Origin of the sequence: Selenomonas sp. WCT3, from assembly GCA_900100835.1 — a bacterium.
Classification (GTDB): domain Bacteria; phylum Bacillota; class Negativicutes; order Selenomonadales; family Selenomonadaceae; genus Selenomonas_A; species Selenomonas_A ruminantium_E.
In genome coordinates this window covers 1-44875 of sequence record FNCM01000019.1, presented here as the reverse complement: position 1 = coordinate 44875, position 44875 = coordinate 1, and the positions used below count along the sequence as shown (strand labels likewise).

General features: G+C 52.1%; 44 protein-coding genes and 1 riboswitch. Of the genes, 3 read left to right on the top strand and 41 right to left on the bottom strand.

The genetic code is table 11. The features are described 5' to 3' along the window. Nucleotides 1–211: 211 nt before the first annotated feature. Complete coding sequence (locus tag BLQ36_RS12440; RefSeq protein ID WP_074515887.1) at nt 212–1522, top strand: flagellin; 1311 nt, start codon at nt 212–214, stop codon at nt 1520–1522. Between the two features lie 64 nt (nt 1523–1586). On the opposite strand, the gene pyrR is transcribed toward BLQ36_RS12440, so the two are convergent. From pyrR to BLQ36_RS12345, 19 genes are all read right to left on the bottom strand, one after another. Next, a complete protein-coding gene (gene pyrR, locus BLQ36_RS12435) occupies nt 1587–2141 on the bottom strand; it encodes a bifunctional pyr operon transcriptional regulator/uracil phosphoribosyltransferase PyrR (RefSeq protein WP_074515886.1) in 555 nt (184 codons plus the stop codon). 31 nt (nt 2142–2172) lie between these two features. Then, on the bottom strand, nt 2173–3126 hold the full coding sequence (locus BLQ36_RS12430; RefSeq protein WP_074515893.1) for an RluA family pseudouridine synthase: 954 nt from the start codon (nt 3124–3126) through the stop codon (nt 2173–2175). 1 nt (nt 3127) lies between these two features. Next, complete coding sequence (gene lspA, locus BLQ36_RS12425) at nt 3128–3571, bottom strand: signal peptidase II (protein ID WP_074515885.1); 444 nt, start codon at nt 3569–3571, stop codon at nt 3128–3130. A gap of 7 nt (nt 3572–3578) precedes the next feature. Continuing rightward, nucleotides 3579–4175 carry a DivIVA domain-containing protein gene (locus BLQ36_RS12420; RefSeq protein ID WP_081342362.1) on the bottom strand — a complete coding sequence of 199 codons (597 nt, stop codon included), beginning with the start codon at nt 4173–4175 and terminating at the stop codon, nt 3579–3581. Nucleotides 4176–4211: 36 nt separating this feature from the next. After that, nucleotides 4212–5006: an RNA-binding protein gene (locus tag BLQ36_RS12415; protein WP_074515883.1), complete on the bottom strand. Its 795-nt coding sequence runs from the start codon at nt 5004–5006 to the stop codon at nt 4212–4214. Nucleotides 5007–5021: 15 nt separating this feature from the next. Then, a complete protein-coding gene (locus tag BLQ36_RS12410; protein ID WP_074515882.1) occupies nt 5022–5516 on the bottom strand; it encodes a cell division protein SepF in 495 nt (164 codons plus the stop codon). A 12-nt stretch (nt 5517–5528) separates the two neighbouring features. After that, a complete protein-coding gene (locus BLQ36_RS12405) occupies nt 5529–6221 on the bottom strand; it encodes a YggS family pyridoxal phosphate-dependent enzyme (RefSeq protein ID WP_074515881.1) in 693 nt (230 codons plus the stop codon). Nucleotides 6222–6234: 13 nt separating this feature from the next. Further along, a complete protein-coding gene (gene pgeF / locus BLQ36_RS12400; RefSeq protein WP_074515880.1) occupies nt 6235–7056 on the bottom strand; it encodes a peptidoglycan editing factor PgeF in 822 nt (273 codons plus the stop codon). A 34-nt stretch (nt 7057–7090) separates the two neighbouring features. Next, the gene (locus tag BLQ36_RS12395; protein ID WP_074515879.1) at nt 7091–8815 is read right to left on the bottom strand and encodes a TIGR03960 family B12-binding radical SAM protein; all 1725 of its coding nucleotides are present in this window, start codon (nt 8813–8815) and stop codon (nt 7091–7093) included. Between the two features lie 20 nt (nt 8816–8835). Beyond that, nucleotides 8836–9306: a transcriptional regulator NrdR gene (nrdR, locus tag BLQ36_RS12390; protein ID WP_074515878.1), complete on the bottom strand. Its 471-nt coding sequence runs from the start codon at nt 9304–9306 to the stop codon at nt 8836–8838. Then, on the bottom strand, nt 9303–11213 hold the full coding sequence (locus BLQ36_RS12385) for a YgiQ family radical SAM protein (RefSeq protein WP_074515877.1): 1911 nt from the start codon (nt 11211–11213) through the stop codon (nt 9303–9305). Before BLQ36_RS12385 ends, nrdR begins: the two co-directional genes overlap by 4 nt. After that, nucleotides 11213–12049 (bottom strand): helix-turn-helix domain-containing protein, encoded by an 837-nt coding sequence (locus BLQ36_RS12380; RefSeq protein WP_074515876.1) that lies wholly within the window; start codon nt 12047–12049, stop codon nt 11213–11215. The genes BLQ36_RS12385 and BLQ36_RS12380 overlap by 1 nt, the downstream gene beginning before the upstream one ends. Before the next feature lie 190 nt (nt 12050–12239). Beyond that, nucleotides 12240–13391: a cysteine desulfurase family protein gene (locus BLQ36_RS12375; protein ID WP_074515875.1), complete on the bottom strand. Its 1152-nt coding sequence runs from the start codon at nt 13389–13391 to the stop codon at nt 12240–12242. Next, nucleotides 13388–13837 (bottom strand): RrF2 family transcriptional regulator, encoded by a 450-nt coding sequence (locus BLQ36_RS12370; RefSeq protein WP_074515874.1) that lies wholly within the window; start codon nt 13835–13837, stop codon nt 13388–13390. The genes BLQ36_RS12375 and BLQ36_RS12370 overlap by 4 nt, the downstream gene beginning before the upstream one ends. A 92-nt stretch (nt 13838–13929) precedes the next feature. Then, nucleotides 13930–15303 (bottom strand): replication-associated recombination protein A, encoded by a 1374-nt coding sequence (locus BLQ36_RS12365; protein WP_081342361.1) that lies wholly within the window; start codon nt 15301–15303, stop codon nt 13930–13932. A 5-nt stretch (nt 15304–15308) separates the two neighbouring features. Beyond that, the gene (dut, locus tag BLQ36_RS12360) at nt 15309–15764 is read right to left on the bottom strand and encodes a dUTP diphosphatase (protein WP_074515873.1); all 456 of its coding nucleotides are present in this window, start codon (nt 15762–15764) and stop codon (nt 15309–15311) included. Between the two features lie 82 nt (nt 15765–15846). After that, entirely contained in the window at nt 15847–16101 is a 255-nt protein-coding gene (gene hfq / locus BLQ36_RS12355; protein WP_074515872.1) for an RNA chaperone Hfq, read from the bottom strand. Between the two features lie 36 nt (nt 16102–16137). Further along, nucleotides 16138–17079 carry a tRNA (adenosine(37)-N6)-dimethylallyltransferase MiaA gene (miaA, locus tag BLQ36_RS12350; protein ID WP_074515871.1) on the bottom strand — a complete coding sequence of 314 codons (942 nt, stop codon included), beginning with the start codon at nt 17077–17079 and terminating at the stop codon, nt 16138–16140. Next, nucleotides 17079–17753 (bottom strand): metal-dependent hydrolase, encoded by a 675-nt coding sequence (locus BLQ36_RS12345; RefSeq protein WP_074515870.1) that lies wholly within the window; start codon nt 17751–17753, stop codon nt 17079–17081. The genes miaA and BLQ36_RS12345 overlap by 1 nt, the downstream gene beginning before the upstream one ends. A 110-nt stretch (nt 17754–17863) precedes the next feature. On the opposite strand from BLQ36_RS12345, the gene BLQ36_RS12340 reads away from it, so the two are divergent. Next, nucleotides 17864–18559 (top strand): thiamine diphosphokinase, encoded by a 696-nt coding sequence (locus BLQ36_RS12340; protein ID WP_074515869.1) that lies wholly within the window; start codon nt 17864–17866, stop codon nt 18557–18559. Here the strand turns inward: BLQ36_RS12340 and BLQ36_RS12335 are convergent. From BLQ36_RS12335 to BLQ36_RS12240, 20 genes are all read right to left on the bottom strand, one after another. Then, nucleotides 18556–19359 (bottom strand): TrmH family RNA methyltransferase, encoded by an 804-nt coding sequence (locus BLQ36_RS12335; RefSeq protein ID WP_074515868.1) that lies wholly within the window; start codon nt 19357–19359, stop codon nt 18556–18558. The two genes, BLQ36_RS12340 and BLQ36_RS12335, sit on opposite strands and share 4 nt — an antisense overlap. Nucleotides 19360–19440: 81 nt before the next feature. Then, nucleotides 19441–19794 carry a 50S ribosomal protein L20 gene (gene rplT / locus BLQ36_RS12330; RefSeq protein WP_074515867.1) on the bottom strand — a complete coding sequence of 118 codons (354 nt, stop codon included), beginning with the start codon at nt 19792–19794 and terminating at the stop codon, nt 19441–19443. 49 nt (nt 19795–19843) lie between these two features. Beyond that, the gene (gene rpmI, locus BLQ36_RS12325) at nt 19844–20041 is read right to left on the bottom strand and encodes a 50S ribosomal protein L35 (RefSeq protein WP_033169125.1); all 198 of its coding nucleotides are present in this window, start codon (nt 20039–20041) and stop codon (nt 19844–19846) included. Further along, nucleotides 20028–20666, bottom strand: coding sequence for a translation initiation factor IF-3 (gene infC / locus BLQ36_RS12320; protein ID WP_412583228.1), 639 nt, complete (start codon nt 20664–20666; stop codon nt 20028–20030). The genes rpmI and infC overlap by 14 nt, the downstream gene beginning before the upstream one ends. A 140-nt stretch (nt 20667–20806) precedes the next feature. Further along, nucleotides 20807–21316 (bottom strand): folate family ECF transporter S component, encoded by a 510-nt coding sequence (locus BLQ36_RS12315; protein ID WP_074515866.1) that lies wholly within the window; start codon nt 21314–21316, stop codon nt 20807–20809. 65 nt (nt 21317–21381) lie between these two features. Next, a riboswitch (THF riboswitch) is annotated at nt 21382–21481 on the bottom strand. Between the two features lie 72 nt (nt 21482–21553). After that, entirely contained in the window at nt 21554–23011 is a 1458-nt protein-coding gene (locus BLQ36_RS12310) for a DASS family sodium-coupled anion symporter (RefSeq protein ID WP_074515865.1), read from the bottom strand. 228 nt (nt 23012–23239) lie between these two features. After that, nucleotides 23240–24817, bottom strand: a complete 1578-nt coding sequence (locus BLQ36_RS12305) for a PTS transporter subunit EIIC (protein WP_074515864.1) — start codon at nt 24815–24817, stop codon at nt 23240–23242. Nucleotides 24818–24840: 23 nt separating this feature from the next. Next, complete coding sequence (locus tag BLQ36_RS12300; protein ID WP_074515863.1) at nt 24841–25521, bottom strand: N-acetylmannosamine-6-phosphate 2-epimerase; 681 nt, start codon at nt 25519–25521, stop codon at nt 24841–24843. Between the two features lie 16 nt (nt 25522–25537). Then, nucleotides 25538–26299 (bottom strand): glucosamine-6-phosphate deaminase, encoded by a 762-nt coding sequence (nagB, locus tag BLQ36_RS12295; protein WP_074515862.1) that lies wholly within the window; start codon nt 26297–26299, stop codon nt 25538–25540. A gap of 4 nt (nt 26300–26303) precedes the next feature. After that, nucleotides 26304–27155 (bottom strand): MurR/RpiR family transcriptional regulator, encoded by an 852-nt coding sequence (locus tag BLQ36_RS12290; protein ID WP_074515861.1) that lies wholly within the window; start codon nt 27153–27155, stop codon nt 26304–26306. A gap of 78 nt (nt 27156–27233) precedes the next feature. Further along, complete coding sequence (locus BLQ36_RS12285) at nt 27234–27848, bottom strand: histidine phosphatase family protein (RefSeq protein WP_074515860.1); 615 nt, start codon at nt 27846–27848, stop codon at nt 27234–27236. Beyond that, nucleotides 27835–28593 carry an adenosylcobinamide-GDP ribazoletransferase gene (gene cobS, locus BLQ36_RS12280; RefSeq protein WP_081342360.1) on the bottom strand — a complete coding sequence of 253 codons (759 nt, stop codon included), beginning with the start codon at nt 28591–28593 and terminating at the stop codon, nt 27835–27837. Before cobS ends, BLQ36_RS12285 begins: the two co-directional genes overlap by 14 nt. After that, complete coding sequence (locus BLQ36_RS12275) at nt 28590–29603, bottom strand: nicotinate-nucleotide--dimethylbenzimidazole phosphoribosyltransferase (protein ID WP_318260988.1); 1014 nt, start codon at nt 29601–29603, stop codon at nt 28590–28592. The genes cobS and BLQ36_RS12275 overlap by 4 nt, the downstream gene beginning before the upstream one ends. Continuing rightward, nucleotides 29600–30376: an ethanolamine ammonia-lyase subunit EutC gene (gene eutC, locus BLQ36_RS12270; protein WP_074515859.1), complete on the bottom strand. Its 777-nt coding sequence runs from the start codon at nt 30374–30376 to the stop codon at nt 29600–29602. The genes BLQ36_RS12275 and eutC overlap by 4 nt, the downstream gene beginning before the upstream one ends. Beyond that, nucleotides 30373–31770 (bottom strand): ethanolamine ammonia-lyase subunit EutB, encoded by a 1398-nt coding sequence (locus BLQ36_RS12265; protein ID WP_074515858.1) that lies wholly within the window; start codon nt 31768–31770, stop codon nt 30373–30375. Before BLQ36_RS12265 ends, eutC begins: the two co-directional genes overlap by 4 nt. Nucleotides 31771–31785: 15 nt before the next feature. Beyond that, on the bottom strand, nt 31786–33186 hold the full coding sequence (locus tag BLQ36_RS12260; protein WP_074515857.1) for an ethanolamine ammonia-lyase reactivating factor EutA: 1401 nt from the start codon (nt 33184–33186) through the stop codon (nt 31786–31788). 2 nt (nt 33187–33188) lie between these two features. After that, on the bottom strand, nt 33189–34580 hold the full coding sequence (gene eat, locus BLQ36_RS12255; protein WP_218970083.1) for an ethanolamine permease: 1392 nt from the start codon (nt 34578–34580) through the stop codon (nt 33189–33191). Between the two features lie 259 nt (nt 34581–34839). Further along, entirely contained in the window at nt 34840–36969 is a 2130-nt protein-coding gene (locus BLQ36_RS12250; RefSeq protein WP_074515856.1) for a PTS transporter subunit IIABC, read from the bottom strand. A gap of 355 nt (nt 36970–37324) precedes the next feature. Further along, nucleotides 37325–39379, bottom strand: a complete 2055-nt coding sequence (locus BLQ36_RS12245; RefSeq protein ID WP_074515855.1) for a methyl-accepting chemotaxis protein — start codon at nt 39377–39379, stop codon at nt 37325–37327. A 137-nt stretch (nt 39380–39516) separates the two neighbouring features. Continuing rightward, a complete protein-coding gene (locus tag BLQ36_RS12240; protein ID WP_180364883.1) occupies nt 39517–40338 on the bottom strand; it encodes a zinc ribbon domain-containing protein in 822 nt (273 codons plus the stop codon). Nucleotides 40339–40554: 216 nt separating this feature from the next. Here BLQ36_RS12240 and BLQ36_RS12235 point away from each other — a divergent pair, with 216 nt between their 5' ends. Next, nucleotides 40555–41121 carry a zinc ribbon domain-containing protein gene (locus tag BLQ36_RS12235; protein WP_074515853.1) on the top strand — a complete coding sequence of 189 codons (567 nt, stop codon included), beginning with the start codon at nt 40555–40557 and terminating at the stop codon, nt 41119–41121. A 110-nt stretch (nt 41122–41231) separates the two neighbouring features. Here the strand turns inward: BLQ36_RS12235 and BLQ36_RS12230 are convergent, their stop codons facing one another. Together BLQ36_RS12230 and BLQ36_RS12225 are read right to left on the bottom strand one after the other, a co-directional pair. Then, entirely contained in the window at nt 41232–44270 is a 3039-nt protein-coding gene (locus BLQ36_RS12230; RefSeq protein WP_318260987.1) for a type I restriction endonuclease subunit R, EcoR124 family, read from the bottom strand. A gap of 339 nt (nt 44271–44609) precedes the next feature. Next, nucleotides 44610–44875, bottom strand: a 266-nt coding sequence (locus tag BLQ36_RS12225) for an IS3 family transposase (protein WP_026766842.1), incomplete at its 5' end; no start/stop codon positions are given.

Sequence of the window (44875 nt, the reverse complement as noted above, 5' to 3'; positions counted from 1 at the left end):
TCTTAATTAAAAGGCAAAAATTTCTTGTAGCGGGTTGTCACCGGTGGAGCGTTGGTACTGGGGCCCCCGCCGCCGGCGACTTACCTCGAACATGAACTGGGTAATACTCCCCTGCAAACTGTAATTTATGTATACTTACGTATAATAGTATTAAGAGTAGTATAATAGTATTGGATACGGATTTCTTTCATTCACAAGGAAGGTGACCATTATGATGATCAGCAATTCAGTCATGTCGACGAATATCTTGAACATCATGGACAAACATCAATTCAAACTGTCCAAGCATATGCATCATCTTGCCACGGGCCAACGCGTTGCCAGTGTCGCCGATGATCCTTCGGGCTGGGCCATCGGTCAGCGTATGGACGTGCGCATTCGCAGTCTTGATGCCTCCAGCCGCAATGCCCAGTTTTCCCTCAGCATGCTGAAAGTCGCGGAGGGCGGCGTGAGCTCCACCATCGACATCCTGCGCAACCTCAAGGAAAAAGCCATCGAGGCTGCCAGTGACACTTGCACGGATACGGACCGCCGCACCATCCAAAAGCTCTTTGACCAATTTGGCGACCAGATTAACGACAACGCCAATGTGACCTATAACGGCCAACTGCTCCTCGATGGTTCCATGGCCTCGGCCGCCGAGCCCACCGCCCAGGTGCTCACCAACCAGAGCCTTGACCCAACCACCACTGCCAGCACCAAGCTGACGGAATTAAAACGCCGGGACGGCTCATCGCTAAATATCCAGGAAGGCGATACCGTAAACCTCTCCTATATCAAAGACGGCAAGACCTATTCCGGCAGCTATCAAGTCGGCACCACTACCCTTGCGGATATGCTGACCGAATTCAACAACATTGACCAGTCAATTTTTGACCCGTCAAAATTACAGGCCGATTCCACCATTGGCGTGGATGCCCATGGCGAAACTATCCACACTGCCGATGAACAAAATGCCATTTCCTTTACCGCTGCCAATACCGGCCTTGACGGCGCCGTTTCGGGCATCACCATCAGCATCACCGACACCAAGGGCCAGGTCAAGAAAACGGCCACCACAGCCCTTAACGATTTCCAAGAATCCATCGCCCCTCGCGATGCCCAAGGCGATACCAGTTTCTACATTGCCAGCAGTGCCGACGCCAATCGCGGCATCCGCGGCTCCATCGATGACATGAGTTCCTATGCCCTAGGCCTCACCGATAAAAATGGCCATACCATTGACGTGACTACCCAAAAGGGTGCCAATGCCGCCATAAGTGCCATTGACCGGGCGTTAGAACGGGCCCTTGACCAACAGACCACCATCGGTGCCATGAGCATGCGCCTTGAATACACCATCAGTAATCTCACCACCGAAAGCGAAAACCTTACGGCGGCCATGTCCACCATCCTCGATGCCAACATGGCCAAAGAGATGACCGAATTCACCAAAGAAAACATTCTCCTGCAAGCCGCCCAGGCCATGCTGGCGCAAAACAACCACAACGCCAGCTGGTTCCTGAGCCTCTTGCAGAGTTAATCTGCCGAAAAAAGACCGGTGAATCCATTCCGAGCTGGATTCAACCGGTCTTTTCTTATATCGATTAATCTTCTTTAAACTCCCGAATCACAACTTTTTCGGCGCCATCAATGGCATTGAGCTGAACGCTGACTACCTCGTGGGAGGATGTCGGAACGTTTTTGCCCACGAAGTCGGCACGAATCGGCAATTCGCGATGGCCGCGGTCAATGAGTACCGCCAGCTGAATGGTCTTAGGACGCCCCATGTCGATGACGGCATCCAGGGCGGCGCGAATCGTGCGCCCCGTATAGAGCACATCGTCCACCAAAACCACCGTCATGCCCGTAATATCCACCGGCAGCTCCGTTGGATGCACAATGGGCTGATAGGAAAGGGTTGAAAGGTCATCGCGGTATAGGGTGATGTCGAGGACCCCCACTGGTGGCTTTTTGCCTTCGATTCGCTCGATGCTTTTCGCCAGCCGCTCGGCGATTGGCACGCCACGGGTACGAATCCCCACCAGAATGATATTGTCTACGCCTTTATTCTTCTCGACAATTTCATGGGAAATACGCGTAAGCGCACGACGGATTCCCTCAGAATCCATCAGTACGGTTTTATCCGTCAATACTGGCATAATCTGTCACTCCCGTCAATCCATTTTTGCGTCACGGCTTCATGGCCGCGGCTTTTTTGCGGTCTTTGGCAAGTTTATCCCGCAGTCCCGTCAAAATGCGGTTCATATCCTCTGGTACCGGCGCCGTAAAGGTCATTTCCTCTCCGGTCTCCGGATGACGGAGGGTCAAGGTCAGGGAATGAAGTGCCTGACCAGCAATGGCAAAAGGCGACTGCTTCTTGGGACCATACTTCGGGTCGTTGATCAGCGGGTGCCCAATGCTTGCCATATGAACGCGAATCTGATGGGTTCTGCCCGTCTCCAGATTGCACTCCACCAAGGTGTATTCGCCAAAGCGCTCCAACACCTTGAAATGGGTTACCGCCGGCTTGCCATTTTCACGGACGATAGCCATCTTTTTGCGGTCCGTGGGATGACGGCCGATGTCCCCTTTTATGATGCCGGCTTCTTCTTTGATATTGCCATGAACGATGGCCCAATAACTGCGATGGGCCGATTTCGTCCGAATCTGCTCAGCCAAATCAATATGGGCCTTATCGTTTTTGGCGCATACCATAACTCCCGAAGTATCCTTATCCAGGCGATGGACAATGCCGGGACGAATCTCGCCATTGATGCCCGAAAGGTCCTGGCAATGGAATAGCAGCGCATTGACCAAGGTTCCGCTATTGACTCCAGAGGCTGGGTGGACCACCATGCCGCGGGCCTTGTTGACGACGATGATGTCTTCGTCCTCATAAAGCACATCCAAGGGGAGGTCTTCTGCCTTTATCTCCACCGCTTCTGGCTCCGGCACCAGCAGGCTCACCCGTTCCCCTGCCCGCAGTTTGTAGTTTGCCTTGCGCACCGTAGCGTTTACCAGGGCATTTCCTTCTGCCACCAGCTTCTGCACATGGGAACGGGAAAGTTCCGGCTGCTTTTGGGTCAGAAATACATCCAGCCGCACTCCGGAAGCTTCTACCGTATATACTATTGGTTCTGCCATATCAATCATCCATATCTTTCATTTTATACATCAGTGCATAAATCATACTGGAAACTCCCAGCACAATTGCAATATCCGCGATATTAAAGACCGGCCAGATGCGAAAATCCAGATAATCCACCACCAGGCCATCCTGAATGCGGTCTATGAGATTGCCTACTGCACCGGCTAGCAGTGCCACGCAGCCATAATGGAACCAGGCTACCTGTCGGCGGAGCCGCGGATAATAGTACAGGAACGCGGCGATGATTGCTATCCCCGCGAGGATAAAAAACCATCGCTGATTTTCAAGCATTCCGAAAGCCGCTCCGGGATTCAGGATATACGTGAAATGGAAAATCCCCGGAATCACCGGAATACTCTCCCCCAATACCATGGTTGCACTGACATAGCTTTTGACTGCCTGGTCCAGCACCAGCAGGACAACAAACAAACAAAATGCCATAACCTTCTTACTCTTTCGTTTCTACAGCCTGCTTTTCGTCTTTTTCAGCAGCCTTATTTTCCTGGACCTTCACCATTTCTTCCTGCTTCTCCTTAGCCGCCTGTTCCTCGGCCTCGGGATTAGGAAGCTGCCCCAGCGTCTCATTGATGACAGCCAGCTCGGACTCCATGGTCACTTTAACCTTGCGCAGGAACTGATTTTTCTCGCGAACCAAACGGTCGTATTCTGCCACGATACTGCGAACTTTGGCCGTGGCATCTTCCATCTGCTTCTTAACAGCCATCTCCGTCTCATGGCGCATGTTCTGACACTCTTTGGCCGTGTTCTCGCGCATCTCCTCGGCGTTTTTGCGGGAGCTGGAGGTCACTTCCTCGGCTGTTTTCTGGGCAACCAAAAGGGTATCCTTGAGATTCTTCTCCAGCTGCTTATACTGCTCGTTGTCCTTGTGTGCCCGCTCAAGTTCCTCCTTGAGGCGGTCATTTTCCCGAAACAGCTTTTCGTAGTCATTGACTACCTGGTCGAGGAAATCATCAATCTCATCCTCGTTGTAGCCGCGAAAACTGCGCTTGAAATCTTTATTGTGAATGTCCATTGGTGTAAGCAATACGATTATCTCCCATCTGATAATTAATTTACAAAGTTAAAGGTAACGTTTTAAAACCACAACGGTGCGGCCTTTTTTCGTAGTACCACGAACTTCCGCCACTTCCAGGCGTCCCCGTCCGCGCATGGAAAGGATATCGCCCTCTTTTACCGTCTGTGAAGCACTCTTGACTGGCTGCCAGTTAAGTTTCAACTTGTCAGCCGCAATGTCAGCCGCGGCCCGGCTGCGTGAGGAACCAAAACCCGAAGCCGCAATCGAATCCACCCGCAGGGAAGCCACCGTCGCGCGGATTTCCTTACAGCGCTCTTCCTTCGGCGCAATGGAGGAAAGTTCCGCCCGCTCACAGGCCACTCCAACCGCACCGATTTTGGTGAGGTTGGCCAGCAGGTACTCAGCCATCTTCTTATCGCAAAGGATCTTCACACTGTCACTCTGCACCAGCAAATCGCCAATGCGGTCGCGCTCAATGCCCAAGCCCATGAGAGCCCCTAATACATCGCGGTGGGACAACCGGGCAAACTGCCCATTCCAACGGGCCTCAATACAGTCAATATCAAAGCCGGACGGCGTCCCCATAAAATCCTCATGGATAAACATGGCTCGATTGCGTTCAGCCCCTTGATAGCCGCCAGCGAAGTCCACCCGCAGGCTGCCATAGTTTGCCGCTACCGTCTCAGCGATTTCCTGCCCGAAAGGGTCCAGGAACTCGCTCATGCGGAATTTCTGATTGCGGGAAACGGCCTCGGCTAAATCGACGAGCTTAATAACCGTTTCTTCGCCTTCGGTGCCCTTGTAAAAACGGATTAATTTTTCTTTCTGTTCACTTGCCATTCTTCTATCAGCCTCTTATTTCTTGAGCCAGGGCATCTCCGTGGAGACACGGCGCTCTTCTTCCGTATAGCTGACATTGACATTGCTCGGTGCGCAGAGGAACACATTATGTCCGACTTTTTTGATTTCACCGTTCAGGGCATAGGTCGTGCCGCTGATAAAGTCAATGATGCGTTTGGCATCTTCTGCCTCAGTTTTCTCGAAATTGATGACAACGGGTTTCTTTTCCCGCAGGTTGTTGGCCACCTGCTGGGCGTCATCAAAAGTCTGGGGTTCAATGACAATGACCTTCATCTTGATATTGGTGGTGTTCTCCCGGGCCGATGCTGCCGACTGAAAATCTACCACATTGCGGGAAGCTTCGCCCCGATCTTTCCCCAAGTCCATCTCCTCCTCAAAGGATTCGTGTTTTGGCTCCGCTTTGCGGGAGAACTCTTCTTCTTCAAAATCCAGATTATCTTCAGGGTCCATCAAACCCATTTTTCCACATACTTTGTCAATAATGCTCATAGTGCCACCTCTTTAGTATTGTCGCGGTCCAAATATAGCGGTGCCCACACGAACCATATTCGCGCCCTCTTCCACCGCGATTGGATAATCATGGGTCATGCCCATGGATAGATATTTAATATTCGCCGTCTGATAGGGAATTTCCTTTACTTTTTGGTAAATTCCATACATTTCCCGGAAAAGCAGCCGGCAGTCCTCCACCTCTTCATAGTTTGGCGCAATGCACATCAAACCACAGAGGCGGACATGGGGAAGCTCCTCCACCAAGTCCAGCATCTCCCGCAGGTCTTCTTTGTAAACGCCAGACTTGCTTTCCTCTTTGGCCAAATTGACCTGGACGAGGATGTCCTGCACCTTGCCGATTTTTCCCGCTTCTTTGTCAATCTCCTTGGCCAAATGAATCGTATCCACCGAATGAATCAGGTCAAAGAGTTTAACCGCCACTTTGGCTTTATTGGTCTGCAAGTGACCGATGAGGTGCCAGGTAACCTTGCGGTCCAAGGTCTCATACTTTTCTTTGGCCTCCTGGATGCGGTTTTCCCCGATGTCCGTAGCGCCGGCATCAATGGCCTCGCGCATGGCTTCAACATCATGATTCTTCGTCACGGCAATCAGCGTAACGGGCGCATCCTTTGGTACACGGGTACGCCGCTGCATGCTTTCTTTGATTCTTGCTTCAACTTCATGAAACTTCTCTGCTATCATGCAATTACCCCCGTCAGTATTTATTCAGTGCAATAACCGCCGCCATGCGGCCCGTAGTGCCGCCGTCGGCGCGGTAGGAATAGAACCACTGGTGCTTGCAGGCCGTACAGGTATCCGCCATGTCGATATTTTCGCTTCTAACGCCAATATCCATAAGCTGCAGGCGATTGGCCTGCCATAAATTGAGATGAACCTTATCCCCTTTCGAAAGGATAATGTCCTCTACATGGTAGGGAAAGGCCTCGCGGAATTGTCCGGCAACCTCATCCCCCACTTCATAACAACAGGGACCAATGGCCGGTCCAACGGCCGCCAGCACGTCACTAGGTTTCGTGCCAAATTCCTTCGTCATGGCCATAACAGTCTTCTGGGCGATTTTCTTAACCGTTCCCTTCCAGCCGCCATGGGCAATGCCAACGGCCCGATTCTCGGGATCCAACAAGAGAACCGGCGTGCAGTCAGCAAAGCAAAGTACCAGCGGCAGGCCAGGCTCATCGGTTATCAGCGCGTCGGTCCCCAAAATAGAATCCGCATAGGCCTTGGCCCCACGGCCGGCTTCCTCGCGGCCCACGCGAACAATGCGCTGGCCATGAACCTGCTCCGGTGTGACCAGCTCCTCAGCCTTGAGGCCTAACGCATGCAAGAACCGGCGACGGTTCTCCCAAACGTCTTCTGGATTATCCCCCACGTGCAAAGCCATGTTCAAGGAATCATAGGGCTTCTTGCTCACACCGCCGAGCCTTCCGGTCAGCCCATGGACGCAGAGGTCCTCGGGAAAAGATGAGAATTTCCCGCGCCAGAGGTTATTTCGCATATGTTCAAGAACGAAACTCATCGTAATGCACCTTCTTTATTCGTTACGCCTAATCTTAGCAGACACCACAGCGATGACAGCCAGCAAAACAGGGGATTGTCGGCTTCTGCCCATCGGCTTTTTTCAATTCTTCGTAAAGATATTCCCGGGTAAAGCCCATGTCCAGCCCTTCCCAGGGGAAGAGCTCTCCTTCCTCCCGTTCCCGGTACAGATACGCATCCATGGACAGGCCGCATTCTTTCATCGCCCGCTTGAAGGCCTTGCTGCCCCCCAATTCGTGGGCCAGCAGCAGTGCCTCGGCCACCCGGCGGTCTCCCCGGGCAAGAACGCCTTGCACATAGGCTTCCTTGGGAGATTCCACATTGACGATGATGTTCCTGCGCTTCCGCAGACTTTGGGTCATGTGCTTAAAGGCCTGCTCCACGTATTTGCGGTCGGCCATTGGCTTCCACTGAAACGGGGTAAAGGGCTTAGGAATAAAGGGATTAACCGAAAGGGTCAAGGTGCCCTTGGCTCCCTTTTCTTCCATGTAATCCTTCAGCCGATTGGCCAAATCGATAATGGCCTCAATATCTTCTTCCTGTTCAAAGGGCAGGCCAATCATAATGTAGAGGCGAAAATTGCGGATGCCCGCAGCAATTCCCATCTCCATGGCATTGAAAAGATGTTCTTCTTCAATGCCCTTGTTGATTACGGCCCGCATGCGTCGGCTCCCCGCCTCTGGCGCCATGGTAAGTGTCTTTAGACCGCTTTGAGCTAGGGAATCCACCAATTCCTGCGTGACCGAATCGGCCCGGAAGGACGCCACTGACATGGACAGCCCTTCGCCTAGGATTTCCTTACAGAGCTCGTTGATTTCCGGATAATCGGAAATTGCAGCCCCCATAAGTCCGATGCGCTTCTTATAGGCCAGGGCTTTCTTTACCTCCTGCGTTATGACGCCCAGGGAACGATTGCGTGGACGGCGGAAGCAATAGCCCGCCATGCAAAACCTACAATGGCGGCCACAGCCCCGGGCCGTCTCAATAAGGTAGAAATTAAACTCCGTATTATCGGTAACGACCACCGTATGGGCAGGATGCGCATCCAAATCCTGCACCCACTGGCGAGCCACCGTCTCCGGCGCCCCTGCCAGTGGTTCAATGGAAAGGAGTCTACCCGCTTCATCGTAATGATGCTGATAAAGCGCCGGCACATAAACACCGGGAACTGCCGCTAGGCTGCGCAATAGTTCCTGCCGATTAAGTCCCTGACGCTTTGCCTCATTCCAAGCGTCAATCAGCGCCGGCATGACCACTTCCCCCTCGCCGATGATAAAGGCATCGACGACGCCGGACAAGGGCTCGGGATTAAAGGTGGCACAAGGGCCTCCGGCTATAACCAGGGGGTCCTTGTCCCCACGGTCCGCCGCCTTAACCTTGACTTTGCCCAATTCCAGCATTTGCAGGACGTTAAAGTAATCCATCTCAAAGGACAGAACAAAGCCAATGAGGGGAAATTCGTAAAGGGGCGTCTGATTTTCAATACTCATTAGCGGGGTCCTGGTGTTTTCATAACGCTTGATTTCCTTGCGTTCGGGCAGAAACACGCGCTCACAGGCCACATCATCCCGCTCATTTAGCAGCTCGTAGACGATATGCAAGCCCAAATTGGACATCCCCACGAAATACGAATTGGGATACACCAGTGCAAACGGGGTCCGCGTTCCCATGGGATACCGATAGTAACCACGTTCGCCTGCCAACAATTCCTTTAATTCCCGCTTGAGTTCAAAATCCAACGACGCCTATCCTCCTAGTCTTATTTCTGCTCTTCAGTCTTATGGGCCTGAAGTTTGTTCAGTTCATCCACGAAGCTGGTAATATCGGCAAACTTGCGGTAAACCGAGGCAAACCGGATATAGGCCACCTCATCGAAGTCCTTGAGCCGCTCCATAACCAATTCACCAATCTTCGAAGACTTTACTTCCTGCTCCATGGTATTGCGCACATCCCGTTCGATTTCATTTACCAGGGCCACAATGCGCTCCATGGAAATATCCCGCTTATCGCAAGAACGAATTACTCCGTTTAGGATTTTATCCCGTTTAAACACTTCCCGGCGGCCATCGTTCTTGACCACCATCAAGGGAAGTTTCTCTACAACCTCATAGGTCGTGAACCGTTTGCCACAGCCGTTGCATTCGCGGCGGCGGCGGATGGTTGCCCCATCTTCCGCCGCCCGCGAATCAATAACCCGGCTGTCTGCCTGCTTACAATATGGACATTTCATCGCCGCACCCTCTTCTCTCTAATTACCGGCTTATCTTTACCGGTCTTTTTCCGATTGACGTTTCGTTTCTTCTTCCGGTTGGGGACTTGAACCCCTCCGTCTTTTTTCCTATGCTCGCTTCCTTCCGGCCGCACCAGACACTTCCGGTCAAAACCGATAAGGTCTTCCCGATGAGCCAGCCGCAGTGCCTTGCGCACGATTTCCTGATTCTTCGGCAGCCAATACTGCATAAGCGACCGCTGCATGAGCTTTTCTTCGTAGGACTTTGCCGTATAGACCTTCTCCCCCGTCAGCGGGTCAATTCCCGTATACCACATCGCTGTGGATAGAGTCCCCGGCGTGGGAATGAAATCCTGTACCTGCTGGGGATGATAGCCCATATCGCGGATGAATTCCGCCAGTTCCACCGCATCCGAAAGCTCCGAACCAGGATGACTGGACATGAAGTACGGAACCAGATACTGCTTGAGGCCTAGCTTTTCGTTAAGCTTACGGAATCGCTCCGCGAAGGCCTGATAGACCTTGCGGTTGGATTTTCCCATCATGCGGGTGACGCGGTCGGAAACGTGTTCCGGCGCAATCTTTAACTGCCCACTGATGTGGTACTTGCAAAGTTCCTCCAAAAAGTCATCCTTGGCCAGCATCAAATAATCAAACCGCACCCCGGAACGTATAAAGACCTTTTTGACCCCCGGCAGCTGACGAAGCTCCCGCAGCAATTTGAGGTAATCGCTATGATCCACTACCAGATTCCGGCAGGGAATCGGCGAAAGACAGGGCTTGCCGCGGCAGGTGCCCCGCTCTAACTGACCGTCACAACTTGTGCGGCGGAAGTTTGCCGTAGGACCGCCCACATCGTGGATATAGCCTTTAAATCCCTTTTGCTGGGTGAGGATTTTTGCCTCCCGCAACAGGGATTCGTGACTGCGACGCTGGATAATCCGACCCTCATGGGAGATAATCGCACAAAAATTGCAGCCGCCGAAACAGCCGCGCTGACTCACCAAACTGAATTGGACTTCCTGAATGGCCGGAACGCCACCATCCTTATCGTAGATAGGATGCCAAGTCCTCATATAGGGCAAGTCGTAAATCTCATCCATCTGAGCTTCCGTCAGAGGCTTTGCCGGAGGATTCTGAACCACGCACCATTCATCGTTCTGCTGGGCCAGTTTCCGCCCACGAATGGGGTCCTGTTCCAGATATTCCAATTTAAAGGACTCGGCAAATTTCTGTTTGGAATGAGCAACCTCAGCAAAGGAAGGCAAAGGAAGATGGTCCCATACATAATCCATATTGGGGACGCGATAGCAGGTACCCTGAACATCCTGGATGTTCTCAATCGCCACGCCCTGCTGAAGGTCCGCCGCTACTTCCAAAAGGGCCCGCTCACCCATGCCGAAAATGAGCAAATCCGCCTGGCTGTCCACGAGAATTGACCGCCGCACCGAATTGCTCCAATAGTCGTAATGAGCCAGCCGGCGAAGGCTGGCCTCAATGCCGCCGATGATAATGGGCACATCATGATAGAGCTCCCGCAGGCGGTTGCAGTAGACAATAGTGGCCCGTTCAGGACGAAAGCCAGCCTTGCCCCCTGGCGAGTAAGCATCTTGATGGCGAACCTTGCGGGAGGCCGTAAACTTATTCAGCAGGGAATCCATATTGCCTGCTGAGACAAGAAACCCCAGCCGCGGTTTTCCCAGGCGGTCAAAATCCCTGGTAGAATGCCAGTCCGGCTGGGGTATAATTCCTACTTTATAGCCGTGCTTTTCCAACAGCCGGCAAAGAATGGCCGGCCCAAAACTTGGATGGTCCACATACGCATCCCCGGATACGAATATGAAATCCAGCTGCTGCCAGCCACGCTCCTCCATATCTTTTTTGCTGATTGGCAAAAATCCATTCATTATTTCTTGCTATCCTTCTTGCTCTGATCGGCAGCAGAAGATTCCCCCTCCGGGGTATAGATTTTTTCTGCTACCTGACCCTTTTCGCCCATCTTGCCGCTGTCTTTGCCGTTGATTTTGATCTCTACAGCACCGGCATTTCCTGCAACGATGACCAATTTTTCCTTAGCCTTCCAGGTTTCCGTCTTGCCCTTCTGCAGCGTTCCTTCGTAAACAGTCTTGCCATCCGCTTTCACCTGCGTCCAGCAAGCATCGGTAAGCTTCGCTACGACCTCCACCCCTTCGGTCTTTTTCGGAGCCTCGGCCTTCTTTTCCGGCTGCTCAGCTTTCGGTGCTTTTGCCTGCTGCGAAGACGTCTGGGCAGGCGCCGGACTCTTTGCTGCGGGTTTGCTATCCGAATTAAGCATATAGAAAGCTCCCGCTGCGACCAAAAGGACCACTACTGCCACCAGCAACATATTCTGATTCTTATGGGATTTCTCCACGCGCTCCCGGAAGTCACTGCCAGTCGAAAAGGCCTGTGCCTTCATCGCCTTCTTTTCCGGCTTCTGTTCAGCCTTAGGGGCGGCATCGGCTTCCTGCTCAGCCTGCTGCTCGGCAACTTTTTCCGGATGGTTCTCCTCCATATAGCGTTTTACCACAGCATCAGCATCCATTTTCAGGAAATTGGCATAGTTGCGGATAAAGCCTTTCGTATAGACTTCTCCCGGCAGCTGCGAATAATCGCCTGCCTCAATAGACTCTATATACAAAGCACGAATACTCGTGCCCTTTTCAATATCACGAATCGAAAGACCCTGTCTCTCGCGCTCTGAACGAAGCATATCTCCCAACATATTAAATCATAAGCCTCCCATATGGTCTTGATTTTTGCATTATGCTTAAAACAAACACTACCTTTCTACATTATACATAATTCAAACAGGCAATACAAATTTTTTTACAATTCATTGGTTATTCAGCCATCATGTAAAAACTCCCCCGTCTCCGGGGGAGTTTCGCAAATTGCATCGTTATGCCATTCGGTTATGCACTCTGTTGCCGTATGGCGGCCACCGCTTGTGTCAAAGCTTTCACAAAGCGGTGCAGCATTTCTTCGGTAGTATAACGGCCCAACGTCACGCGAATGGCCGAACCAGCTTTATCGGCCGATTGCCCCATGGCCGTCAGCACATGGGACGGAGTAAGGGAACCAGCACTGCAGGCACTGCCCGCCGACACGGCAAAGCCTGCCATATCGAGACGGATCAGCAAAGTATCCTGTGCGATTCCCGCCACGCCGAAATTCACATTTCCCGGCAGCCGGTACTCCTCGTCGCCATTAATCCAGCAGCCAGGAATCTTTTTGATTTCTGCCGCCAGCCAATCGCGAAGCTCCGACAGCCGCTCCCATTCCGTGGCAAGATCTGCCTGCGCAAGGGCCGCCGCCTCACCAAAGCCCACAATGCCCGCCGTGTTTTCAGTGCCAGCCCGCAGTTCACGCTCCTGCCCGCCGCCATGAATCAGTGCATCTGGCAAAAAGCCACGGCGCAGATAGAGGGCACCGATGCCCTTAGGGCCGTAGAGCTTATGCCCCGAAAGGGAAAGGGCATCCACATGGAGCTCCGCCACGGATAAGGGAATATGTCCAGCCGCCTGCACGGCATCCGTATGGAAAAAAATCTGCCGTGCCTGCAAGAGAGCACCGATTTCGGCAATGGGTTCGATGGTCCCCACTTCGTTGTTGGCCGTCATGATGCTGACGAGAATCGTATCCTCCCGCAGAGCCTTTTCCACCGTTTCCGGTTTCACCCGGCCCAGTTCATCCACCGGCAGATAGGTAACAGCAAAGCCCTGCTGCTCCAACCAGGCGCAGGTATTTAACACCGCATGGTGCTCCACCTGACTGGTGATGATGTGATTCCCCTTACCAGCACGGCGCAGAGCAAAGGCCATGCCCTTTAACACCCAATTGTCACTTTCGCTGCCGCCACTGGTAAAAAATATTTCTGCAGGCTCGGCATGGAGAAGCGCTGCCACCTGCCCACGAGCCTTAGCCACCGCAGCTCTTGCCATGCGCCCATAGGAATAGACACTGGAGGGATTGCCAAACTGAGCCGAAAAATACGGCAGCATGGTTTTAAGAACCCTTTCATCCACCGGGGTTGTAGCGGCATAGTCCAAATAAACGGGATTCATCGCGCACACCCCACATGGTCGCTGCCCTTATCGTTATCCATCAGCGTCTGGAGGGTAATACTGCCCAGCACCTCACTGATGCTGTCGCAGACCTTTTCCCAAATGCCGCGGGTCACGCAGGCACAAGCGCGCTCACAAGGCTGGTCCTCAGCACCGGCCTCTGCCAGCAGGCAGTCCACCACCGCAATGGGACCTTCCACCGTCGTGATGATTTCGCCGATGGTGATATCTTTGGGCTCCCGGCCCAGCATGTACCCGCCCTGGGCTCCGCGAATGCTCTTGACGAGCCCCGCCCGGCGCAGCGGCAACATCAACTGCTCCAGATAATTTTCCGAAAGCCCCTGTCCTTGCGCTATATTTTTTAACGGCAACGGACCGGTGCCATAATGAAGTGCCAGTTCATAAAGAGCCGTCACACTATATCGTCCTTTAGTTGAAATCTTCATGGTTCACCTCATCTGCTCCCTAGGAATTGACGAATCCCGAGCAGTTTTGTCAGATTTATATGCAACCAATATAACAGAATCCCCTACGTCTGTCAAAAGCGTTCTGGCCAGCAGCGATGGAGATACTCCCCCAATCGTTTTTCCGTACCGTTCGCCGTGGGTTCATAATAATGCGCTCCGGCCAATTCCTTTGGCAGATACTGTTGCTTGGTGAAATGATCCGGATAGCTGTGGGGATAAATATACTCCGTGCCATGCCCCAGCTTAGCCGCTCCCTTGTAATGGGCATCCCGCAAATGCATCGGCACCGCGCCACAATTTTTGCTGCGAACATCCTGTAAAGCCGCATCAACTCCCATATACGCCGCGTTGCTTTTCGGCGCCGAGGCGATATAGGTCACGGCCTGCCCCAGCACAATCCGCGCCTCCGGCATGCCGACAAACTGCACGGCCTGCGCTGCGTTCATGGCGACAACCAGTGCCATGGGGTCCGCGTTACCCACATCCTCCGATGCACAAATGACCACCCGTCGGGCAATGAACTTGACATCCTCCCCCGCGGCCAGCATGCGCGCCAGATAATGCAGCGCCGCATCCGGGTCACTGCCGCGCATGCTCTTGATAAAGGCCGACACCGTATCGTAATGGTTGTCGCCCTTCTTGTCATAGCGCTGAACCCGCTGGCCCAAAATCTCCTGCACCATCGCAAGCGTAACCGTACCACCATTAGGTGGCAACATCGACGCTGCCCCTTCCAGAATGTTTAACGCCATGCGGGCATCGCCACCAGCCAGCTGGGCAATGCCCAGCAAGACATCATCGGCCACCTCAAGGGACTGCCCCCCCAGTCCTCGTTCGGTATCAGCCAGGGCCTGCCGCAAAATTTTCACCAACTGGCCATCGGTAAGCTGATAGAGCCGCACGATGCGAACGCGGGATAGCAAAGCATGATTGACTTCAAAGAAGGGATTCTCCGTGGTCGCACCGATTAAAATCAAGCGGCCATCTTCCACATAAGGCAGCAAAACATCCTGCTGACTCTTGTTGAAACGATGAATCTCGTCGATAAATACGATGGTTCGCTTTTGGTAATATTTGCGCTGTTCATCAGCCTCCTTAACAATAGCGCGGATATCCTGAATCCCCGAGGCCACAGCATTGAGCTTGCGAAAGGCACTGCCAGTCATACCCGCAATCATCTGGGCCAGCGTCGTCTTGCCCGTGCCCGGCGGCCCATAGAAAATCATCGAAGAAATCTGGTCCCGTTCAATCATCTGCCGCAGAAAGCGGCCGGCCCCCACGGCTTCCTGCTGGCCGATAAACTCCTGGAAGTTGCGCGGCCGCATGCGCTGGGCCAAAGGCTCAAAGGGACGCACGGCCCCATCCCTTGACCAGTCAGCATTTGACTTGTCAAAATTTGACTGGTCAACCGGCATTGCAAACAAATCCATGCCTTCCTCTGCCATTTTCCTCACGCCTTTCCCGTCGAACCAAAGCCACCCTGGCGAGCAGCTCCCTTACCTGCCACATCTTCATCCGCTGTCAGATACTTCTGGAATATTCCCTGGGCAATGCGCTCCCCCTTCTTGATGGCAAAGGGTTCCGTCCCCCGGTTCCAAAAGGCGATAAAGATATGGCCTTCGTTGTCTTCATTGTTGTAGTAGTCCGAATCCACTACCCCCACGCTGTTCATGAGCACCAGCTGATGCTTGACGGCCATGCTAGAACGAATGTGAATCATCAGTACCTCATCGGGCTGCATAAAGGCCTTGACCCCCGTGGGAACCATCGTAAGCTCCCCCGGCGTCAGCAGGGCATCTTCCCCGGCCTCAATATCATAGCCAGCACTGGCCGCCGTCTTGCGCTGGGGCAGGTGAATCTTTTTATCCCGCCACGTCGACACGCATTCAAATCCTCTTGTCTTCATTTTACTATCCTTCCTCCTGCGCATCCTGACAGGCACGAAAAAGGACCTTCCGCAAGGAAGGCCCTCCTGTAATCTATCTTCCTTATTCTTCGCCTTCGCGTTTTTCAACTCCGAACACGCCACTTACGGGACGCACCGGCGTAATGGTGGAAATCGCATGTTTATAAACCATCTGCTGTTTCCCCGATACATCAAGCACGACTGTGAAGTTATCAAAGCCCTTGACGTTGCCTTTAATCTGAAAGCCATTGACGAGGTGAATCGTTACCGCAACATTTTCCTTGCGGACCTGATTCAAAAAACTATCTTGCAGATTGATTGTTGGTTTTGCTGGCATATTAATCCCTCCATTATGGTTCTCTAATAATAAATTCTACCTTATGGAAAAAAATCCTGCAACATCCCGCAAAACATCTGCCAATAGTTCCGCTTCGCTAAGCTCATCCACCTCATACCAATGGATATAGGGCATCTTCCGGTACCAGGTCAGCTGGCGCTTGGCGAAATGGCGCGTGGATTTCTGTATGAGCGCTAAAGCCTCGCTCTTTGACATTTCACCAGCCAGATACGCCGCTGTCTCCTTGTAGCCAATGCCCTTCATGGCCTGCTCCTCACGGGTTATGCCCGCCGCCAACAGCCCCGCTACTTCCTCCACGAGACCCGCTTCAAACATGAGCTCCACCCGCCGATTGATGCGGTTATAGAGCTCCTGCCGCTCCCGTTCCAGGCCGATTACCAGCACATCGTAACAAAGTTCGCCGTCATCGGCCGCCTTGCTCTGGGAAATCCGTTCGTTGCCAAAATGGGCAACTTCCAGCGCCCGGACAACGCGGCGAAAATCGTTGGGATGAAGCCTTGCCGCCGCCTCGGGATTAACCTTCGCCAGCATGGCGTGGACAAACTCGTGACCATTTTGCTCGCCTAGCTGCTGCAGTTCTTGCCGATACGCCTCATGACCAGCGGTTTCGTTAAACTGATACCCTTCCAGCAGAGCCTTGATGTAGAGTCCTGTACCACCAGCCAAGATGGGGATTTTTCCCCGCTCATTGAGCTCATGGATAATCGGCTGGGCCCCTTCGATAAAATCCGTGACGTTGAACTTCTCATCCGGCGGCAGGATGTCCACCAAGTGATGGACAATTCCCTGCCGTTCGGCAAGGCTCGGTTTCGCCGCCCCGATATCGAAGCCACGGTACACCAGCATGGAATCGCCGGAGATGATTTCCGTATCCAGTTTTTTCGCCAGCTCTATCGAAAGAGCCGTTTTCCCCACTGCTGTGGGGCCTAGTATTACCAGTAACTTATCTTTTGCCATTAAAGCTCAATCTCACTGCCGGGTTCCACCACGTGCACCTGTGCCCGTGACATAGCCTCGGTAATCTCTGCATAATGCTTCACATCCTGGTTGATGATTGGCCAGGTGTTGTAATGAACCGGAATAACGTGACGGGCGTTTAACCACTGAGCCGCCAGCGCCGCATCCTCAAGGCCCATGGTGTAGTTGTCACCAATTGGCAGGATGGCATAATCCAGTTCGTCCTTGCGGCCGATAATCTGCATATCGCCAAAGAGCGCCGTATCCCCGGCGAAATAAATCTGCATGCCGCCCATGTAGATGACAAAGCCACAGGCAATGCCGCCAGCGACACCAGAGCTATGCTTAGCCATGGTCATACGAACCTTGCCAAAGGGCAGGTGAATGGACCCGCCGAGATTCATCGGATGCTGTTTCAGCCCCGGCACCCGGGCCTCGCACAGGCCGAGCACTTCCGGGGTGCTGACAAGTTCTGCCCCCGTGCGGCCAGCAATCTCTGGCGCATCCCCCAAATGGTCGCTATGGGCGTGAGAAATCAAAATAAAATCGCACTCCACCTCTTCCATCTTAATGGTGGCCTTCGGATTTCCCGTCAAAAACGGATCAACCAGCACTTTGTACTGTCCATCCTCTAACAAGAAACAGGAATGTCCATAATACTTGAACTTTACCATAATGTATCAGTCCCCTTTTGGTTGCTCCTTAAAATTTTACGTGCTATGCTATACACGATAAACTTATTATACCATACTTATCCAAACCAAACTAATATCGAGGTATTCGCATGGAATTTCCACAACTATCCCTATCCTTATCCTCATATCCCGAAACGGCAAAACCGTGGCTGCTCGTCACCGGCGGCCGCCCGCCGAAAACTTCCTGGCTAAAGGCTCTGCAAGGCTTTGCCTGCTGTTGGGCCGCTGACCACGGCATCGATGCCTGCTGCCAGGCAAAACTTCTCCCCGATGTGCTCTTGGGCGATGGCGACAGCGCCAGGGCCACCTCTTGGAGCTGGGCCGAAAAAAACGGCGTTGCCATCCAAAAATATCCTGTGGCCAAGGACTACACCGATACCCAATTGGCACTGCAGCTAATGATAAAAGCCGGAGCCCCCGCCATCATCCTGACCGGTGCTTTTGGCGGCCGCTTCGACCATGCCTACAGCACCATGTTCAGCTGTGCCAGCCTTGACATTCCCTGCACCCTTATCGACGAAACCGAAGCACTCTTTTACGTCAAAGCGGGCCAGTCCCTAACCTTGACTTGTCAAACCGTTCCCAAGGCCATCTCCTTGCTTCCCTTCACTCCAGCCTGCTCAGGGGTCACCATCAATAACGTCCGCTGGCCCTTAACGGAGGCCACTTTAACCCAACAATCTCCCAACGCCATCAGCAACGAATTATTGACCGGTCAAATTGACTTGTCAATCGGCGTAAAAAGCGGCATTCTTGGCGTCTACTGCTATTGGGAGACGCCTTAAAACCTCCGCTGCCTTATAGCTTCGTACAATACGACTGCCGCCGAAACACCCACATTGAGGGACTCCGCATCCCCATACATGGGAATATAGGTTGTTACCGCCTGCTCTAAAAGTTTTGCCGATACGCCATTTCCCTCATTGCCAAACACCACAGCACAGCCCTGCCGGAAATCCTGTTCAAAATGTGGCTTGGCCGAGGCATCCAGGGCAGTGGCGTAAAGGGTCAAATTTTGACTTGTCAAAAACGCCTGCAACTCTTTGACGTCAACATCGGTGCAGACGGGCAAGTGAAAGAGACTGCCCATGGTCGAGCGGACCACCTTGTCCCCAAACGCATCCACCGAGCCCTTCAGCAGGATAACGCCATGGGCTCCCACCGCATCAGCCGTGCGAATAATCGTCCCGGCATTGCCGGGGTCCTGCACCCCATCGAGAACCACATAGATTGGATTTTCTGCCGCTGGAAGCTCTTCCAGGCGGCTTTTCTTTTGCTCAGCCACCACCAAAATCCCCTGGGGCGTATCCGTTGCACTGGCCTTCTGGTAGACCGCAGCTGGCACCTCATAGAGACTTACGCCGCCTTTTGTAAGCGCCTCGCAAAGGTCTTTCCCCCGTGGCTGTTTTAGAAGCTCTGGCGTATAAAAGCCGTAGCGGATGTTCCACCCCGAAGAAGCCGCCATTTCCACCAAGCGGATGCCCTCGGCAATGAACAAACCTTCCTTGTCGCGATGCTTGCGGCTGTGCAGGCTAGCGGCCAGCTTCACCTTCTTGTTGGCAGCACTGTCGATTCTCTGCTCCATGCTCTATCCTCCAAATACAAGAAAAGGGCTGACAGAACCAACGGTTCCATCAACCCTGCATCTTCATTTCAAACCTATTAATTACAGGTTCTCTTTAGCAACAGCAACGAGCTGAGCGAATGCTTTCTCGTCGGAAACTGCCAGGTCAGCCAGCATCTTGCGGTTAACCTCAACGCCAGCTTTCGTCAGGCCGCAGATCAGACGGCTGTAGGAAAGGCCGTTAACGCGTGCAGCAGCGTTGATACGAGCAATCCAGAGACGACGGAAATCGCCCTTCTTCGCACGACGGTCAGCGCGTGCGTAGTAGAGAGCCTTCATTACGGTCTCGTTAGCTTTTTTGAACTGTTTGCTCTTCGTACCTTTGTAACCCTTAGCGAGCTTCAGGATTTTCTTATGACGTCTATGTGCAGTCACGCCTACTTTTACTCTTGGCATGTTTTCATCCTCCTAAAAATTGGTTTCGTAATCCAGTCAAATATCGCGATTAAGCGTACGGCATCATTCTCTTAACGCGGCCATAATCAGCAGCCGTGATAAGGGAAGCTTTACGCAGGTTGCGTTTACGTTTCGGAGATTTCTTCTCCAGGATATGGCTCTTGAAAGCCTTGTTACGTTTGAATTCACCACTACCCGTTACGGTAAAACGTTTTGCAGCAGCTCTGCGAGTTTTAATCTTTGGCATTACTGTTTTCCTCCTTAGACTGAGTCTCTTTCGACTTCTTTGGTTTCGATGCCTTCTGCACCTTTGGTGCAACGATCATCGTCATATTTTTTCCTTCAAGTTTGGCATTGCGCTCAATGGAGACGCTGTCGCCCAGCCTTTCAGCTACGCGGCCCAATACCTCTTTGCCGAGTTCCGGATGAGAGAGCTCTCGTCCGCGGAACATGATAGTCACTTTGACTTTATTTCCTTCTTCGACAAAGCGAAGAGCATTCTTCAACTTGACGTCAAAATCGTGTTGTTCAATGTTCGGGCGAAGTTTTACTTCCTTGATGCTAATGACCTTCTGTTTCTTCTTAGCCTCTTTCTCCCGTTTCTGCTGTTCGTATCTATACTTACCAAAATCCATGATACGGCAGACCGGCGGCTTTGCCTTCGGAGCTACCTCAACCAGGTCAAGATGCTGCTCCTCCGCCATGCGAAGCGCCTCACGCGTCGGCATGATGCCGAGCTGCTCACCAGTTGCGCTGGTCACGCGAACTTCGCGGATATGAATTTCTTCATTGATGCGTAACGAATCTCTGCTAATAGTAGAACACCTCCTGATGTTTTGTTTATAAACAAGAAAGAGGCGGCACGAAGCCACCTCTAAAAAACTCATGCTATAAACCCAACTGACCATTGCCAGCAGGTGAGAAGCGGTGGCTCCTTCTTGTTCACGACTCTGTTAGTTTATCATACCTTCACCTAGCTGTCAAATCTTTTTTCCTTTTTCCATAGCAGACCTTAGGACTTTTGCAGCCGCCAAGCTGCCGCCGGCCGATAAACCAGCAGAAACAAACTGATTTCCAGCGGATAGCAAAGGATATTTTTAACCAGCCGCCCCATAAAGATAGCCGAGGCCGCCTTGTCGTAAAACAGCGTAAGCCACAAGGTATTTAGCCCTAAATGCACGAAGACCGTCACCAGCAAAAAGGGCAGCCAGGCATATTTCCACCCCATAGGCGGTTTATTATGGAAGAAAAATCCATAAATCCACCCCGTCAGAAAATCCGACAACATAAAGCCTGGAAAGAAAACGCCAAGGCCCAGCACTGCTGTCCCCAGAAAATTGGCCAAAGCACCAACCAATCCAGCCCGCCAAGGGCCGAACCAGGCGCCGTACATCGCTAGGGGCAAAAAGCCAAAGGTGATATGGATAAACACCGTCTGAATGGAAAACACATAGGTGAGCAAGATGATAAAACTGATGCTAAAGGCACCATAGACCATCGCCCGCACCTTGTCTTGGGACATAAAAAGACCTCCTTCATGCAAAAACAAACGTTGTTGCACGATTGAGAGGTCTTAATCTCAGATGCAACAGCGGGATGCAGCCAATGTACCGCAAGTCAAAAACTTTTCGTCCAGATGGCAACTCCCCGTCCATCTGGCACTTAACGCACATTCGCTTACTCTGTTACAGATATTTATCTGTATGCTCTCAATATAGCACGCCCGCATCCTCACGTCAAGGAATGGCTGCGTGTATTTTTAAAGGATAATTCCCAACCATTTCCAATACGTCGACGCCATGAGCAGGATAAGGCTGTAGGCAATCAGTGTAAGGGGGATCCCCGTCTTGATAAAGGTCTTGGCCTCAAAGGTTTCTGTGCCAAAGGCTACCATGTTCTGTGGCGCATTGACGGGCAGAATAAAGCCAAAGCAAATCACATACTGCAGGATAAGCGTCATGCCTACCACATTGAGCTGACTATGCTCCGCCGCTCCCTGCAGCACTGATATGACAATCGGAATCATGGCTGCCGCCAGTGCCGTAGCACTGGCAAACCCAAGATGAATGACAATCAAAAACATCGCCAGTATCGCTACTATCATAAAGGCTGACGTATGGTAGAGGCCAAACACATCGACAATCACATGCGCAATCCAGGCCGCCGCCTTCGTTGAAAGCACCGCCGACCCGAGGCTTATGCCGACACCAAACAAGATAAGTGTCCCCCAGCCGATTTTTGCCTGCGCCTCTTTCCACGTCATGATTCCAATCCCCGGAAGCATCATGATGGTAATGGCCGCCATCGTCGTCGACGACGTATCAAAGTTATGCAAAATCTTTTCGGTAGACCATAACAGAAGCAGGACCAGCGACACGCCTAATAGTTTCTTCTCACTTAGCGACATCGGGCCAAGTTCTTTTAATTCGCGGGCAACGGTTGCCTGACCGCCTTCGATTTCATCCATCTCTGGCGGCACGAGTTTTAACAGCAGGAAGTAAAGGATAACGCTCATGATCGCGGCAAACGGTGCCGCCGTGATAAACCAATCGAGCCAGCTCACCGTCGTCCCAAGCTGCTTTTCAATAAAATCCAGCGCAATCATATTCTGCGCCGCAGCCGTCTTGATGCCGACATTCCAAATGCTGTCAGCCTGTGCAATCGCAATCATCATCACGGCCGAAAACCGGCTTTTGAGCGGTACACCAAAGGCCGAAATAATACCCATGACAATCGGCACCATGCACGAAACGCGCGCAGTGGTACTCGGCACAAAGAAGCTCAGAATAAAACCAACGAGGATAACGCCCGCCAAAACATTTTTCGTCTTGGCGCCAATCTTTGACAGGATAAATAACGCCAGCCGCTTATCAAGCCCCGTCTTCATCATAGCCGCCGAAATAAATAGGGCCGCACCTACCAGCGCCAATGCGGGACTTGAAAACCCTGACATCGCCAGCTTCAGCGCCCCAGATGTTCCCAGCACCTTGTCCGGATTCATCATATTCGGCGCCGTCCCCAGCAGAAAGGCCATAAGGGAAATAATGATAGCTGCCGATACCGGATACGAAACCGTCTCAAACATCCAAATTACAACCGAGAATACCAGCACCGCCAACATCCGGTGACCAGCAGTAGATAAATCCGGCGGCGTTGGCAATAATAAAATGAACAACAACGTCAACAGCCCCAAAGGCAAACCTATCTTTTTCCGCAAATTACATCCTTCCTTTCAAAAAAAGGGCACACCATGCCCGGGAAAATATTTTCCCTCACATGACGTACCCCATTGTACCTTTGCTATATTGTTTTTTTATAGCTTGTATGTCGTTTTGTATATAATACAACAATCGATAAATAATGTCAACAACCCACCTGTAACCTTGTAAACAAAAATCGGTCAGCCTCCTAAATAGAAAGCTGACCGATTTTTCTGTTGCTATGCTTAAAAACTTAATACTTCTTCTAACTCATTTTTGATAACCGTTACTTGCGGTCCGTAGATAACCTGAACACCAGTACCACTTTGCAGCACACCACGACAACCACTCTCTTTTAGCATTCGCTCACTCACTAAGCTGCCATCCTTGACCGTTACCCGCAAACGGGTTGCACAGCAATCCAACTCAACGATGTTAGCCTGTCCGCCCAATCCCTTTATGATAAGGTCCGTGCGCTTCGCGTCCTTGTCACCAACCACCGAAGCCTCAGCAGATTCTACTGTCTCATCGTCATCCTCGCGACCCAACGTCTTGAAATCAAACTTCAAGATAAGGTATTTGAAGGAGAAATAATAAAGGAAGAACCACGGAATCCCCACCATCGGAATATACATCCAATTTGTTTTATCATTCCCCTGCAGGATACCAAACAAAATCAAGTCGATGCAGCCTCCCGAGAATGTCTGCCCAACGGTAATCTGCAAAATATGCGCCAGCATGAAAGCACAACCATCAAAGAATGCATGCAGCACATAGAGCATCGGAGCTACAAACAGGAAAGAAAACTCAATCGGCTCTGTAATTCCTGTCAAGAAGGAGGTGAGTCCTGCCGAAAGCAGCAAACCACCGACCAGTTTTTTCTTCTCCGGCTTAGCCGTATGATACATGGCCAGGCAGGCTCCCAACAAACCAAACATCATCGTGATGAACCGACCAGACATGAAGCGGGAAATACCGATGTAATACTGCGAAGTATTCGGATCGCCAAGCTGCGCAAAGAATATTCGCTGCGTTCCTTCTACCAACTGGCCCTGAATGACTTCCGCACCACCCAGAGCTGTAGTCCAGAACGGCAAATAGAAAATATGATGCAGTCCGAATGGTCCCAGCATACGCAGGACAAAACCATAGATAAGGGTACCGATATATCCCGTCGACTCCACCAAGCCGCCCATACCGAAGATGAGCTGCTGAAAGTGCGGCCAAACCACAAACATGAGCATCCCTAGGAAAATAGCCGAAAATGAAGTAACGATTGGCACGAAACGTGAACCACCAAAAAAGCCTAGGAACTGCGGCAATTCAATCTTATTGAAGCGGGCATGCAACAAATACGTCATAATACCAACGGCTACACCGCCGAAAACGCCCGTTTCCAAAGTCTGAATCCCTAGCGACATACCCTGGCCAACACCAGCCAGATTATCTTCAGCCAAAGTCCCCGTTATTTTGAGCAGCGCATTGATGGTAGAATTCATAACCAGCAGTGCCAGTGCTGCTGACAACCCCGCCGTTCCCTTATCCGAACGCGCCAGGCCGACGGCTATGCCAATAGCAAACAGGATTGCCAAATTGGCAAAGACCACATTGCCAGCAGCGGCCATGATGGCAAATATATTCTGCAGCCAGCCAATATCCAGGAACGGATACGCCTTAATCGAATTTGGATTCGACAAAGCTCCGCCAATCCCCAACAGGATACCAGCTGCCGGCAGAACCGCTATCGGAAGCATAAAGGATTTACCAAAGCGCTGCGCCTTGGCAAACAAAGAACCTCCCTTAGTCTGTGCAAACATCTCCATAAATAAATCCCCCTTTGATTACTTTATGAATCACCTTGCAGTACATGGGCAAATTTTGCCGTGATTAACTGAGGTCTGGTAATCGCCGACCCCACAATAGGTACATAAGCTCCTACCGCCATAACCCTATCAATATCTTCCGGCACATTGATGCGCCCCTCCGCAAACACCGGAATGGACAACTTGCCAGCCAATTTCGCTACCAAATCCACATCGGGGCCTTTGAGCTGCGGCGAATAGGGCGTGTATCCCGATAATGTCGTGGAAACAGCATCAGCGCCCAGAGCCGCCGCAGCCACCCCCTCCTCGTAAGTTGAAATATCTGCCAGCACCAAGCGTCCCTCCTGATGAATACGCGCCACCAAAGCCTCTGCCTTCTCCCCCGCAGGTCTTGGCCGATCCGTCATATCCAGGGCAATCATCTCACAGTCCGTGGTCAGCAAATCTTCCACTTCCTGCATTGTCGGCGTAATGTAGATAGGCGAATCCTCATAGTTGCGCTTCACCAGCCCTATCACTGGCAAGTTCGTGACTTTTTTGATTTCGTTTATATCCACACTGCTTTGTGCCCGTATTGCTTTTGCACCGCCCTCTTTGGCCGCCAAAGCCATACGCCCCATAATAAAGGGGCTGTGCAGCGGCTCATCCGGCAGAGCCTGGCAAGACACAATAAGCTTGCCTTTTACTTCGGATAAAAAACTCATGACTATCACCTCCTTCTTATTTTTTGGTTATATTTACCCCGCGAATTGAAGCTGGCAGCATAGATGCCGCCGCTTCATCCACGATAACCACCACATCCCGATGCAACTGCAAAATTGACGCTGGCGCCTCTGGCGTCACATCACCGCATACAGCCTTATAAACCGCCTTGGCTTTATTTTTTCCATTGGCCAGCAGGATAACGTGCTCAGCCATCATGATGGTTTTGATTCCCATGCTAATAGCATAACGAGGCACTTCGTGGATGCTGGCAAAGAAACGGGAATTTGCCTGTATGGTTTCCTCATCAAGCTCCACCTTGTGCGTAGTGGCGGCAAATTTCACATCCGGCTCGTTAAAGCCGATATGGGCATTCTGTCCAATCCCTAGCACCTGCAAATCAATGCCGCCCTTGGTCTCGATAAGTTTTTCATAGCGTTCCCCTTCGGCTATCATATCTTCCGCCATCCCATTCGGCAAATATACATTTTCCGGACGAATGTTGATATGCTTAAAAAAATTCTCCTGCATAAAATAATGATAGCTTTGTGGATTATCGGGACTCATGCCGATATATTCATCCAGGTTAAATGTCGTAACTTCGGAAAAATCCAGCCCCACCGTCTTATGGACTGCCGCCAGACGCTGGTACATAGAAACCGGCGTACTACCCGTCGCCAATCCCAAAACACTATCCGGTTTTAAATAAACCTGCCCAGCAACAATGTTTGCCGCTTCCAGCCCCATCTTTTCATAAGAATCCGTAATAATTATCCGCATATCACTACTCCGCCCCGCTTAATATCCGCACGGCTTCTGCCGTCCGTTTTTTATTGTTCAATGCCTCTTTCGGCATATTTTTTACGACCTGCGTATACAATACATCCATAACAAAAAACTGTGCCAGCTTAGCCATGATAGAACCTGTTTCCAACAAAGATTCCTTCGCCACATAAGGGATACAGGCATCCACATAGCCCGCCAGCCCGGCATCGGAATTTGCTGTAACCAAAATACAATAGGCCCCACCTTCATGCGCCAGTTTCAGCGTATGCATCAGCTCCGGCGACTTGCCCGACTGGGATACCGCCAGCATTAAATCTCCCGGCTTCGCCAAAGCTGCCATCATCAGCATATCGTGACTATTATCAAGCCCCACGCTATCCAAACCAATCCGGCAAAACTTATATGCCGAATCCCGGGCGGTAAAGCCCGAATTTCCCAATCCAACAAATAATAAGCGCTGCGCCTGCAAGATTCTTTTTGCACAGCTCTCAATCAACCCTTCCGGCAAATTAGCCAAAGTTCTTTCCAGCGTGCTTATGTTGACCTCAAGCAATTTACGCCCGGTAACCAAAGCAGATTCCTCTGCAATTATGTCCCGGCTGATAATGTAACTGCGGCTATTTTCTGTCAATTCTGCCGCCAGCGCCACCTTAAATTGCTGCATACTGCCATAGCCCATTTTCTTCACGAATCTGGTAACTGTAGCCTCACCAGTTTCACATGCCTCAGCCAACTGGGAAATGCTCATATTCGGCACCTCGCGGGCATACTCCCGCAAATACCCTAAAAGCCGCTGATCCGACTTGGATGGGCGAAATCCCGGTGCCTCTATTTGTGGCAATATTTTCATCACACACCGCCTTTATGAAAATTTATTTCATTTTATAATGTAATACTACCACCATTCACTAATTCATGCAATAAATTTTCACATCGCATCACTAGACATGACCTGCAACTCCCCAGGCAAAATACGCAGGCGCCAAAAGTCATCCCACGGACGCGCCTCGGCAAATAGGCGAATGACTTTTAACACGCCGCCATGGCTGACCACCAATATATCTTTTTGCTGGCGGCTGGCAAGCAATTGCCACTTTTGCCAGGCGGCAATAACCCGCTCGGAAAATACACGGAAGCTTTCCCCCTGCGGATAGCAGAACGCCTGCCAATCGTCACAAAGCCTCTGCCATGCTGCCGGTTCTTGCCGCGCTATGTCTTGGTAGTGGCGCTTCTCCCAGCGGCCAAAGTCGATTTCCTGCCAATCCGGCTCAACGAGGAAGTCCCCGTCAAGCCCGGCAGCTTCGCGGACTATTTCCGCCGTGTGCCGTGCCCGCTCCAAGGGACTGGTAAGGAGCAGCAGATCCCTGCCCGGTCCTGCCGCCCGTAATTCCCGCAGGGTGGCGCCGGCCCTTTCTGCCTGCTGGCGGCCTTTTTCCGTCAGCGGACAATCAGTGCGCCCATAGTACCCCCCCTGCACATTACCCAAGGCCTCACCATGGCGAAGCAGATAAACCTTCAAAGAATTGGATTCAAAGCCAGCCATGATAAGCCCCCAAACAGCAAAGCCCCAGAAAGAGTATCTCACTTAGTTCATCCCCAGCACCAAGGGTATCCCCCGTCATGCCGCCCAAGATGCCTGAGATGTAGCGGGTGAAAAGCCGCTGCCAGACAGCCAGCAGCAGATAGGCCCACAGCAGCCAGTAATTCTCTGTCATGGCATATACCAGCAGAGCGCCAAAGCCTACCGATACCAGCACGCGCCCCCAGGTAACCTTGCCGATGAAAAGATTGCCCAAGCCTTCTTTGCGTGCATACTCCGACAGCATCAATAGCGGGTTGCAGGCCCGCGCCGCCGTCGGCATCAGCAGGATAACCAGCGGGATCAGCTCCTCGGGCAGCAGCAACAGTCCATGATACCGTGCCAGGAACACCAATAGCAGGGCACAGGCCCCATTGGTTCCCAAGCGGCTGTCCTTCATGATTTCCAGCATGCGTTCCCGCTTACGGCTCGAATAAATGCCATCACAGGTATCAGCCAAACCATCGAGATGGAAGGCCCCTGTCAGGAATAGATTGGCCCCCATGGCAAAGAATACGCCTGCCTCCGGCCCGGCCATTACACTACCGAGCATATACGCTAGGGCATTGATTCCGCCAATGATTAGCCCCACCAACGGCAACCAAATAATTGCCCTGGACAGCATTCCCTCCTCAAAGGGAATCTGCCAGGGCAAAGGCAAACGCGTAAAAAATTGTAACAGTAAGACAAAAGAACGCAGACTACTCATTTTGCGGCACCACAACTTTCTGATAGTAATTCTTCCATTGTTTTCATGTTATAAACAGTATACAACATCGTCCGCAACATAGATAGTCCAAGGATAGCCCCGGTTCCTTCGCCGAGGCGCAAACCTGCCTGTATTGGCACCTCATCGGGATGGATTCCCGCCGCCTGCAGGGCGTATAGCATGCCCGGCTCCTGCGACATGTGGGAAGGAATCGCCATCGCACTGACCGCACTGTCAATGCGCGCCGCACAGGCTAGAGCCACTGCCGTGATAAAGCCATCCAGCATAAAGGGGATTTTCCGCTCGTGGCAGGCCATCATGGCACCGCAAAGAGCCGCAATGTCAAAGCCGCCCACACAACGAATGATTCCCTGGGGCGCTTTCATCAGCGGCCAATATTTTTGCACGGCCGCATGAATGACTTTCCGCTTACGCAAAATCACCTCCGGATGACCAGGATTTGCTCCATAACCGGTAATTTCCAGCAGGCTTGCGCCGGTAAGTGCATGCAAAACTGCCGTCGAGGTTGTGGTATTGCCAATTCCCATCTCCCCGAAGGACAAGAGATTGCAGCCGGCCACCTGAGCCCGTTGTACCATTTCGGCCCCTGCGTCATAGGCCTGCCAAAATTCCCGCTCCGTCATAGCCGGACTTTCCAAAAAGTTTTTAGTTCCCTGGGCCACCTTGCGATCAAGGCCAACGGCCTCATGGCTGTTTATGCCCACATCGACCACCGCATAGGGAACGTTCTGAGCCTTGCAGAAACAGCTGATTGCCGCCCGCCCCTCTACCATATTCTTAGCCTGCAGATAGGTAATGGCCTGTTCCTGCCGGACTACCCCGGCGGTGACTACACCGTTATCGGCCGCAAAAATATAATGATAGGGCCTTATCCTCTCATAAAACTTTGGCCAGGCGCGAAATAATTTCTGCACCTGCTGTTCTAAAAGCCCGAGGCTTCCCGGTGGGATGGCCATCCGCGCCGTCATACGTGCTGCTGCATCCATCATATCTTTAGTTCCACCCCGCTTTTCTTTTCCCGCATAAGAACTTCCGTCAGATGAACCACCTGAGCGCCAGCTTCTAATGGCGGGATACCCTGTTTGTAGATGTTCGAAACCACCGTTCGCTGGGATTCGGGCTTCTTGCTGCTAGCTTTATAAGCCATATATACGCTCATGCTTTCGCCCGTGGCCAGTCCCGGCCTCTCCCCAATCAGCTGAATCGTAACCGTTGCCCCCAAGGCCTCACTGATCTTGTCCATAGTAGCCACGCGGCTGTAGCGCACAAAAATCGGCGTTCCCACGCGATAGCCCTTTTCTTTGAATCCATCCATCATAATGGCATAGATATCCTTGAGGTTCGCATTAATGGCAAAGCCACTGAGGCCATCGGCAATCACCAGCTGTACATCGGGATTATGAATGCAGTCCCGCTTGATGGCTTCCATGGTCACATCCGAAAATATCCGGCCCCGGTCGGGCCGCCGCACGTATTCTTCCTTATTCTGCACCAGGGTCTGTACCTTATAGAACCCCATTTCATCGATAAGCGTCTCATCGATGTCCGTCCAGACGGCATCCTGGGCAATCGCGTGATCCGCCCGGAACTTGAGCAGCGTTTCCGTCTTGTAGCGGTCCCCGGCTCGGCCAACGCCCAGACGGGCATTAGTGGTCTTCTTCAATCGCTTGATCATCGCCAGGCTCTGGGGATGTTCGATTAAAACCCGCTCCTTCACTTCTGGCAAGGATATATCGCTTACAAATTCCTCTGTCTCATTCATACCGCCATACCTCCCGACAGGGTTTCATTCCCTGCAAAAAACAGGGACAGGTCCCCGGCCTTTGCCGTAAGGTTCCCCGCTTCATCCAAAATCTCCAATTCCTGCATGCGCTGGGCAAATTCGGCAATGGGCTTTTTGCCCGTCAAGCGCCGCAGAGCTGCCACATCGTGATAGCTCGTCGTCTGATACATCAGCATCACATCGTCACCGCCGGGAATGCCCATGATGTAGTTACAGTCCGCCATAGCCAGCATCATAGCCAGATTTTCCAAATCGTTCTGGTCGGCCCGCATGTGATTGGTGTAGCAGACATCACAGCCCATAGGAATGCCAGTGAGTTTGCCCATAAAATGGTCCTCAAGGCCTGCCCGTATCATCTGACGGCCATCATAGAGGTACTCGGGCCCGATAAAGCCTACCACCGTATTGACCAGGAAGGGATGATACCGCTTGGCAAAGGCATAACAACGGGCTTCCATCACCAGCTGATCCGCGCCGTGATGCCCATCGGAAGAAAGCTCCGATCCCTGCCCCGTCTCAAAGTACATGAAGTTTTCGCCCGTAGAATTTTTCTTCTCCCGCATAATGGCATAAGCCTCATCCATTAGCGCCACATCAATGCCAAAGGCCCGGCTGGCCGTTTCGGAGCCAGCCAGACTCTGGAACATCAGATCCATGGGGGCTAGATTCTTTTCCAGCACCTTCATCTGGGTCGTGACATGAGCCAGCACGCAGTTCTGGGTGGGAATCTGCCATTTCTGCGTAAAGATATCAAACTCCCGCAGAATGCTGGCAACACTGTCGATGGTATCCACCGCCGGATTGAGGCCGATGACCGCATCCCCCACACCATAGCTGATGCCCTCCATGACCGAAGCCATGATGCCCGCGGGATTATCCGTTGCATGGTTGGGCTGCAGCCGCGAGGACAGTGTCCCTGGCCGGCCAATGGTCGTATTGCAAGTAGCTTCCACCGGCAGCTTCCGGGCCGCATATACCAAATCCATATTGGACATAAGCTTGGTCACCCCTGCCACCATCTCCGCCGTAAGCCCCGGCCGGATGGCCTGGAGTTTTTCTGGCGACTCCCGCAGCAAAAATTCCCGAAACTCCCCCACCGTATAGCCCTTTATCTGCTGGTAGACTGTATCGGACACAGCGTCCTGGTCGGCCCGGGTGATGTCATCTTCTTCGTAGGAAACCACGGGATTTTCCCGCAAATCCTTTAGGGTCATATCGGCCAAAACTACTTTCGCCGCCACCCGTTCCACGTTGCCGCTGGCCGCAATGCCAGCCAGCATATCACCGGATTTTTCTTCATTTGCCTTGGCCAGCACCTCTTTGACATCCCGAAAGGCATAGGTCTGACCAAAAAGATTTGTCTTTAGTTTCATTGCGATTGCCTACTTTCAACTTTTAAAAATCAGCGTCTTGACTACCACCGGCACTGTGCCGGCAACCGATTTGCCAATATCGATATAATCGCCGGGCTGGGCGTGGATGCGGTCAAGGCAGATGACCTGCCGCCCCCCGCCCCGATGCTTCAGCAACAGCCCCAACGCCTTGGCAAAGTCCTGTTCCATGACAACGAGCAGGATTTGTTTCACCTCCGCCGTTGCCGCCAACAGCCCATCGGCTAGCTTTATTAACTCTTCATAGGAACCGCCCGCCGGGCCCGCCAGCGCAATGGCAACCTGCTGATGGGGCGGATAAACGGCCCGCTTCAAGCGGTACTCCTGCATCAACGCCTTCGGCCGCTCCGGATGCTCCAAGCGAATAACGGGAACATTCGTAAGCGGCACCAGCTCATCATCCATCATGACGGTACTGCCGCTCAGCCGCACGGCATAACTTCCCGCACCAATAACGGTGGCTCGGATGCGTTCCCGGGAATTAAGCAGCTGCACAGCCGTCTGCGCTGAAAATACTCGCCAAAAGGCCGCGCCAACCAGCGGGCCGATGTCACCATACCGCAGGATATCGTCCCAGCTCACCACCGGTGTGTCCTTGATGTATTCTGCCACGCCCCCCGAAAACATCACCGCAGACAGACGCCCCAGCCGTTTGCCATGACCGATATATAGTTTCTGTTCCACCTTGGTAAGCGGTTCATCAAGACAAACCCGCCGACAAATATCGGCAAAGGCCTCGGCAAGTTTTATAAGCTCCCCAAGTTCTGCTTTCCTCCCCACCTGCAGCGACAGCCCCAACGAAGCGATTAAAGGCTCAATGCGCGGGGAAAGATAGTTCACGCAGTGGTTCGGATTGAGCCGCACCAAACGCCCGCCAATGTCCAAAGCAAAGGCGTCCTGAAGTTCCCCGCCCAAAAAGACGGCCACATTGGTCGTGCCACCACCGATATCGAAATTGGCCACGGCGGCGGGATATTTTTCCGAGTAATCGGCCGCGCCGGCGCCATACCCTGCCAGCACCGATTCCAAATCCGGTCCGGCCGCCGCCACGACAAAATCGCCAGCAGCGGCGGATAATTGCTCCACCGCCAGTCTGGCATTTTGCTTGCGCGAACTCTCGCCCGTGATGATAACCGCCCCGGTGGCAATATCCTCCCGCTTGACCTTGGCCCTGGCATACTCAGCCAGCAGCAGCCGGTCCAGGGCTTTGGCGTCGATATTGCCATCATCACAAAGGGGCGTAAAATACACCGGGCTTTTGTACAAAACTTCCTTTTGGGTGATTTTCACATCGGGTACCGCCGTATAGGAATTGTCTTCTAACCGCAACCGGCTGAAAATCACCTGGGAAGTGGTGGTGCCGATGTCAATGCCGGCACTTAGTATTTCCTGCGCCATGGTCAGCCTTCCTCATCCAAGGCATCGAGCACGCCGAATTCCTCATCAAAGGGACGGATATGCTTGTTGCCATACAAGAAATAGTAAGCGATGGCCAGGGCATAAATCCCAATTACATAAGGTAGAACTTCACTTGACGCCATGACAAGGCTCACGAGGCAGAACACGGCCATAAACGCGCTCACGATGGGAATTAAAAGACTTGGAACCTTGAAGGGACGATGCAGGGCCGGCTCCTTATGACGCAGGATAAAGAAGGAAACCAGACTGGTAAGATACATGACCACCGAACCATAGCAGGCAATCGTAATGACAAGATCCGTAAGTCCCGTAAGGGCCGTGAACAAGCAGACAATTCCCGGCAGGATAAGAGCCCATACCGGAGTATGATGTTTCTCGTCAAGACGAGCCAGGAATTTCGGCAGATATCCTGTGCGGGCCATGGCGTAGGTCTGACGGGAATAGCCCACGATGATGCCATGAAGGGACGCCACCAGGCCAAATAGACCAATGCCACTCATAAGCAGTACCGGTAGCGTTCCTTCCCCATAAGCGGCGCTAAGGGCCAGAGGCAGCGGGAAATCCACCGCACTCACCGCATCCACATCAGCTACACCAGCCGTCAAAAAAAGTGTCAAAATCGCCATAACCAACAGCGTTGCCATGCCGCTCAAAAAGCCTTTGGGAATATCGTGCTGAGGGTCCACCATCTCCTCGGCACTCATGGCGCCGCCTTCGATGGCCAGATAAAACCAAATAGCAAAGGGAACTGCAGCCATCAGGCCATCAAAACCATGAGGCAAAAGGGGCGTGGTAACCACCCGGGCCATATCGAAATGCGGTGCCGCAAGGCCCCAATAGATTACCAAGCCCAACAGAGCAATGACCGTTACCGCCAGCTCAAAGGTCGCCGAAGTTTTCATGCCCAGATAGTTCAAAAAGATAAAGAAGAAAAATGCCGCTACTGTCGCCACCATGGGGTCGATGGCTGGCAGTAAGGCATGTACATAACCACCAACGGCTAAGGCAATAGCCGGCGGGGCAAAGACAAATTCAATGAGGCAGCTGATGCCATTTAGATAGCCGCCGAATTTTCCCATGGCCCGCCGCGCATAGGCTGATGGGCCGCCAGCATGGGGAATAGCCGTTGCCAGCTCCGAATACGAGAGAATAAACGTCACATAAAAAATCGTTACCGGAATCAACGCCAGCGCCAGTCCCATGACACCGCCAGCGGCAAAACCATAACTCCAACCAAAATAATTGCCGGAAATGACCAGTCCCACGGCCAACGACCATAGATGAATCGGCTTTAGTACCCGGGTCAGGTTCTCCTCACCCTTCCCGGCCATTTCCCGTGTTACCACCATTGTGCTTCCATGTTCCATGCTCATACTTATTCCTCCTATCGCACAAAAGCCAGCCTGCTCTGCCGATGCCTTTGGACATCCGCAAAACAGACTGGCTCCTCTGCCTGAAGTATTTCATTCTTCCTCATCAAACAAAAAGACGCCTGACCGGAGGCTGGGCCCAGCCTCCAATCAAGCGTCATTGCTATCTTGATGATGTAGTAAATATATCATACAACATAGCCGCTGTCAAGAACAGGTTTTACACTTTTATCTCAATCAGCACATTATTGCGGCAATCAAATCAATAGGAAGCTACTGCATCCAATGCCTTGACGCCATAGGATTTTTCTACATGGACAGCCTGACCGCCCGTGAAGATCACGAGGCAGACATCCGACGGAGCGTTAGCCTTGACATAGTCGAGATCAACCTGCATGAGCTTGTCGCCCTTCTTGACCTGCTGGCCCTGCTCGACGAAGACCTCGAAGCCCTGGCCACCGAGTTTTACAGTGTCAACGCCGAAGTGGATGAGGAACTCCGTGCCGTCAGCGGCCTTCATGCCGATGGCGTGCTTCGTATCGAAGACGAACATGACCTCGGCATCGCACGGAGCAACCACATTGCCGTCAGCCGGAGCGATGAAGAAGCCATCGCCCATCATCTTGCCAGCAAAAGCAGCGTCCGGAGCTTCCGTAATGGCATGAGCCGTACCAGCTACCGGCGCATAGAACTCATGCTCACCATGAGCTGCTGCCGGAGCCTCAGCCGTAGTTTCTGCCTGCTCCTCCACTGCCGGAGCCTCAGCCTCTGACTCAACTTCCGGAGCCGTAGCCAGATACTCTTCGAGGTTCGACTTGATGACAGCGACCTTCGGTCCATAGATGACCTGTACGCCCGTGCCCTTGACGATAACACCCGAAGCGCCCGTAGCCTTCAGGAGTTTCTGGTCAACCAGCTCGGAATCTGCTACCGAGCAGCGCAGACGCGTTGCACAGCAGTCAACGGACGTGATGTTGCGCTTACTGCCAAGAGCGCGTGCGATAACCGGGCTGAGCTCATCGCCAGCAGCACCAGCAGCGCCCTCTTTGCGGGCCTTGACGTCAGCTTTCGTATAGAGCTTCGTCTCTTCATCATCATCCTCGCGGCCCGGCGTCTTGAAGTTGAACTTCTTGATGAGGAACGAGAACGCAAAGTAATACAGGAAGAAATAAACGATACCAACCGGGATGATGAGCATCCAGCTCGTCTTGTCATTGCCCTGCAGGATACCGAAAATAAAGAGGTCCAAAAGACCGCCGGAGAAAGTAAGACCAACGGCGATATTGAGCATGTGCGCAATCATGTATGCGGCACCAGCCAGGATAACCTGAACACCGAAGAGCATCGGAGCAACGAACAGGAAGGAGAACTCGATCGGCTCCGTGATACCCGTGAGCATCGAGGTAAGCGCTGCAGAAAGCAGCAGGCCGCCAGCGACCTTTTTCTTCTCCGGACGCGCGCAGCGGTACATAGCAAGAGCAGCACCGGGCAGACCGAAGATCATGAAGATGAACTCACCGGAGAAATACCGGGTAGCGTCAGCACTGAAATGTGCGACATTCGGGGAAGCCAGCTGAGCAAAGAAGATGTTCTGGCCGCCCTGTACGAGCTGGCCATCGATCATCATGCTACCGCCGACCCCCGTCTGCCAGAACGGCAGATAGAATACGTGATGCAGACCGAACGGAATCAGCGCACGTTTTACGATACCGAAAATCAGCGTGCCGATATAGCCCGTGCCCGTAACGACGTTACCAAGACCGAAGATGAGGTCCTGAACCACCGGCCAAACAAAAGTCATGGCGATACCGACGAACAGGAAGACCACCGTCGATACGATAGGAATGAAACGGGAACCGCCAAAGAAGGACAGAGCATCGGGAAGCACAATCTTATGATAGCGATTGTGCAGGATGGAAACGCCGATACCGACGATGATACCGCCGAAAACGCCCATCTGCAGCGACATGATGCCGCAGCTCGAGGCAATCGTACCCTCGAGCACGCCCGGGGCAATCGAGCCATCAGCCAGGATTTTTCCCGTCAGCTGGAGCATTGCATTACAGGAAACATGCATGACAAAGAAAGCAATCATCGCAGCCAGTGCCGCAACTTCTTTCTCGGCCTTTGCCATACCAATGGCTACACCAACGGCAAAGATGATTGGCAAGTTGCCAAAAATCGTACCGCCGGCAGCGCTCATAACCGTCAGCAGGGAATGGAGCACGGTTCCATCCCCAAAGATGGCTTCCAGTCCATAGGTCTTGATGGTCGTCGGATTCGTAAACGACGCACCAAGGCCTAACAAGAGACCTGCAATCGGCAGGACTGCAACTGGCAGCATGAAACTGCGGCCAACGCGCTGCAGCACGCTGAAAATTTCGTCTTTCATTAGACACATCCTCTCTCGTCCAATAAAAAAAGCATTTACCTGCTATTTAACCCGAGTACCATAGCAGATAAATGCTTATTACCGGACACACCATAAAATATTTACCGCGGTTATTATAACATAGCCGACCAAAATACTTCAAGACTCACGTCAAAAAAAATGGCTTTCGAAGCAAAAAATGGAACATTGTTACAAAATCGTTGGTTTTTTAGTATTTTTTTACATTTCAGCCAACCGTTTGCGTAACATATACCAGATTTCGAAAGCCAGCCGTTTTCCTCTTTTGACAAAAAAAACAAAAAACAGCGCAGCTCCGAGGGGCTCCTCGGAACTGCACTGTTTTCGTTTTTAAGGATTATAATCTAAACTTCTCCATCTCGGCCTGCAAATCGCCAGCCAGCTGAGCCAGACTGCGGGCTGCATCGGAAATCTCGTGCATGGAAGCACTCTGCTCCTCGCCTGCCGCCGATACAGACTGGGCTTCATCGGAATTCTTGCCGCTGGTCGCCGCAATATTGTTGCTGGCCTGCAGCATCGTTTCGTTCTCTTCTGCCATCTGCTCAATGCCCTTGGCGATGGTCTGGATCTTATCCGTCAGCTGATCGATGACCACAACGATTTCCTGGAACGCGCCATCGGCAGACTGTACGGTGCTGATGCCTTCCTGCACACTCTGCGCCCCACTGGCACTGGCCTCAACCGCCGACTTCATATCCTGCATATTGGCCTGTACGAGCTGTGCGATCTGCTGCGAAGACTGATTGGAACTCTCCGCCAGTTTGCGGACCTCATCCGCTACTACGGCAAACCCGCGTCCGGCTTCGCCAGCCCGGGCTGCCTCGATAGCAGCATTGAGTGCCAGAAGATTCGTCTGCTCAGCAATACCGGTAATCATCTGCACGATGTCTGCAATCTGCTGGGAACTCTTGTCGAGTTTTTCGATGGACTGCTGAATACTGTCCGTGCTGGCAGTGATATTATTCATCTGCCTTACTGCCTCCTGAATGGACTGGCGCCCATCGGTAATCTTCGCCTTGGCAGCCACTGCATTATCCAGTACCATCTTGGTATCACCGACCAGCTCTTTGGCATGTGCCGTGACATCTTCCGCCGTAGCCTGGATATTGCCAGCCTCTACCGCCTGCTCGCTGGCGCCTTCGGCGATATTGACGACGCTGTCTGCGACCATATGCGAAGCCTGTGCCGACTGGTCAGCACTTGCCGTAAGCTGTTCGCTGGCCGCAGCCACCTGCTGGGACATATCGGTTACATGGCGGATGACCTTGCGCAGGTTCTCAATCATATGGTTGAGCGAGCCGCCCAGAGCGCCCATTTCGTCATTGGCTGCGACATTGACATGACCAGTCAGGTTGCCATCGGCAATCTGCCCAGCCTCCTCCATCAAGTGTCCGATGGGGTTGCCTACCCGACGGTTGAAAATACCGATGAGCACGACGCAAAGTATCAGCATGACGATAAGGGCCATGACGATGCTCGTGTATTTCGCCTGCGTAATCGGGCCCGTATAATCAGATTTCGGTGCGACAAGAACCAGATTCATATTGTCGATAGCAAGCGGCACCATCATCAGATAGCTGTCCTCACCCAACGCATCGCTTTCTACCAGCGTCAGTTCCTGGATACCAGCAACCTGCTTGCCCAGCGCTGCCACCGACGGATTGGACTCTTCACTCATCTTGACCTTCATGTTCTTGTCGTTATCCTTATGGCCAAGATAGTAACCATCCTTGCTGAGCAGGAAAGCATAGCCATGTTCGCCTACTTTGATGCTCTGTACATAGTTTTCCAGCTCATCGATACCTACATCCATCGTGATGACGCCGGCGGCTTTTCCATTCTTGGTAAAACCGCAGCTGCTGGTCAGCATATTCGTCCCGGAGGTATCATCATGATAGGGTCCATCCCAGAAAACCTTGCCAGGATTAGCCAGAGCCTCTTTGTACCAAGGATAAGAAAAATAATTATAGCTGGCCGTGCTGTACTCCATCGTCAGCTCGATCTGGCTGCCCTTGCGCATCTGATAAGGACCGTAGAATTCCATTCCCTCCTGATAAGCGTTCGGCTCAAACCAATAGCCGCTGCCGAGTACCAGCTTATCCGATTCGATAAAGCTCTTGGCGGTCGCGAGCAAAACTGTATTGTCATAGCTTGCCATATTGCTTACCGCACGGGAAAGGCCTTCGCCCTTCTGCTCGATCTGCAGCAAGCGCTGATCGAGCTTGGCAGCAATCCCCTGCCCCTGCTGTTCCAGCGTAGCTTTGACTTGCGCTTCCATACCTTTTTGGAATTGCGATACATTGATGAATGTCTGTATCGCTAGCAAGACACCCGTAATAACGACAATACATGTTATAAACAGTGTCTTGATACTGCCTTCTGGTTTCCTCATAATCTCCTCGTCCTCCCTTGTTCCATTGAACAATCACATCCTTTCCCTTACTGGATTCTACGGAGGACTTGATTTTCCTGCATAAATTTACTTTTACCGCCGAATATCACTTATCCCGCAGTGACCGGATTTATCCATCACTCGAGAACAAGCGTCGGGCGATAGTCGTAGTCAAACATCAGATAACTAGAATCCGCATAATTGATGCAGCTGATTACGACCTGATATTTGCCAGCCTGTGGCAGATCCGTCAAAGGAATAACGTCACTAGCGCTCGTAGCTGCGCCCGGTGCCAGGACACGGTTCAGTTCCACAGCCTGAACCGTATCTCCCGTTACAGGGCTTTTCATAAACTCACCATTCGGGCCAACAGCTCTGACCAGCAGATCGAGGCTCTTCACCTGCTTGCCAGTATCATTTTGGTACAAGAAGCACAATTGCGGACGGCCAGATGCATCAAAAGAAATCTGTGCATCGGCTATCGTCAGCAATTGCTGACCAGTTTCTTTTAGACTTACTTTTAAATTTTTCTCCTTAATTGCTAACGTTCCTGCCGCTGCCGCCGGCTGCTGGGTCTGCTGGGGCTGTGCCTGTGACGGCTGGGTTTTATCCTGCTTCGTGCTGCTCCCGCCCGGTGCTGCCGGCTCGCTTACCTCCGTAGACGGCTTATCCTTTGCATCTGAGCCCGAGACGGCAAAGAAAACACCACCAACTGCCACTACCGCCGCCAACGTCAAACCTACAATCTTCAGCGTTGAAGCTCGTTGTGGTTGTTGCTGTGGATAATAGCCCCCCTGCCTGTTCATCTGCGAAGCCGTATGCCCCATCGGTGGCTCCGGCGGCTGGATAACCGTCTGCGTTTTCGCGGGCCCTGCGGATTCCTGTGTCAACCGTGCACCACAAATTTTGCAGAATGTCGCATTATCCGGCAGCTGCGTGTTACAATTTTTACAAAACATAATCGTATCCTCCATCCATCTTTCATAAGAATTTTTCCGCTAGACACCATAGCACGTAAAAAATATAATTTCATTAAAATTTGCACGATTTAACGGATATCTAATCGAAGATTAACGCTTAGCAAATAATCCCTGCGTAGTATGTATAAGAAACAATTGTATAAACTATCTATATTTGATAGCTTAGCAAATTATTATTTAAAGTGAGGAATTTTTATGTTTTGCATGAAATGTGGTAATCCATTGGAAAATGATTCAAAGTTCTGTTCAAGCTGCGGCACGCCTGTAAACAGTCCAGGACCAGCAGCAAATCCAAATACGACTGACCAAAAGGCACCAGAATTTGCCACTGCTGCAGCTCCCCCTATGAACATGAACTACGCCGCCAGTGGCGCAGCGTCCGGTCCGGCAAACATGATTTTCCCCCCTGCGCCTGAGGATTTAGCGCTTCTGCAAAAAGGCTGGAACCTCTGCCGGCTGGCCTTGTTTCTCCCCTTCCTCTACGGCATCGTGCAGAATTCCCTGCATCTGCCACCTATGCCGCCCTACATCTCGCTCTTCTCTTCCTCCCTGCTTTGCATTGATAAAAACTACTTGGAACGCGCAGGATTTCCGCTATCCAAATGGTATTATCTTGCAATATTCCTCTGCCCGCCAATTTATTTATATCGTCGGGAAAAATTGACCGGTCATCGTCATTTCTTCTCATATTTCTTTGGCGCCGCCTATCTTTTCGGAGTCCTGGTCTTCCTCCTCATCATTATCCTGGGCCGCTTCCATTGAATCTTTGACCGCAAGCGTTTAGCGGCAAAGGGGACGTCCAAGTGCGACGCGAAAAAAACTGCAAATAAAAAATGAGGATAATCGCATCAGCGATTATCCTCATTTTGCATTCACTTTTCCCGCAACGGCCGGATTTTCTCTACGAGCTCGATCACAGCCTCTTTGGCGTTGCGATTGTATTTTAGTTTGCTGACACCCTCATGCTTTTGCTTATAGGCATCATAGTCGGTGACGAGCGAAACCTTATCGCCTTTCCTGAAAGTATCCAAGATAGCCAGTACGTCTTTTTTCCGGGCACACCATTCTTCCGTGAAATCGTTGATTTGGTTGGCGACGATTTCCTCAATGCGCGTCTCGATCACCGTCCGCGCATCAAGCCCCTTGTACTTTATCGGGTCTTGCTTCATATCCTCCCAGAATCCGCCAATGACATCAGCCAATGCCGGATTTGTCTCACGAAGTTTAGTAATATGGTTGTCGATGGCTTCATCCTCAATAGGCGCAGCGATGAGGACATCCTCCTCGGGCATGTAGCTCTGAATCAGTGAAAGGATATAGCGATAGTCGATGGTCACGCTGGTGATGTTCTCGAGCTCATAACCGATATCGATGGCAATCGGCTCGTCTTCATCTTCTTTTGACTTGCGCAGTTCTTCGATAATATTGCGGTATTTGCCGCTATAATCGTTAAGCATTTCTTTATGGACGCCATACTCCGAAAGGTCATGATCTTCCCACTCCTGATAGACCTGCAGCTCCCCGCTGAGGCGGTCGACCTTCTGGAAGGCCTTGGCAAATTTCTGCATGGCACTGCGGTCTGTCAGCGCATCGACATTTTCAGGCGTCGGCGCCAGACTCTTAAGTTCGTTAAGCGCCTTCCGAAACTCCTTTTCCAGCTCCGCAAAAGCTGGCGCACTGACTTCATTGGTACCACCATGGCTGTAAAGCAATAGCGCGCCATCCACCGCCTCCTTGTACTCCGCCGAGCGCTGGAAGATGACAATCATACCATAGCGCTTGCTCTTATCATAGATGCGATTGGTACGGCTGAAGGCCTGAATGATATTCTGCGGCGCCATGGGCGGACGGTCGACAAACAAGATGGCACAGGGCGGCGCATCAAAACCAGTGAGCAGGCGGTCTACCACAATGACGAGGTCAAGCTGCTCCTTTCGCTGTTTATAACGGCCTTTCTTACGCGCCAGACGGTCATTGAGATTCGTATTATAGGCCGCCAGGCTGTCCAGCCCGAACTTCGTCCCAAACATTGCATTATAATCGTTAAGGGATGCCTTCATCGCCTGCTGATTAGCGATAGAATCTTCCTCGTTCTCCGTGACGGTGTAGGTAATGGCAATCTTCGGGAAATCGACGCATTTCTCGCGCACCGAAGCCGCAATCTTCCCCTCCGCAATATACTGCTGGAACAAAGTATAATACTTCTGCGCAATCGCGATGGATGGCACGGTGAGGATGGCTTCATAGGCTTCGCCCTGCGGTGCCTGCAAACGGAATTTGCCCGCCGTCTTGTTGAGGATGTATTCGACCACACCACGGCGATGCTCGTCGTTATCGTAGGCGTCTTCCCCTTCATTTTTATAGAAAGTCTGCAAGACACTGCGCTCACGCACCACAGCATCCTGCCCTGCCAGCGCCGTGTAGCTGCCCGCCCCCAACTGCTCACCGATTGTCAGGATGGTATTCTCCGACAGGGAGTCCTTATAGTCGATTTGAAAGCCCAGCACCGCCTTGTTCTGCAAGGCTTCCTTAATGGTATAGTTATGCAGGCAGGGCCCATAGAGGGCCTCCGTAGTGCGCGCCAAATCGCCCTTGCGCTGGCGCTTGTTCTCGTCAAAAATTGGCGTTCCCGTAAAACCATACCAAAGCGAATGGCAAAAGAACTTCTGCAGCTCCCGCTGGGTCTCCGGCGTGACCGTGCGATGACATTCGTCGACAACAAAGGCGATGCACAATCCATGGAAGCGCTTCGCCGTCGGTGAGTCCTTCTTTGCTTCCCCATTGTACCGCTTCATGATGATCTGCAGCTTCTGGATAGTCGTGACAATCACCAGCCGGTCTTTGTTCTTGAGCTTCTGCAAAAGCTCGTGCACGTTATCGGTATCGTCTACATCAATGCTGTCATTTTCGGCATAGGCCTTGAACGCGAGCGACGTCTGCTGGTCAAGGTCTTTGCGGTCAATGAGGAAAATCGTCTTGTCGATGCCCGGGATAAGCGAGAGATTCTTGGCTACGGTATAGGAAGTCAGCGTCTTGCCCGAACCGGTCGTATGCCAGACAAAGCCCGACTCCTGTCTGGCCGACGCCCGCTTGACCGCCTCAATGGCATGGACCTGATAGGGCCGCAGCAGGATGAGCTTATGACGCTCGGCATCAATGACACTGTAATGACCAATCATCTCATGCGCCGCAGGAATCCGCAGGACTTCCCGCGCAAACTCCAGATAATTCTCCACCGGCTCATTCTGCTGATTGACCCAAGCCGTCAGGAACTTCTCATTGAGATTCGAGCCCGTATCGGCCGCGATATAGCGCGTATTACTGCCATTGGACACCACAAACATCTGCACCATGCCAAAGAGCCCGCGGAACTTGCCCTCGAGACTGTACTTCTTGATTTGACGGAACGCATCCATAAAAGGATGCTCCTGATTCTTGAGCTCAATATGAATCATCGGCAGGCCGTTAATGAGCAGCGTCACATCAAAACGGCGCTCGCGGTCATCCACATCCTGCTTATCGGAAACGAACTGGTTGATGACCTCATAGGACGAACGGCCGCCCGCAATCTCGCGGTTGCTGACTGCCATAAGATGAATCGTCCCCTTGCTGGCATCCTCGCGCGTAAGCGGGATAACCGCCTCGCCATTCTCCCCCGCCAGCCACAGTGCCGCCTTATAAGGGCTCTTGGCCACATCGAGCATATACTCCCGAATCTGATGGAACTCGGTATCGGTAATAGGCTCCCCATCAAGGGCGGCTTGATTGTTCTGATTGAGCTTATCGCGGAAATTCGCCCAAAGCGACGCTTCATCCCGAATATCCTTGCGATACGTCCACTGCGACACATCCTGCGTCAACTGCCGTATCAAATCCCTTTCCATCACAGCCTCGCTCTGCGCCATGTTCATGCACCTCGATTATCACCTCGTCATTGACGAGGATTTATTTTATTGCTATAATTTGTATATAGCAAAGGGTGCTTCACACAAGGGTATTAGCCCGTTTTGATAGTCACAAGAAAAATGACCGTCTAGTTTTGCAGGCTAGGGGCGGTCATTTTCTTGTATTCCAGTCTTTTCCGATCATATAGCCTAAACTAAAGGTGGCTATTGCAAAGCCGATTACGGCCAACAAAGACTCTATTGTCATCAGAAATCCCTCCCCATACATATTGAACTGCTCCCCGTCAAGAGGACAATAAAAAAATATAAGATTTCTTTGGTCGGCAGATTCGTCTGCCGGCCTTTTTATGCGGCTAAATACAAGGTATGTTTCTCTATCGGTGTTAGGATACCAAGGTTACGTTGCACACGCTTGTGGTTGTAATAATGAATGTATGCTTCAATCGAACGCATAAGTTCACACTTGCTGGTAAAACGTCTGCCGTAGTACATCTCCCGCTTAAGGATGCCCCAGAATCCTTCCATAGGACCGTTGTCAATGCAATGGGCTACACGGGACATGCTTTGTGTCATTCCCTGTTTTTCCAGTTTGTGGTGGAAATTCCTGTTCG

What these genes read in the sequence shown, in the direction of transcription:
- rpmI (WP_033169125.1), bottom strand. Translation starts at nt 20,041, where the DNA reads ATGCCAAAGATTAAAACTCGCAGAGCTGCTGCAAAACGTTTTACCGTA.
- BLQ36_RS12290 (WP_074515861.1), bottom strand. Translation starts at nt 27,155, where the DNA reads ATGAAAATATTGCCACAAATAGAGGCACCGGGATTTCGCCCATCCAAG.
- BLQ36_RS12315 (WP_074515866.1), bottom strand. Translation starts at nt 21,316, where the DNA reads ATGTCCCAAGACAAGGTGCGGGCGATGGTCTATGGTGCCTTTAGCATC.
- hfq (WP_074515872.1), bottom strand. Translation starts at nt 16,101, where the DNA reads ATGCCAGCAAAACCAACAATCAATCTGCAAGATAGTTTTTTGAATCAG.
- BLQ36_RS12285 (WP_074515860.1), bottom strand. Translation starts at nt 27,848, where the DNA reads ATGGCTGGCTTTGAATCCAATTCTTTGAAGGTTTATCTGCTTCGCCAT.
- BLQ36_RS12365 (WP_081342361.1), bottom strand. Translation starts at nt 15,303, where the DNA reads ATGGCAGAGGAAGGCATGGATTTGTTTGCAATGCCGGTTGACCAGTCA.
- BLQ36_RS12300 (WP_074515863.1), bottom strand. Translation starts at nt 25,521, where the DNA reads ATGAGTTTTTTATCCGAAGTAAAAGGCAAGCTTATTGTGTCTTGCCAG.
- BLQ36_RS12230 (WP_318260987.1), bottom strand. Translation starts at nt 44,270, where the DNA reads ATGAACATGGCGCAGAGCGAGGCTGTGATGGAAAGGGATTTGATACGG.
- cobS (WP_081342360.1), bottom strand. Translation starts at nt 28,593, where the DNA reads ATGAGTAGTCTGCGTTCTTTTGTCTTACTGTTACAATTTTTTACGCGT.
- BLQ36_RS12375 (WP_074515875.1), bottom strand. Translation starts at nt 13,391, where the DNA reads ATGAATCCCGTTTATTTGGACTATGCCGCTACAACCCCGGTGGATGAA.
- BLQ36_RS12370 (WP_074515874.1), bottom strand. Translation starts at nt 13,837, where the DNA reads ATGAAGATTTCAACTAAAGGACGATATAGTGTGACGGCTCTTTATGAA.
- BLQ36_RS12345 (WP_074515870.1), bottom strand. Translation starts at nt 17,753, where the DNA reads ATGGTAAAGTTCAAGTATTATGGACATTCCTGTTTCTTGTTAGAGGAT.
- BLQ36_RS12385 (WP_074515877.1), bottom strand. Translation starts at nt 11,213, where the DNA reads ATGAATGGATTTTTGCCAATCAGCAAAAAAGATATGGAGGAGCGTGGC.
- nagB (WP_074515862.1), bottom strand. Translation starts at nt 26,299, where the DNA reads ATGCGGATAATTATTACGGATTCTTATGAAAAGATGGGGCTGGAAGCG.
- nrdR (WP_074515878.1), bottom strand. Translation starts at nt 9,306, where the DNA reads ATGAAATGTCCATATTGTAAGCAGGCAGACAGCCGGGTTATTGATTCG.
- BLQ36_RS12335 (WP_074515868.1), bottom strand. Translation starts at nt 19,359, where the DNA reads ATGGAGCAGAGAATCGACAGTGCTGCCAACAAGAAGGTGAAGCTGGCC.
- BLQ36_RS12265 (WP_074515858.1), bottom strand. Translation starts at nt 31,770, where the DNA reads ATGAAACTAAAGACAAATCTTTTTGGTCAGACCTATGCCTTTCGGGAT.
- miaA (WP_074515871.1), bottom strand. Translation starts at nt 17,079, where the DNA reads ATGGCAAAAGATAAGTTACTGGTAATACTAGGCCCCACAGCAGTGGGG.
- eutC (WP_074515859.1), bottom strand. Translation starts at nt 30,376, where the DNA reads ATGAATGAGACAGAGGAATTTGTAAGCGATATATCCTTGCCAGAAGTG.
- lspA (WP_074515885.1), bottom strand. Translation starts at nt 3,571, where the DNA reads ATGGCATTTTGTTTGTTTGTTGTCCTGCTGGTGCTGGACCAGGCAGTC.
- BLQ36_RS12240 (WP_180364883.1), bottom strand. Translation starts at nt 40,338, where the DNA reads ATGTTTTGTAAAAATTGTAACACGCAGCTGCCGGATAATGCGACATTC.
- BLQ36_RS12405 (WP_074515881.1), bottom strand. Translation starts at nt 6,221, where the DNA reads ATGATAGCAGAGAAGTTTCATGAAGTTGAAGCAAGAATCAAAGAAAGC.
- pyrR (WP_074515886.1), bottom strand. Translation starts at nt 2,141, where the DNA reads ATGCCAGTATTGACGGATAAAACCGTACTGATGGATTCTGAGGGAATC.
- BLQ36_RS12380 (WP_074515876.1), bottom strand. Translation starts at nt 12,049, where the DNA reads ATGTTGGGAGATATGCTTCGTTCAGAGCGCGAGAGACAGGGTCTTTCG.
- BLQ36_RS12305 (WP_074515864.1), bottom strand. Translation starts at nt 24,817, where the DNA reads ATGGAGATGTTTGCACAGACTAAGGGAGGTTCTTTGTTTGCCAAGGCG.
- BLQ36_RS12235 (WP_074515853.1), top strand. Translation starts at nt 40,555, where the DNA reads ATGTTTTGCATGAAATGTGGTAATCCATTGGAAAATGATTCAAAGTTC.
- BLQ36_RS12340 (WP_074515869.1), top strand. Translation starts at nt 17,864, where the DNA reads ATGGAATTTCCACAACTATCCCTATCCTTATCCTCATATCCCGAAACG.
- BLQ36_RS12410 (WP_074515882.1), bottom strand. Translation starts at nt 5,516, where the DNA reads ATGAGCATTATTGACAAAGTATGTGGAAAAATGGGTTTGATGGACCCT.
- dut (WP_074515873.1), bottom strand. Translation starts at nt 15,764, where the DNA reads ATGAAGACAAGAGGATTTGAATGCGTGTCGACGTGGCGGGATAAAAAG.
- pgeF (WP_074515880.1), bottom strand. Translation starts at nt 7,056, where the DNA reads ATGAGTTTCGTTCTTGAACATATGCGAAATAACCTCTGGCGCGGGAAA.
- BLQ36_RS12430 (WP_074515893.1), bottom strand. Translation starts at nt 3,126, where the DNA reads ATGGCAGAACCAATAGTATATACGGTAGAAGCTTCCGGAGTGCGGCTG.
- BLQ36_RS12415 (WP_074515883.1), bottom strand. Translation starts at nt 5,006, where the DNA reads ATGGCAAGTGAACAGAAAGAAAAATTAATCCGTTTTTACAAGGGCACC.
- BLQ36_RS12440 (WP_074515887.1), top strand. Translation starts at nt 212, where the DNA reads ATGATGATCAGCAATTCAGTCATGTCGACGAATATCTTGAACATCATG.
- BLQ36_RS12245 (WP_074515855.1), bottom strand. Translation starts at nt 39,379, where the DNA reads ATGAGGAAACCAGAAGGCAGTATCAAGACACTGTTTATAACATGTATT.
- eat (WP_218970083.1), bottom strand. Translation starts at nt 34,580, where the DNA reads ATGAGCATGGAACATGGAAGCACAATGGTGGTAACACGGGAAATGGCC.
- rplT (WP_074515867.1), bottom strand. Translation starts at nt 19,794, where the DNA reads ATGCCAAGAGTAAAAGTAGGCGTGACTGCACATAGACGTCATAAGAAA.
- BLQ36_RS12250 (WP_074515856.1), bottom strand. Translation starts at nt 36,969, where the DNA reads ATGAAAGACGAAATTTTCAGCGTGCTGCAGCGCGTTGGCCGCAGTTTC.
- BLQ36_RS12275 (WP_318260988.1), bottom strand. Translation starts at nt 29,603, where the DNA reads ATGATGGATGCAGCAGCACGTATGACGGCGCGGATGGCCATCCCACCG.
- BLQ36_RS12260 (WP_074515857.1), bottom strand. Translation starts at nt 33,186, where the DNA reads ATGGCGCAGGAAATACTAAGTGCCGGCATTGACATCGGCACCACCACT.